47 protein-coding genes (2 of these 47 running past the window's edge) are annotated in these 57,671 nt (G+C 69.5%); 32 read left to right on the top strand and 15 right to left on the bottom strand.

From position 1 onward, the window contains the following. The 3 genes from asnB to ACZ6YV_RS24260 form a co-directional block, all read right to left on the bottom strand. On the bottom strand, positions 1 to 1,576 hold the 5' portion of the coding sequence (gene asnB, locus ACZ6YV_RS24250) for an asparagine synthase (glutamine-hydrolyzing) (RefSeq protein ID WP_465511787.1). The gene continues 263 nt to the left of window position 1, outside the view; 1,576 of the gene's 1,839 nt are visible here — the first part of the coding sequence; it begins with the start codon at positions 1,574 to 1,576; its stop codon lies off the left edge, out of view. Between the two features lie 28 nt (positions 1,577 to 1,604). Beyond that, complete coding sequence (locus ACZ6YV_RS24255; RefSeq protein ID WP_378237382.1) at positions 1,605 to 1,865, bottom strand: acyl carrier protein; 261 nt, start codon at positions 1,863 to 1,865, stop codon at positions 1,605 to 1,607. 73 nt (positions 1,866 to 1,938) lie between these two features. Continuing rightward, positions 1,939 to 3,861 carry a GTP-binding protein gene (locus ACZ6YV_RS24260; protein WP_465511788.1) on the bottom strand — a complete coding sequence of 641 codons (1,923 nt, stop codon included), beginning with the start codon at positions 3,859 to 3,861 and terminating at the stop codon, positions 1,939 to 1,941. A gap of 216 nt (positions 3,862 to 4,077) precedes the next feature. On the opposite strand from ACZ6YV_RS24260, the gene ACZ6YV_RS24265 reads away from it, so the two are divergent. The 3 genes from ACZ6YV_RS24265 to ACZ6YV_RS24275 all read left to right on the top strand — a co-directional run bounded on the left by ACZ6YV_RS24265 (position 4,078) and on the right by ACZ6YV_RS24275 (position 8,475). Then, positions 4,078 to 5,280: a nucleotide disphospho-sugar-binding domain-containing protein gene (locus tag ACZ6YV_RS24265; protein ID WP_465511789.1), complete on the top strand. Its 1,203-nt coding sequence runs from the start codon at positions 4,078 to 4,080 to the stop codon at positions 5,278 to 5,280. A 14-nt stretch (positions 5,281 to 5,294) separates the two neighbouring features. Next, positions 5,295 to 6,932, top strand: a complete 1,638-nt coding sequence (locus ACZ6YV_RS24270; protein ID WP_465511790.1) for an NAD(P)/FAD-dependent oxidoreductase — start codon at positions 5,295 to 5,297, stop codon at positions 6,930 to 6,932. 85 nt (positions 6,933 to 7,017) lie between these two features. Beyond that, complete coding sequence (locus ACZ6YV_RS24275; RefSeq protein ID WP_465511791.1) at positions 7,018 to 8,475, top strand: FAD-dependent monooxygenase; 1,458 nt, start codon at positions 7,018 to 7,020, stop codon at positions 8,473 to 8,475. Between the two features lie 102 nt (positions 8,476 to 8,577). On the opposite strand, the gene ACZ6YV_RS24280 is transcribed toward ACZ6YV_RS24275, so the two are convergent. The 5 genes from ACZ6YV_RS24280 to ACZ6YV_RS24300 form a co-directional block, all read right to left on the bottom strand. Continuing rightward, positions 8,578 to 10,080: an MDR family MFS transporter gene (locus ACZ6YV_RS24280; protein ID WP_465511792.1), complete on the bottom strand. Its 1,503-nt coding sequence runs from the start codon at positions 10,078 to 10,080 to the stop codon at positions 8,578 to 8,580. Positions 10,081 to 10,158: 78 nt separating this feature from the next. Beyond that, on the bottom strand, positions 10,159 to 10,725 hold the full coding sequence (locus ACZ6YV_RS24285; RefSeq protein WP_465511793.1) for a TetR/AcrR family transcriptional regulator: 567 nt from the start codon (positions 10,723 to 10,725) through the stop codon (positions 10,159 to 10,161). Positions 10,726 to 10,795: 70 nt separating this feature from the next. After that, a complete protein-coding gene (locus ACZ6YV_RS24290) occupies positions 10,796 to 11,350 on the bottom strand; it encodes a flavin reductase family protein (RefSeq protein WP_465511794.1) in 555 nt (184 codons plus the stop codon). Between the two features lie 240 nt (positions 11,351 to 11,590). Continuing rightward, a complete protein-coding gene (locus ACZ6YV_RS24295) occupies positions 11,591 to 13,051 on the bottom strand; it encodes an FAD-dependent monooxygenase (protein ID WP_465511795.1) in 1,461 nt (486 codons plus the stop codon). A 9-nt stretch (positions 13,052 to 13,060) separates the two neighbouring features. Next, entirely contained in the window at positions 13,061 to 14,098 is a 1,038-nt protein-coding gene (locus tag ACZ6YV_RS24300) for a methyltransferase (RefSeq protein WP_465511796.1), read from the bottom strand. A gap of 171 nt (positions 14,099 to 14,269) precedes the next feature. Here ACZ6YV_RS24300 and ACZ6YV_RS24305 point away from each other — a divergent pair, with 171 nt between their 5' ends. After that, on the top strand, positions 14,270 to 15,526 hold the full coding sequence (locus ACZ6YV_RS24305) for a beta-ketoacyl-[acyl-carrier-protein] synthase family protein (protein ID WP_465511797.1): 1,257 nt from the start codon (positions 14,270 to 14,272) through the stop codon (positions 15,524 to 15,526). Between the two features lie 76 nt (positions 15,527 to 15,602). Here the strand turns inward: ACZ6YV_RS24305 and ACZ6YV_RS24310 are convergent, their stop codons facing one another. The 3 genes from ACZ6YV_RS24310 to ACZ6YV_RS24320 all read right to left on the bottom strand — a co-directional run bounded on the left by ACZ6YV_RS24310 (position 15,603) and on the right by ACZ6YV_RS24320 (position 18,975). After that, complete coding sequence (locus ACZ6YV_RS24310; RefSeq protein ID WP_465511798.1) at positions 15,603 to 16,385, bottom strand: AfsR/SARP family transcriptional regulator; 783 nt, start codon at positions 16,383 to 16,385, stop codon at positions 15,603 to 15,605. A gap of 174 nt (positions 16,386 to 16,559) precedes the next feature. After that, positions 16,560 to 17,336: a cyclase family protein gene (locus tag ACZ6YV_RS24315; protein ID WP_465511799.1), complete on the bottom strand. Its 777-nt coding sequence runs from the start codon at positions 17,334 to 17,336 to the stop codon at positions 16,560 to 16,562. A 1-nt stretch (position 17,337) separates the two neighbouring features. Continuing rightward, positions 17,338 to 18,975 (bottom strand): FAD-dependent oxidoreductase, encoded by a 1,638-nt coding sequence (locus ACZ6YV_RS24320; RefSeq protein WP_465511800.1) that lies wholly within the window; start codon positions 18,973 to 18,975, stop codon positions 17,338 to 17,340. Positions 18,976 to 19,137: 162 nt separating this feature from the next. On the opposite strand from ACZ6YV_RS24320, the gene ACZ6YV_RS24325 reads away from it, so the two are divergent. The 4 genes from ACZ6YV_RS24325 to ACZ6YV_RS24340 are packed head-to-tail and all read left to right on the top strand — an operon-like array spanning position 19,138 to position 23,035. Next, positions 19,138 to 20,700 (top strand): class I adenylate-forming enzyme family protein, encoded by a 1,563-nt coding sequence (locus tag ACZ6YV_RS24325; protein WP_465511801.1) that lies wholly within the window; start codon positions 19,138 to 19,140, stop codon positions 20,698 to 20,700. 1 nt (position 20,701) lies between these two features. Beyond that, positions 20,702 to 21,007: an antibiotic biosynthesis monooxygenase family protein gene (locus ACZ6YV_RS24330; RefSeq protein ID WP_465511802.1), complete on the top strand. Its 306-nt coding sequence runs from the start codon at positions 20,702 to 20,704 to the stop codon at positions 21,005 to 21,007. Beyond that, on the top strand, positions 21,004 to 22,026 hold the full coding sequence (locus tag ACZ6YV_RS24335; protein WP_465511803.1) for a methyltransferase: 1,023 nt from the start codon (positions 21,004 to 21,006) through the stop codon (positions 22,024 to 22,026). Before ACZ6YV_RS24330 ends, ACZ6YV_RS24335 begins: the two co-directional genes overlap by 4 nt. A 55-nt stretch (positions 22,027 to 22,081) precedes the next feature. Continuing rightward, positions 22,082 to 23,035 carry an acyltransferase domain-containing protein gene (locus tag ACZ6YV_RS24340; protein WP_465511804.1) on the top strand — a complete coding sequence of 318 codons (954 nt, stop codon included), beginning with the start codon at positions 22,082 to 22,084 and terminating at the stop codon, positions 23,033 to 23,035. Positions 23,036 to 23,258: 223 nt separating this feature from the next. On the opposite strand, the gene ACZ6YV_RS24345 is transcribed toward ACZ6YV_RS24340, so the two are convergent. Continuing rightward, complete coding sequence (locus ACZ6YV_RS24345; RefSeq protein WP_465511805.1) at positions 23,259 to 23,666, bottom strand: nuclear transport factor 2 family protein; 408 nt, start codon at positions 23,664 to 23,666, stop codon at positions 23,259 to 23,261. 146 nt (positions 23,667 to 23,812) lie between these two features. Between ACZ6YV_RS24345 and ACZ6YV_RS24350 the strand changes: the two genes are divergently transcribed. Both ACZ6YV_RS24350 and ACZ6YV_RS24355 read left to right on the top strand, forming a co-directional pair. Then, positions 23,813 to 24,712, top strand: coding sequence for an SRPBCC family protein (locus tag ACZ6YV_RS24350; protein WP_378237357.1), 900 nt, complete (start codon positions 23,813 to 23,815; stop codon positions 24,710 to 24,712). Beyond that, positions 24,709 to 25,389: a class I SAM-dependent methyltransferase gene (locus tag ACZ6YV_RS24355; protein ID WP_465511806.1), complete on the top strand. Its 681-nt coding sequence runs from the start codon at positions 24,709 to 24,711 to the stop codon at positions 25,387 to 25,389. Before ACZ6YV_RS24350 ends, ACZ6YV_RS24355 begins: the two co-directional genes overlap by 4 nt. A gap of 6 nt (positions 25,390 to 25,395) precedes the next feature. On the opposite strand, the gene ACZ6YV_RS24360 is transcribed toward ACZ6YV_RS24355, so the two are convergent. Both ACZ6YV_RS24360 and ACZ6YV_RS24365 read right to left on the bottom strand, forming a co-directional pair. Further along, complete coding sequence (locus ACZ6YV_RS24360) at positions 25,396 to 26,184, bottom strand: isocitrate lyase/PEP mutase family protein (RefSeq protein ID WP_465511807.1); 789 nt, start codon at positions 26,182 to 26,184, stop codon at positions 25,396 to 25,398. Between the two features lie 4 nt (positions 26,185 to 26,188). Further along, the gene (locus ACZ6YV_RS24365) at positions 26,189 to 26,767 is read right to left on the bottom strand and encodes a TetR/AcrR family transcriptional regulator C-terminal domain-containing protein (protein WP_465511808.1); all 579 of its coding nucleotides are present in this window, start codon (positions 26,765 to 26,767) and stop codon (positions 26,189 to 26,191) included. Positions 26,768 to 26,907: 140 nt separating this feature from the next. Between ACZ6YV_RS24365 and ACZ6YV_RS24370 the strand changes: the two genes are divergently transcribed. Next, the gene (locus ACZ6YV_RS24370) at positions 26,908 to 28,224 is read left to right on the top strand and encodes a DHA2 family efflux MFS transporter permease subunit (RefSeq protein WP_465511809.1); all 1,317 of its coding nucleotides are present in this window, start codon (positions 26,908 to 26,910) and stop codon (positions 28,222 to 28,224) included. On the opposite strand, the gene ACZ6YV_RS24375 is transcribed toward ACZ6YV_RS24370, so the two are convergent. Continuing rightward, positions 28,217 to 29,020 carry a dienelactone hydrolase family protein gene (locus ACZ6YV_RS24375; RefSeq protein WP_465511810.1) on the bottom strand — a complete coding sequence of 268 codons (804 nt, stop codon included), beginning with the start codon at positions 29,018 to 29,020 and terminating at the stop codon, positions 28,217 to 28,219. The genes ACZ6YV_RS24370 and ACZ6YV_RS24375 overlap by 8 nt on opposite strands. Before the next feature lie 73 nt (positions 29,021 to 29,093). On the opposite strand from ACZ6YV_RS24375, the gene ACZ6YV_RS24380 reads away from it, so the two are divergent. From ACZ6YV_RS24380 to ACZ6YV_RS24480, 21 genes are all read left to right on the top strand, one after another. After that, complete coding sequence (locus ACZ6YV_RS24380; RefSeq protein WP_465511811.1) at positions 29,094 to 30,080, top strand: GlxA family transcriptional regulator; 987 nt, start codon at positions 29,094 to 29,096, stop codon at positions 30,078 to 30,080. A gap of 115 nt (positions 30,081 to 30,195) precedes the next feature. After that, positions 30,196 to 31,398, top strand: coding sequence for an ROK family transcriptional regulator (locus ACZ6YV_RS24385; protein WP_465511812.1), 1,203 nt, complete (start codon positions 30,196 to 30,198; stop codon positions 31,396 to 31,398). Between the two features lie 66 nt (positions 31,399 to 31,464). Continuing rightward, entirely contained in the window at positions 31,465 to 31,644 is a 180-nt protein-coding gene (locus tag ACZ6YV_RS24390) for a hypothetical protein (RefSeq protein ID WP_465511813.1), read from the top strand. 230 nt (positions 31,645 to 31,874) lie between these two features. Then, the gene (locus tag ACZ6YV_RS24395; protein WP_465511814.1) at positions 31,875 to 33,098 is read left to right on the top strand and encodes an ROK family protein; all 1,224 of its coding nucleotides are present in this window, start codon (positions 31,875 to 31,877) and stop codon (positions 33,096 to 33,098) included. Further along, positions 33,095 to 34,597 carry a sugar ABC transporter ATP-binding protein gene (locus tag ACZ6YV_RS24400; protein WP_465511815.1) on the top strand — a complete coding sequence of 501 codons (1,503 nt, stop codon included), beginning with the start codon at positions 33,095 to 33,097 and terminating at the stop codon, positions 34,595 to 34,597. Before ACZ6YV_RS24395 ends, ACZ6YV_RS24400 begins: the two co-directional genes overlap by 4 nt. A 35-nt stretch (positions 34,598 to 34,632) precedes the next feature. Further along, entirely contained in the window at positions 34,633 to 35,610 is a 978-nt protein-coding gene (locus ACZ6YV_RS24405; RefSeq protein WP_465511853.1) for an ABC transporter permease, read from the top strand. Between the two features lie 34 nt (positions 35,611 to 35,644). After that, positions 35,645 to 36,697, top strand: a complete 1,053-nt coding sequence (locus ACZ6YV_RS24410) for a substrate-binding domain-containing protein (protein WP_378237346.1) — start codon at positions 35,645 to 35,647, stop codon at positions 36,695 to 36,697. Positions 36,698 to 36,738: 41 nt separating this feature from the next. Beyond that, positions 36,739 to 37,908 (top strand): Gfo/Idh/MocA family protein, encoded by a 1,170-nt coding sequence (locus ACZ6YV_RS24415; RefSeq protein WP_465511816.1) that lies wholly within the window; start codon positions 36,739 to 36,741, stop codon positions 37,906 to 37,908. A gap of 107 nt (positions 37,909 to 38,015) precedes the next feature. After that, on the top strand, positions 38,016 to 39,173 hold the full coding sequence (locus ACZ6YV_RS24420) for an inositol-3-phosphate synthase (RefSeq protein ID WP_465511817.1): 1,158 nt from the start codon (positions 38,016 to 38,018) through the stop codon (positions 39,171 to 39,173). After that, on the top strand, positions 39,170 to 40,018 hold the full coding sequence (locus ACZ6YV_RS24425; protein WP_465511818.1) for an SCO3242 family prenyltransferase: 849 nt from the start codon (positions 39,170 to 39,172) through the stop codon (positions 40,016 to 40,018). The genes ACZ6YV_RS24420 and ACZ6YV_RS24425 overlap by 4 nt, the downstream gene beginning before the upstream one ends. Further along, positions 40,015 to 41,427 (top strand): EboA domain-containing protein, encoded by a 1,413-nt coding sequence (locus ACZ6YV_RS24430; RefSeq protein ID WP_465511819.1) that lies wholly within the window; start codon positions 40,015 to 40,017, stop codon positions 41,425 to 41,427. The genes ACZ6YV_RS24425 and ACZ6YV_RS24430 overlap by 4 nt, the downstream gene beginning before the upstream one ends. A gap of 4 nt (positions 41,428 to 41,431) precedes the next feature. Further along, positions 41,432 to 42,295 carry a TatD family hydrolase gene (locus ACZ6YV_RS24435; RefSeq protein WP_465511820.1) on the top strand — a complete coding sequence of 288 codons (864 nt, stop codon included), beginning with the start codon at positions 41,432 to 41,434 and terminating at the stop codon, positions 42,293 to 42,295. Then, on the top strand, positions 42,292 to 43,374 hold the full coding sequence (gene eboE, locus ACZ6YV_RS24440; RefSeq protein ID WP_465511821.1) for a metabolite traffic protein EboE: 1,083 nt from the start codon (positions 42,292 to 42,294) through the stop codon (positions 43,372 to 43,374). Before ACZ6YV_RS24435 ends, eboE begins: the two co-directional genes overlap by 4 nt. Further along, a complete protein-coding gene (locus ACZ6YV_RS24445; RefSeq protein WP_465511822.1) occupies positions 43,371 to 44,744 on the top strand; it encodes an alkaline phosphatase family protein in 1,374 nt (457 codons plus the stop codon). Before eboE ends, ACZ6YV_RS24445 begins: the two co-directional genes overlap by 4 nt. A 172-nt stretch (positions 44,745 to 44,916) precedes the next feature. Beyond that, the gene (locus ACZ6YV_RS24450; protein WP_465511854.1) at positions 44,917 to 48,009 is read left to right on the top strand and encodes a ThuA domain-containing protein; all 3,093 of its coding nucleotides are present in this window, start codon (positions 44,917 to 44,919) and stop codon (positions 48,007 to 48,009) included. Beyond that, entirely contained in the window at positions 48,009 to 49,013 is a 1,005-nt protein-coding gene (locus ACZ6YV_RS24455; protein ID WP_465511823.1) for a sugar phosphate isomerase/epimerase family protein, read from the top strand. The genes ACZ6YV_RS24450 and ACZ6YV_RS24455 overlap by 1 nt, the downstream gene beginning before the upstream one ends. A 10-nt stretch (positions 49,014 to 49,023) precedes the next feature. Beyond that, positions 49,024 to 49,914, top strand: coding sequence for a sugar phosphate isomerase/epimerase family protein (locus ACZ6YV_RS24460; RefSeq protein WP_465511824.1), 891 nt, complete (start codon positions 49,024 to 49,026; stop codon positions 49,912 to 49,914). A 14-nt stretch (positions 49,915 to 49,928) separates the two neighbouring features. Next, positions 49,929 to 50,951, top strand: a complete 1,023-nt coding sequence (locus ACZ6YV_RS24465) for a multicopper oxidase domain-containing protein (protein WP_465511825.1) — start codon at positions 49,929 to 49,931, stop codon at positions 50,949 to 50,951. Positions 50,952 to 50,971: 20 nt separating this feature from the next. Beyond that, entirely contained in the window at positions 50,972 to 54,937 is a 3,966-nt protein-coding gene (locus ACZ6YV_RS24470) for a ThuA domain-containing protein (RefSeq protein ID WP_465511826.1), read from the top strand. Between the two features lie 69 nt (positions 54,938 to 55,006). Then, positions 55,007 to 56,890: an OmpL47-type beta-barrel domain-containing protein gene (locus ACZ6YV_RS24475; RefSeq protein WP_465511827.1), complete on the top strand. Its 1,884-nt coding sequence runs from the start codon at positions 55,007 to 55,009 to the stop codon at positions 56,888 to 56,890. Positions 56,891 to 56,960: 70 nt separating this feature from the next. Further along, on the top strand, positions 56,961 to 57,671 hold the 5' portion of the coding sequence (locus ACZ6YV_RS24480; RefSeq protein WP_465511828.1) for a sigma-70 family RNA polymerase sigma factor. Its footprint extends 153 nt past the window's final position; the window shows 711 of its 864 coding nt (coding positions 1–711); its start codon is at positions 56,961 to 56,963; the stop codon falls past the right edge of the window.

Genomic DNA, 57,671 nt, shown 5'->3' on the forward strand with positions numbered 1-57,671 from the left:
GCAGGAGGTCGGCGACGGCGGCGCGCAACAGGCTCTTTTCCCTGCCGTCGAACGACTTCCACGCCCAAGGCACGCCGAAGACGTACTGCACGAGCCGATGGTCGCAGAACGGGACGCGGACTTCGAGACCCGCGGCCATGCTCATCCGGTCCTTGCGGTCCAGCAGGGTCTGCACGAACCGGGTCAGGTTGAGGTAGGAGAGTTCCCGCATCCGCCGTTGCGTCCCGCTTTCCCCGGCGAGCCGCGGGACTTCGGCGAGCGCGTCGCGATAGGCGCTTTCCCGGCGCGAGGGCAGGTCGAGTTTGGCGACCAGGCCGCGGTCCAGCAGCGACGTCCCCCCGAAGTACCGCGCCGAACCCGACGTGAGCCAGGGGAAGGTGTCGGCGCCGATCGCGTTCGGGTTGTGGAACCACCGGTAGCCGCCGAACAGTTCGTCGGCGGACTCCCCGGACAGCGCCACCGTCGCGTGCTCCCTGATCGCGCGGGAGAGCAGGTACAGCGAGGGCCACATGTCGCCCCAGTACGCCGGCGGGAGGTCGACAGCCCCCAGTACGGCGGCCCGGACGGCGGGGTCGGTCAGCCCGGCGCTGTCGAGGAGTACCTCGTGGTGGTCCGAACCGACGTGCGCGGCGACCTCTCGCGCGAACGGCGCGTCGGCCCCGCCCCGGACCGCGTCCGGGGTGAACACCGTGGCGGCGTCGGCGAAGTCGACCGAGAACGAGCGGATCCGCCCGGGGCTGTGGCGCGCGGCGAGCGCGGTGATCGCCGAGGAATCCAGCCCGCCGGACAGGAGGGTGCACAGCGGCACGTCGGACACCAGCTGCGCCCGGACGGCATCGGAGAGCAGTTCGCGCACGGTGGAGATCGTGGTGTCGAGGTCGTCCGTGTGCTCCTCGGCCCGCAGCGCCCAGTACCGCCGCTGGACCGTGCCGGAGGTGCTCACCCGGAGCGTATGGCCCGGCCGGAGTTCCGCCAGCGCCGAAAACACGGCGTGGCCGGGGGTCTTGACCATGTCCAGCGCTTCGGACAGCCCGTCGGCGTCGACGGTCCGCCGCACCGCCGGATGGGCGAGGACGGCCTTGGGCTCCGAACCGAACAGCACCCCGTCGGCGGTCCGGTGGTAGTACAGCGGTTTGACGCCCATCCGGTCGCGGACCAGCAGCAACTCGCGGCTCCGGTGATCCCACACCGCGAAGGCGAACATCCCGTCGAGCCGGTCCGCCAGGTCCTCGCCCCAGCGCAGATAGGCCTGGAGGACGACCTCGGTGTCGCCGCTGGTGCGGAACCGGTGGCCGTGGGCCGCCAGTTCCGTGCGGAGCGCGGCGAAGTTGTACACCTCGCCGCAGAAGGTGATCGTCGCCAGCGGCCGCCCGTCGCCGTACGCCGTCATCGGCTGCTTGCTCCCCACCGGGTCGAGCACCGCGAGCCGCCGGTGGCCGAGCGCCACCGGACCGTCGACGAACAGGCCTTCGTCGTCCGGCCCGCGGCAGGCCATGGTGGCGGTCATGGCCGCCAGCACGTCCCGGTGGCCCGCGAGATCCCGGTCGAAACTCGCCCAGCCGGCGATTCCGCACATGTCGTTCCTTTCGGTGGCGCGGACGGGGTCAGCTGGCCTCTCGGAGGCGTTCGTTGATCTCCGTGAGCAGCACCCGCGGCGTCTTCGCGCTGGCGACGATGTCGTCGCCGACGGTGATGCCGTAGTCGCGTTCGATGCGGTTCACCGTGTTGAACATGGCGAGCGAGTCGTAGCCGAGCGCCTCGAAGTCGACGTCCAGGATGTCCCCGGTGTAGTCGACGGTCTCGTCTTCGCCCGCGCTCTCGCTCAGCAGGACGAGCAGTTTGTCGAGGCTCAGGATGGTGCCCATGGGTTCTCCTCGGGGAGGGGTTGTCCGGCCAGGCCAGACAACCCCTTTCCCTTTGAGGGCCCTTGGAGCAGTTTCAGAGCGCGGCAGGGGCGGGCAGCCGGTCCGGCGGCGGGCCCTGCACCGGCCGGTAGCCGGTGACCTCCGTCGAGAGCAGTCCTTCGCCGTGCGACAACCCCGGCAACTGCTGGTCGAACCGGTGTACCTCACCGGTCGGCAGGGTGCCGCCGAGTTCGGCCCTCGTGCCGCGGATGCTGGACTCGGTCACCAGCCCGCCGAACTCGACCAGCCGGGAGAGCGTCGCGCTCACCGCGTCGGCGGGCAGTTCGATCTCGAACCGGCTGACCGGCTCCAGCACTTCTGTCCCGGCCTGTCGCAGCGCTTCGCCGAGCGCGAGCGGGGTGACCCGGCGGAAGTCGCCCGCGGCGCTGATCGGGCTGAAGTACCCGGTGCGGGTCACCGTCACCGCGCAGTCGACGACCTCCCAGCCGTGCAGGCCGCGCAGCAGCGCCGTTTCGACCGTTTCCCCGATCGCCTTGTGGAACGCCAGCGGCAGTGAGCCGAGCTCGACGTCCAGCCCGAAGGTCAGGCCCGAGCCCGGCGAGCCCGGCCCGACCCGCAACCCGAGCGTGGCGAAGAACGGGTTGCGCCCGTCGCCGATCTCCCACACCGATTCGCCGACGCCGGTAGGCCGCTCGACACAGACCGTCTGCGTCCCGGTGAACTCGACGGCCAGGCCGCGTTGTTCGGCGAGGGTCTCCCGGATGACCTCCTTCTGCACCTCGCCGTAGAGCCGCACCGTGATCCGCCGCGTCTCGTCGTCCTGCGCGACGGTGATCAACGGGTCCAGCTCGGCCAGTTCCCGCAGGCCGGCGAACAGCGCGGGGGTGTCCGACGGATCGACCGGCCGCACCACGGTCTCCAGGCTGGGCGGCGGGAAGTGCGCGGACTCCGTCCTGCCGTCGGCGGCGCCGATCCGGTCGCCGATCCGGATCTCCTTGAGCCCGCTGACCTTCGCGATCCGCCCGGCCCCGGCGGAGGACTCGACGGTGTCCACCCCGCGGTCGAAGACGCGGACCGCCGTGACCTTCCCGTCGAATTCGAGCAAGCCGCCGGGACCCGGCCGATGGAACCGGACATTTTCCCGCGCGCACAATTCACCGGAGAAGACCCGGACATAAGCGATCTTTTCCCCCGCGTTGCCGCGTTCGATCTTGAACACGTTCGCCCGCAGTTCGCCGTCGGAGGCGGCTTTCCCGGCTCCGCCGAGGAATTCGCGGATTCCCGCGGTCACTTCGGCGACTCCGTCCCCGGTACGGGCCGAACCGAAGAACACCGGGGAGACGAGGCCGCGGCGGGCCTGCCGGACCAGTTCCGCCCGATAGTCCTTCGCTGTCAACGCGTCCTCGTCTTCGAGGTAGGCGGTGAGGAAGGTGTCGCTGTGCTCGGCGAGCACTTCGGCGAGACCCGGTGACGGCGTGAGCTGTCTCGGCGCGCTGCGCGCCTCGACGGTTCCCAAACCGTCCACTTCGGACATCGCGACACAAGTCAGGCCGAGGCGGTCGGTCAGGTCGGCGAGCAGGCTCTCGTACCGGGCGCCGCCCCGATCGATCTTGTTCACGAAGACCAGGACGGGAATGCGCAGGCGTGCCACGGCGCGCATCAGCACCCTGGTCTGTGCCTGCACCCCTTCCACCGCGGAGACGACGAGGACGACACCGTCCAGGACGCGCAGGGCGCGCTCGACCTCGGCGATGAAATCCGGGTGGCCGGGGGTGTCGATCAGGTTGACGTGGACGTCGTCCAGTTCGAACGACACGACGGCCGAACGGATGGTGATGCCGCGGCGGCGTTCCATCTCCATCGAATCGGTCTGCGTGTCACCGCTGTCGACCCGGCCGATCCTGTCGATGACGCCCGCTTGATGGAGCAACCGCTCCGTGAGGCTGGTCTTACCGGCGTCGACGTGGGCGAGGATCCCGATGTTGACGTGCTGCATGGATGAATGGCTCCAGTGCTGTCGAAAGGTCCATACGACTGGGGGACTCGACAGCGCACCTCACACCATTCTCCTTTCGACGGAACATCGTTCGATTCGCGATCTTACCAGCAGAACAGCCCGGACAGGTGCCCTTCACTCGCCGTGCGCTCGAAGTCCTGTCGAAGCCGGCTTCCTAGCGTCCGAAGCCGAACCCGACTCCGGAAGGTAGACGCGATGCGAATTCTCTTTGTTGCCGCGGCAGGGGCGCACGTCCCGTGGATCGTCCCGCTGAGCTGGGCCTGCCAGCTGGCGGGACACGAGGTGCGGGTCGCCGTCCGCCCGCTCGGTGTCCAGGCGCTGTCGAACGCCGGGCTGGCGGTGGTGCCGCTCGGTGACGAGAAGGCCATCCAGGAGGCCCAGAACCGGCACGCGGGCCTGGCGTACAAGGGCAGCCCGCGCACCCTCAAGGGCAACTGGGTCACCCAGCCGGACCTGCTCGACCCCGAACTGCGGGTCGACATGGCCAGCCGGATCCTCGCCGCGGCCGAAGGACAGGCGGCCGACGCCGTCGAGTTCGCGCGGTCCTGGAAGCCGGATCTGGTGGTGCACGATTCGGCGGCGACCGTCGGCCTGGTGGCCGCGGCGGCGGCCGGTGTCCCGGCGATCGGGCACACCTTCGGCTTCGCGTTCGGGTTCGACTACCGCGCGCCCGAGCTGACGGCGGTCTACGAACGGTTGTTCACCCCGCACGGTCTCCAGCCGGTCTTCGACGAGGCGTACATCGACCCGTGCCTGCCCAGCCTCCGCGACCCGCACCGGATCCCGTGGGCGCCGATGCGCCTGGTGTCCTACAACGGGCCGCTGGTCGAGCCGGACTGGCTCGTCCGCCGGGACGACCGGCCGCGCGTCGTGGTCACCCCCGGCCTCACCACCACGTTGCTGGACAAGCTGATCGGCCGGATCGTCGACGGCGTCGGCGGGCTCGGCGCGGAGGTGATCGTCGCGGTCGACCGCGCCTCGCGAGCGGGTATCGCCGCGCGCGAGAACGTGCGGATCGTGGAGAACTTCCCGTTCAGCCTGCTGCTGCCGACCGCCGACGCGGTCGTCCACCACAGCGGCGTCGGCACCGGGATGAACACCGCGTCGAACGGCGTCCCGCAGGTCGTCATGCCGCAGAGCGCGGTCCAGGACTTCTGGGCCGAGAAGATCGTCGGCACCGGCGCGGGGATCTCCGTCCCCGACCCGGACACCGCCCCCGCCGACGCGATCGCCGACGCCGTCGGCGCGGTGCTCACGAAGCCCGAGTACCGCGACAGCGCGCAGGCCCTGAAGCGGGAGAACGAGGCGCAGCCCGCCCCCGGGCAGCTGGTCGGGCTGCTCGAAGAGTTCGCGCGCGGGGCCGACGCCTGCAACAGCCCGCTGGTCACCACGGCGTGAGCGAAGGGAACGAGATGACCGACTCCACCGAACGCCACGAGTCCACCGAACGCCACGATGTCATCGTCATCGGCACCGGCCTGTCGGGGACGATGCTGTCGTCGATTTTGGCGCGCAAGGGTTTCTCGGTGCTGATGCTGGACGGCACCCAGCACCCGCGGTTCGCCGTCGGCGAGTCGACGATCGGGCAGACGCTGAGCGTGCTGAAGCTGATCGCCGCCCGCTACGACGTGCCGGAGATCGCCGACCTGGCGAGTTTCAAGACCGTCCAGTCCCGGATCAGCAGCTCGCACGGGGTGAAGAGCAACTTCGGGTTCGCCCTGCACAGGGACGGCGAGGAGCCGGATCCGCGCGAGACCAACATGTTCCGCATCCCGTCGATGATGGGGCAGGCGGCGCACTTCTTCCGCCAGGACACCGACGCGTACATGCTGCACACCGCGATCCGCTACGGCTGCCAGGCCCGGCAGAACTACCGCGTGGACCGCATCGACCTCGGCGAGGACGAGGTCGTCGTGCACGGGGTGGACGGCACCAGCCACCGCGGCCGCTACCTGGTCGACGCCAGCGGGTTCCGCTCGCCGCTCGCCACCCAGCTGAACCTGCGGGAGCGGCCGAGCAGGCTCAAGCACCACGCCCGTTCGCTCTTCACGCACATGATCGGCGTCCAGCCCGCCGACGACCACCTCGGGTTCGGCCCGGCGGACCAGCCGCCGGTCCCGTTCAACGAGGGCACCATGCACCACATGTTCGAGCGGGGCTGGATGTGGGTCATCCCGTTCGACAACCACCCCGGCGCGACGAATCCCTTGTGCAGTGTGGGAATCCAGCTCGACCCGCGCCGCTACCCCGCCCGCCCCGACCTGACCGCGGAGGAGGAATTCTGGTCGCATGTCGACCGTTTCCCCGCTGTCAAACGACAGCTGGCCGGGGCGCGGACGGTGCGCGAATGGGTGCGCACCGACCGGATGCAGTACTCGTCGACGAAGACGGTGGGGCACCGCTGGTGCCTGATGTCGCACGCCGCGGGGTTCATCGACCCGCTCTTCTCCCGCGGTCTTTCGAACACCAGCGAGGTCATCAACGCGCTGGCGTGGCGGCTGATCGAAGCCCTGACCGAGGACGACTTCTCGGCTGACAGGTTCGAGTACGTCGAGAAGCTCGAACAGGGCCTTCTCGACTACAACGACCGTCTCGTCAACGGGGCCTTCGTCGCTTTCGAGCACTACGACCTGTGGAACTCGCTGTTCCGGGTCTGGGCGGCGGGCAGTGTGCTCGGCGGCAAGCACGTGCTGAACGCGTTGCGCGAGGCGCGGACCGTCGGCTCCGACGCGCCGTTGCGCGCGTTGGACGACACGAAGTACCCCGGGCTGTGGTGCCCGACGGACTTCTACTCCGAGCTGTACGAGGACGTCGTCGGCGCGTGTGAACGGGTGGACGCCGGTTCCCTCGCCGCGGACGAGGCGGCGGAGATGCTCGCCGCGAAGGTCCGCGCCGCGGACTGGATGCTGCCGCCGCTCGGCTTCGACCGGCCCGAGATCCGGTTCATCGACCCGACCGACGAGCGGATGGCGTCGATCGGGGACTGGGCGGCCGCGCATCCGCGGCCGGAGATCCGCGAGCTGCTCGCGTCCGCGGTCCCGACGCACTGACCCCGTCACCCCCGGCCGGTCGCCGGTCCTGCCAGGGACCGGCGACCGGCCTTTCGCTTTCCCTTGGACACGAAGGAGAATCCGCATGACAGACACCCAGGTGGTGGTCGCGGGCTGCGGCCCCGTCGGCGCCTTCCTCGCCGCCGAACTCCGGCTGGCGGGTGCCTCGGTGGTGGTACTCGAACGGCTCGCCGAACCGGATCCGCATTCGCGCGCTTTCCGGCTGCAGACCCGGACGCTGGAACTGCTCGACCACCGCGGTCTCCTCGGCCGCTTCGAGGCCACGGCGATCAAGATCCCGAAAACGCATTTCGCCGCCATCCGCCCGCCGCTGCTCGACCTCGACAAGCTCGACAGCGAGCATCCGTTCACCCTCGGCATCCCGCAGGCGCGGACCGAGGCCCACCTCGAAGCCCACGCCCGCGGCCTAGGCGTCGAGATCCGGCGCGGGCACGAGATCACCGGCGTCGACCAGGACGACGAGGGCGTGCGGATCTCCGTGCGCGGCCCGGACGGCGAGTACGAACTCACCGCCGGATACCTGGTCGGCTGCGACGGCGGGCGCAGCACCGTCCGGAAACTCGCCGGCATCGGCTTCCCCGGTCGCGCGGGCCAGGTCTCCGCGTTGCTCGGCGACGTCACGCTCGACGCGCCGGACGAGTTCCCGTCCGGGATCCCCGGCACGCTGCGCACCCCGCACGGGCTGGTGATGGCCGTCGGCATGCCCGGCGAAGGCATCCGGGTGTTCACCTGCGAGTTCGACCGTGAGGTGCCCGGCAGGGACGTGCCGGTGACGCTGGAGGAACTGCGGGCCGCGGTGCGCCGGGTGAGCGGTCGCGACATCGGGATGAGCGAGCCGACGTGGCTGGCGCGGTTTACCGATGCCTCCCGGCTGGCGGACTCCTACCGGAAGGGCCGGGTGTTCCTCGCGGGCGACGCGGCGCACGTCCACTTCCCGATCGGCGCGCAGGGGCTCAACCTCGGCCTGCAGGACGCCATGAACCTCGGCTGGAAGCTGGGGGCGCGGCTGGGCGGCCGGGCGGGGGAGGAACTGCTGGACACCTACGACCGGGAGCGGCGTCCCGCCGCGGAGCGCGTCATCCTGGAGACCAGGGCGCAGCTCGCGCTGATGGACCCGGCCGAGACCATCGACCCGGTGCGGGAACTGTTCCGCGAACTGCTCGCGATCGACGAGGTGAACCTGCACCTTTCGCGGCTGCTCACCGGTCTCGACGCGCGGTACCCGGCGCCGGAGGGCGCGCATCCGCTGGTGGGCGCGCTGGTTCCGCCGATCGAGCTGGACGGCGGGGTCCGCGTGGCCGAACTGCTGCGCGCGGCGAAACCGCTGCTGCTCGACCTGACCGGGCGGTTCCCGCTGCCGCCGGGCTGGGCGGGCCGCGTCGAGCGGGTCGAGCACAAGGCCGCCGGGGGAACCGGGCCCGGCGCGATCCTGATCCGCCCGGACGGGTACGTGGCCTGGGCGGCCGAGGACGGCGACCAGGGCCTCGCCGAGGCGCTGAGGACCTGGTTCGGCACTTCCTGAGCGACGAAGAAGGCCGCCTTGCCGGTGGGGGATCCGGCAAGGCGGCCTTTTCATCGGTGTCCTCTGTGGACTGTACACACAGGACGGACACGGGTTCCGGGCTCAGACGTCGATCTCGACGTCCTCGTCGACCTTGATGTTCTTCAGCAGGGCGCTGAGCAGGAGGCCGGCGGCGACCACCGGGACGGTCCAGAGGAAGACCTCCGAGATCGCGTCCGCGTAGGCCTGGTGCACCAGGGCCTGGGTTTCGGGCGCCAGCGAGCCGACCGACTCCGCCGAGGCGGTCTCCTGGGTCAGCCCGGCCGTCGTCAGCCGCGACCCGAGCCAGCCGGAGAACAGCGCGGCCATCACGGCGAACCCGACCGCGCCGCCGATCCGCTGGGAGAACGTCCCGGCCGCGATCGCGGCCCCCATGTCGGCCTCGGGCGCGGTCACCTGGATCGCCACCAGCAGCGGCTGCATGCACAGCCCGATCGCGATCCCGAACAGCGCCATGTACGCCATCAGCAGGAACTGGCTGGTGTCCGGCGTCATGCTGGAGAACAGCAGGAGCGAAACGATCCCGAGCGCGGTACCGAGCACCGGGGCCCACTTGTACCGCCGCCACTTGGTGATCAGGTTGCCGCTGACCGTCGAAACCACCATGAGGGCGAGGATGTTCGGCAGTTGCAGCAACGCGGTGTTCGTCGCGGTGCGCCCCATGGCCAGCTGCACGAAGAGCGGCACGAAGGCCGGGACGACGGTGGCCCAGGTGTGCACGAAGACGTTGGCCAGGCAGGCGAGCGTGACCGACGAGACCTTGAACATCCGCGGCGGCATGATCGGCTCCGGCGCCGTGAGCTGCCTCGCCACGAACAGCACCAGTAGCACCGCGGACGCGCCGATGAGCAGCAGGATGGTGGAGGAGCCCCAGGCGTATTCGCCGCCGCCCCACGAGGTGACCAGGGTGATCGCCGCGACCAGGCCCGCCAGCAGGACGAAGCCGAGGAAGTCGATCGGCCGGTCGGACCGCTTGGGCGGGAGCTTCAGCGTGCGGAAGATCGCCACCAGCGCGATCAGGCCGAGCGGCAGGTTGATGTAGAAGATCCAGCGCCACGACAGCGCGTCGGTGAGCAGGCCGCCCAGCAGCGGTCCGGCGATCGCGCCGACGCCGAGCACACTGCCGAACATGCCCATGTACTTGCCGCGTTCGGCGGGCGGGACGACCTCCGCGATCACGGTGATCGTCAGCACCGTCAGCCCGCCGGCCCCGATCCCTTGCAGGGCACGGAAAGCCACCAACTGGAACATGGTCTGCGCCAGCCCGCTGAGCGCGGAGCCGACGAGGAAGGTGGTCAGCGCGAACAGGTACAGCCGTCGCGTGCCGAACATGTCGGAAAGCTTGCCGTACAAGGGAGTGGTGATCCCCGCGACGATCACGTAGGTGTTGAAGAGCCAGGAAAGGTAAGGCAGTCCGTCGAGTTCGCCGACGATCTTCGGCGCGGCCGTCGACACGATCGTCAGGTCCAGCGCGCTGAGCGTCATGCACACCATGATCGAGATGACGATGACGCGCAGCTGGCCGCGCTGGAGCCTGCCCGTCTGCGCTTCTTGTTCTGTGGCCATTTCGGTGCCTTCCGGTGGATGAGGGCAGGATCGGGCGCCGGCCCTCCCCCGGGAAAGGGCCGGAAAGTGCGGTGGAGCTCAGAGACCGCGTTCGAGCAGGTCCAGTGCTTCGTCGACGAGGTCTTCGACGGTCTTGTCCGAAACCGACCACGAGGCCCTCGCCGCGCAGTGCATCGCGCCGAACACCGAGGTCACGAGCAGGCTCGGGTAGATCGGATGCGGGGAGGCGTCACCCAGTCGTTCGGTGACGGCGTCGATCAGGGCCGGGAAGATCTCTTCTTCGTCTTCGGGTTGAGCCAGCGTGAGTAGTTCGGGATGTCGTTGCCAGAGCTCGAGTTCCTCCGGCGACGGCGCGTACGAATCGGCGATCTGCTTCGCCACGCCCCGCAGCGACCGCAGCGGCGTTTCGTCCGCGGGCTGGGCGTTGAACAGGTCCAGGAGTTCCTGCGCCGTCCAGTTGCTGTCCGGCGTCAACGCTTCGTCCTTGCTGGAGAAGTAGTTGAAGAACGTGCGCGGGGCGATGTCGGCCGCCGTGCTGATGGCGTCGACGGTCACCTCGCCGGGACTGCTCGCCAGGGCGAGCCGGACGGCGGCCATCTTGATCTCGTGCCGTTTCCGGGCGCGATGACGTTCCCTGCGGGACATGGATTGCAGAGTATGCCAACTTTGCACGGTCTGCAAGTTAGAGTAGGTGAGCTTCCCGTACCGCCAGTGCTCAGCCTTCGGTGGCATGGGTGAGCGCCACCGCCATCGTGTCCTCGTCGGCGGGCCACGTGCCGTAGCGACGGCGCCAGTACATGAGCGGGCTCCGCGCTTCGTGCGCCGCGCCGTGCGTGAGCGCGCCCAGCACCACGACGTGGTCCCCGGCGTCCACGGTCCGGACGACCTGGCATTCGGCGTGCGCGACCGTGTCCCACGGCAGCCACGGGAGCCCCGATCGCGGACTGGCTTCCCAAGGCACGGATGCGAACCTGTCGCTCGTACGGGAGGCGAAGAGCGCGGAGGTGTCCTCGCGGTTGTCGCGGAGGAAGTTGACCACGAAGCCGCCGCGTTCGACCAGCGCGGCGAGCACGGAACTGGCGCGGTGCAGGCAGACCAGCAGCAGCGGCGGGTCCTGCGAGACACTGCACGCGGCGCTGCACGTGACACCGACGGGCTCGCCGCCACCGTCCAAAGTGGTCACCACGGTGACGCCGGAGGGGAACGCGCTCATGATCGACCGGAACGTCTCCGGATCGACCACCTGGTGGGGGAGTGGGGTTTCCGTCATACCGCTCACGGTGCCGACCGCCCTTCGAGGACGGCTGGTGCCCGCCGGGAGCCGGGCCGGGGCGGGCCGGGGGTGAGGCGGCGGTGAGTGGTGGGTCCAGGTGGTCGTGAGTGGTAAGTGTCGTTCTAACGACACAAAACACTCACGACCAACCCGACCACCGCCTCACCGCCGCTCCGCCTCACCGCAGCCCTGTCTCACCGCCGCCCTACCCTGCAGCCCAGCCCTACAGCCGCCGCCCTACAGCGGCGGCCCGAACCAGGTGCGCAGCGCGAGGTCCAGGCCCGCTTCGTCCGCGTCCGGATCGCCCGCCCAGCAGACGTAGCCGTCCGGCCGCACGAGCATCGCGGGCCCCTCGAACTCCCCTTCGACGGCCGTCACCCGGTCCTTCCACCGTTCCGCGGACGCGCCGGCCAGCACGCCGAGGCCGTCGTGGAAGTACCCGCTGAGCCGTTGGACGCCGTCGGGGGTCAGCACGTCCAGGTCGGGCATGCGCGCGCCGGTGAGGGGGTGCTCGCCGGGCAGGTCGTACCGGACGTCGAGCGCGGAGCCGAGACCGGTGAAGTGGCGGTTCACCTGGTCGATGCGCAGGAGATCGGTGAACGTCTCCCGGACGGCGTCCAGCCGGGGGTCGGGGTCGAACAGCGCGCACTGCGTCCGGGTGTTGCGCAACACCGTCTGCCCCACCGGATGCCGCTCGGTGTGATAGGTGTCGAGCAGTTCGGCGGTGCCCCACCCGTTCACCGCCGCCGCGAGTTTCCAGCCGAGGTTCATCGCGTCCTGCAGCCCCATGTTCAGCCCCGGCCCGCCGGACGGGAAGTGCACGTGGGCCGCGTCGCCCGCGAGCAGCACCCGGCCTTCCCGGTATCGCTCGGCCTGGCGGGAGACGTCGGTCAGGCGCGTGAGCCACTGGATCCCGGTCAGGCCGCAGTCGTGCCCGACGAGTTCGGTGATCGCCTCGCGCATCTCCGTCTCGGTGACCGGCAGGCCGCGGTCCGGCCAGACGTGGTCGTAGCGGAACACCATGGCGCGGTAGATCCCCGGCTCGAACAGCGGCACCGCCGAGAACCACGCCCGCAGGTCGCGCCGGATGACACCGTACGGGCGCAACGGCCCCATACCCTCGCCCTTGGGCAGTTCGCCCGAGAACTCGGCGTCCGCCATGAGCACGGCGAGCCCCGGTTCCTGGCCGGGGAAAGGGATCCCGGCCAGTTTGCGGGTCCGGCTGCGGCCGCCGTCGCAGCCGACGACGTAGCCCGCCCGCACCCGGTATTCGCCGTCCGGCCCGGTGATGGTGGCCGTGACGCCGTCTTCGTCCTGCGCCAGCGCGGTGAGTTCGTGCCCCCGGCGGATTTCGGTGCCGAGCTCTTCGGCGCGCGCGGTGAGCAGGCGTTCCGTGTCGACCTGTTTCTGGTACAGGCCATAGGGATGCCGGGTCTCCAGGGCCTGGTAGTTCAACCCGACCGGGAGGCTCGCGAAGTGCCCGCCCGAGAGCAGCGGCGCGCCGTCGAGGAACCGGTCGTGGATACCGCGCAGTTCGAGGAGTTCGATGCTGCGGGCATGGATGCCCAGCGCCTTCGAGAACGCGTAAGGCTCTTCCAGCCGCTCGACGACCAGCGGGCGGACCCCGGCCAGCCGCAGTTCGGCGGCGAGCATCATTCCGGTCGGCCCGCCGCCGACCACCAGGACGTCGTAGTCCACTTCACTCCCTCAGTTCGGTTTGACGGCGATCACGAAGTGGTCGCGCGTGATGGTGTCGGTCCGGAAGGCCCGTTCGTTCCGGAAGCCGGCCGCGGCCAGCCAGCCCTGGCACTCGGCGACGCTGTACTGCGAGTTGTCGTCGCGGATGATCGCGCTGTTGATGCGCTGCAGCAACGTGTCGAGCCGTTCGTCGCCACGGTCGATCATCGCGTCGTAGACGACGATCGCGCCGCCGGGCCGGAGCGCGGCGTAGGCGCGGTCGATCAGGTCGAGCCGCGATTCGGTCGGCCAGTCGGCGAGGACGTGGCCCAGGATCAGGACGTCCACCGCGGGCATCAGTTCGGCGAAGAAGTCGCCGCCGGTGAACTTCACCCGGTCCGCCACGCCGAGGTCCTTGAGCAGTTCGTCCGCCAGCGGCGCCAACCCCGGCAGGTCGAAGACCTCGCCGGACAGATGCGGGTGGGCGAGCGCGATCCGTGCCGCGACGTTGCCCCGCGCGCCGCCCACGTCGGCGAAGCTGCGATAGCGGCTCCAGTCGATCTCGCGGGCGAGTTCGTCGCCGGTGAACCCGTTGTGCGCGTCCATATGCGCCATCACGTGCCGGGCCTTGTCGAGGTCTTGGTAGAACGTCGGGTACGCGGCGGGGCCGAGGCCGGCCACCGGCGAGGTCGCCTTGCCCTCCCGCAGCGCTTCGGTGAGCTTGCCCCACGCGTGGTAGTGCATGTTCGCGTGCTGTTTGGCGGTCCCGCCCAGGTACGTCGGGGCGCCGGGGACCAGGAATTCCGAGGCCAGCGCGCTGTTGCGGTACTCGGTGCCGTCGCTTTCGAGCAGGCCGAGTTCGCACAGGACGTCCAGGAATTCCGGGAACAGGCGGTGTTTCACGCCGAGGGCCAGCCGGGTGGACTCGGCGGTCGCGGGGGCTTCGGCGAGCAGTTCGAACACGCCGAGTTCCACGGCGCTCTGCATCGCCTTCGCCCGGAAATAGGCGGTGTTGAGCTCGATCACCGAACGGGCACGAGCCACCGCGGTCGTGGTTTCTTCGGGCATGGGAAGACCTTTCGCTCGCCGGCGCGGCGGGAACCACACCGTGGGACGGCGATCACCGTGACAGCGCCGGTTCGCGTGCCCGTCGAGCGCGCCGCGTCCAAGACGAGTCGAGGACGGTACGAACGCGGACGCGCATCCTCGCCCGGTAACTGCGGCGGAGAGAGGTGGCGGATGCGGCGAGCGCGACGAGTGGTGGTGACCGGGATCGGGGTGGTGGCCCCGGGCGGGATCGGCACCCGGAACTACTGGGATCTGTTGACCGCCGGGAGAACGGCGACCAGGACCATTTCCCTGTTCGACGCGGGCCCCTTCCGGTCGAGGGTGGCCGCGGAATGCGACTTCGACCCGGTGGCGGCCGGGCTGAGCCGACGTCAGATCCGGGCGTGGGACCGGACGACGCAGTTCGCCGTCGTCGCCGCGAGGGAGGCGATGGCCGACAGCGGGCTCGGCGGCGTTTTGACACCCGAACGAACCGGCGTGATGGTCGGCACCGCGTGCGGGATGACGATCAGTCTCGACCGCGAGTACGCGATCGTCAGCGACGAGGGGAGCGGCTGGCTGGTCGACGACCGGCACGGCGCGCCCTATCTGTACGACTACTTCGTGCCGTCCTCGATGGCGAAGGAGATCGCCTGGGAGACCGACGCGCAAGGCCCGGTCGGCATCGTCTCCACCGGCTGCACCTCGGGGATCGACGTGCTGATCCACGCGAGTGACCTGATCGCCGACGGCGCGGCCGACGTCATGCTCGCCGGTGCCTCCGACGCGGCGATCTCCCCGATCACCGTGGCCTGTTTCGACGCGATCAAGGCCACCACGCCGCGTAACGACGATCCGGCGACCGCGTCCCGGCCGTTCGACCGCACCCGCAACGGGTTCGCCCTCGCCGAGGGATCGGCGCTGGTCGTGCTGGAGGAGTACGAGCACGCCCGGCGGCGCGGCGCGCACATCTACGCGGAGATCGCCGGGCACGCGTCCCGCAGCAACGCCTACTCGATGACCGGTCTCCGGCCCGACGGCGCGGAGCTCGCCGACGCGATCACCTCGGCGCTCGACATGGCGCGGCTCGACCCCACGGCCCTCGACTACGTCAACGCGCACGGGTCCGCGACGAAGCAGAACGATCTGCACGAAACGGCGGCGTACAAGCGAAGCCTCGGCGCGCACGCCCACCGGGTGCCGGTCAGTTCGATCAAGTCCATGATCGGGCATTCGCTCGGTGCCGTCTGCGCGCTGGAGGTGGTGGCCTGCGCGCTCGCCATCGAGCATTCGGTGATCCCGCCGACGGCCAACCTGACCGAGCCGGACCCCGAACTCGACCTCGACTACGTGCCGATCACCGCCCGCGAACAGCGGACGAACGCGGTGCTGAGCGTGTCGAGCGGCTTCGGCGGCTTCCAGAGCGCGATGGTCCTCACGCGACCCTGAACCCGGAAGTACGTGAAGGCCCCCTTCATTGCGCTAGGCGCAATGAAGGGGGCCTTCACGTACTTGGGCAAGACCCTCACGGCATGGACTGCAGCAGGTGCTCCGCCGAACGCGGCCGCTCGACGCCGACCAGGACGTCGTGATGCAGCTGGTGCAGGGGTTGTGAAGGGGCGATCCCGAGCTCGCGGTCGAGAGTGCGCTGAAGGCGCTGGTAGGTCTCGAGCGCGTCCGCCCGCCGCCCGACGGCGTGCAAGGCCACGATGAGCTGTTCGTGCAGCCATTCGTCGTAGGGATGCGCGTGCGTCAGGAAACGCAGCTCCGGGATCAGCTCGCGGTAGCGCCCGAGATGCGCGTCGGCGAGGGTCCGCATGCGCAGGGCGCGCATCCTGATCTCGTCGAGGTGGGTGATGTAGGGCGTGAGGATCGGGCCCGCCGGGATGTCCGAAAGCACCGGTCCGCGCCACAGTGCCAGTGCCGCGCGGAGCCGGTCCGCGGCCTGGACGGCGTCGCCGGCGATCAGCGCGGCGCCGCCTTCCTCGGTGAGCCGTTCGAAGACGAACGTGTCGATCTCCGCCGGGTCGGCGTGCAGGATGTAGCCGGGGGCGCGAGTGGTGATGAACGGCCCGGAAAACCTTGCCCGGTAACGTTTTCGGAGCTGGTAGATGTAGGTCTGCGCGGTGGTCAGCGCGCTGCGCGGCGGCTGCTCGCCCCACAGTTCGTCGATGATGGCGGACCGGTCGACGACCTGGTTCGCCCGCAGCAGCAACTGGGCCAGTGTCCACCGGATCTTGGTGGCCGAAGGCAGGTCGAGTTCTCCGTCGAAGTGGACCTCGAGCGGTCCGAGCAAGGTGAAGATCATGCCTCCTTGCTACTCGCCCCTGCCCCGCCTCCGGAAGCGGAATCGCCTTAAGTGGCAGGGAAAACGGGCTCCTCGACGAGTCCGCATCCCTCCGGGGAAACAGTCCGGCTCAACCACGGGGTACCCCTCGTGCGGCCCGGCGGCGGGGCACCGGTGTGGCGCCCCGCCGCCCGCTCAGCTCTCGTCGACGATCGCGACCGCGCGGGCCCAGCCCGCCCCCGCACCGGCGAGCTTCACCGGCAGGCAGCTGACGGTGAACCCGGTCGGCGCGGGCAACGCGGCCAGGTCGGCCAGCCGCTCGATCTGGCAGTACTCGCGTTCCCTGCCGAGGAAGTGCGCCGGCCACAGCACGCCGTCGTCGCCGGTCCGCTGGTACTCGCGGATCATGTGGCCGAACGGCGCGTCCAGGCTGAACGCGTCGGTGCCGATCACCCGCACGCCCAGATCGAGCAGGAACGCCGTGGCCGACCGGTCGAGCCCGGTGAAATCGGTGAAGTAGGCCGGGGTGCCGGACCGGACGTCCGCCCCGGTGCGCAGCAGCACGATCTCGCCGGGACCCGGCGTGTGCCCGATGTCCGAACAGGCGCGGCGCAGGCGAGCGGCGTCGACCGTGCCGGTGCCCGCGTCGCTGATGTCGAGCAGGACGCCCGGCCCGATGAACCATTCGAGCGGTAGTTCGTCGATGTGGCGCGGTGTCCCGTACGACGTTTTCGTGCCGTAATGCGACGGCGCGTCCACATGGGTGCCGGTGTGCGTCGTCAGCGTCATCGTGTCGAGGCTGAGCAACTCGCCGTCGGGCAGCACGGCCGGATCGAAGTCGAGCCCGTGGTTGTCCCGCATGCCCTCGGCCATGTGCACGGCGCCCTGGGCGGGGGAAAGCACCTCGTGCACCACGGGATTCGGCTCCCAGACCTTCGCGTCGACAGGCGTCGAAAGATCGATGATCCGCATGTCAGACCTCCTCGGCCGGGACGGCTTTCGCCTGCCGCAGCCCGACCTCGCGCAGGACGCCGTCGAGGTCCGCGGTCACCGAACCCTTGGCCGCCAGATGACCGTCCGGCCTGATCAGCGCGAAGCCGCCCTCGGGAATCCCGACCGCGGTCCGGACCGCCCGGCCGGGGTCGGTGAGCGGCCTCGCCCCGCAGCTCGGGACGGGTGCCGCCGACAGCGTGCGGACCGAGACGGCCGCCCCGTGCCCGTCGATGACGTCGTCCAGCGCCGCGGCCACGGCGGCCGCGTCCGTGCCCTGCCCGGCGTCGGCCAGCAGCGTCCACCGGGGGTCGGTGAGTTCGGCGGCGATCGCCTGCCAGCCGGGATGCGCGGCGGCCTGCCGTGCCGACCAGGCCACCCGATGGCCCGGAAGCAGCCCGTCCCCGTTCCCGGACGGCAGGCTGAGCGGGCTGGCGGCGTAGTCGAGGGCCAGCCCGGACATGGTGGTCATGATCTTGCGTTCGACGCGCCGCTTCAGCGGTTTCACCAGGTCCAGGAAGCCCAGCCCGAGCGGCAGGGCGATCGGCGCGACGGCGTTGCGCAGGGCGATCAGCGCGGTCGCGGTGCGGGTGGTGCGCATCAGCACTTCACCGACCGGCGTGCGCTCGTGCTGGTAGCTGTCGAGCAGCTCCTCGCTCGCGTGTCCCCGGACGACATCGGCGAGTTTCCACGCGAGGTTGTACGCGTCCTGGACGCCGGTGTTCATGCCCTGTCCCGACGCCGGGCTGTGCACGTGAGCCGCGTCCCCGGCGACGAAGCACCGGCCCTCGCGCATCCGGTCGATCATGCGCTGCTGGATGGTGAACACCGAGACCCAGGTGGGCCGCTCCACCCGGACCTCGCGGCCGAGCGCGCGGGCGATCTTGCCCTGGAACCGGTCGGCGACCAGGCGGGGGTCGTCGGACTGGGCGACGTCGGCGGTGTCGACCAGCCGCCACTTGCCCGGCGTGGGGAACGGCACCATCAGCACCGTCCCGTCGCCGCCGTGGATCCAGTGCAGGCTGTCGCGCGGCAGGTCCGCGTCGATGACGGCGTCGGCGATCAGCCACGTCTCCGTCGACTCGCCCGCCAGGTTCAGCCCGAGCGCGCGGCGGACCGTGCTGTGCCCGCCGTCGGCCCCGATCAGCCAGGGGACGACGCACCGTTCCTCCCGGCCGGAGGTGTGCCGCAGCCGGCCGGTCACCTGGTGCTCGTCCTGGTCGAGGCCGGTGAGTTCGACCCCCCATTCGACTTCGACCCCGCGTCCGGCCAGCGCGGTCCGCAGCACCTCTTCGGTGAGGACCTGGTCGATCTGCAGGGTGAAGGGATACCGGGTGGGCAGGTGGTCGTAGCCGCTGCCGAACCGGATCATCGCGCGGCCGTTGCGGTGCATGGTGAAACCGTCGACCCGCTGACCGCGGCCGAGGATCTCGTCGGACAGGCCCATCTGTTCGTAGATCTCGAGGGTGCGGGCGTGGGTGGCGGTCGCGCGGCTGGTCACCGCGGGACCGTCGGCGCGGTCGACCACCCGCACCCGCACACCGCGGCGGGTCAGTTCGAGCGCGGCGGTGAGGCCGACCGGTCCCGCTCCGGCCACCAGGACGTCTGGGATCTGCTCCATCAGCGGTTCACTCCTTTTCCGGGCAACCCCGGGAGAGTCCACTCCGGACTTCGATTCCCGGACGCCGCCCGTTCGAGCACCGGCTCGGCGGGCGCTCGAACCGCGGCCGAACGCCGTGCCGCACCGTCGGATCCCGACCAAGGCAGGAAAGGAGCCGACTCGATGCCGGAAGAGGAGCACGTGGTGGCGGGTCCGCCGCTCGCGGTGCTGGGCGGGCTGCCCGGCGGGCCGCGGGTGGAGCAGCTGCTCGAACGGGCCGTCGGCGCCGCGCCCGGCAGGCTGGCGGTCGCCTCGCTCACCTATGCCGAACTCGACCGCGCCTCGACCCGGTTCGCGCTGGCGTTGCGGGCGCGGGGGATCGGGCGGAGTGACGTCGTGGCCTTGCCGATGGCGCTCGACCGGCGGTTCGCCATCGGGTTCTTCGGGATCGCGAAGGCGGGGGCGGTGAGCGCGCTCGTCAATCCGCTGCTGCGGGAAGAGGCGCTCGCGCACGTGCTGGCGCTCTGCGAGGCGAAGACAGCGTTCGTCACCGAAGGGCAGCACCGGGTGCTCGCGGCGGTCCGGGACAGGTTGCCGGCGCTCGAAAACATCTTCCTGCTCGGCGAAGGCACGGAGACCGGTCTGTCCTCAATGGACGATCTGATCGCCGCGACCCCCGAGGCGGCGCTGCCGGAACCCACGGCCGGGCCGGATGACCTGGCGTGCCTGCAGTTCACCAGCGGGACCACCGGACCGGCCAAGGCCGTGCGGCTCAGCCACCGGAACCTCACCGTCAACGCGGCCCAGACCGCCTGGTGTCACCGGCTTTCGGCGGATTCGGTGCTGGTGAACCATTTGCCGACGTTCCACCTGATGCATCTGACCATCGGCGTCACCGTCGCGGCCCGGCACGTGCTGTGCCCCGGCGACGATCTCCTCGGGGCCGTCGCGACGGCCCGCGCCGAGGGCGGGACGCACTTCTACAGCCTGCCGGTGCGCCTGGCCCGGCTCGCCGCCCGGCCGGAGTTGCCGACGCTGCGGGTGCCGTCGCTCCAGGCGATCCTGTCCGGTGGTTCGGCGATGCCACCGCCCGCGACGGACACGCTGTCCGCCGCGTTCGGTGTTCCTGTCGTCCAGGGATTCGGGCTGGCGGAGACGGCGCCGTCAACCCACCTCGGCAGCCTCGACCGGCCGAAGACGGGTTCGTCCGGCCCGCCCGTTCCCGGCACGTCCGCCCGCGTCGTCGACCTCGACACCGGCGCCCCGCTCGGGCCGGGCGCGAACGGGGAGATCCAGGTGCGCGGCCCGCAGCTGATGCTCGGCTACCTCGGCCGGGACAGGGACGAGGATCTGCCGGGTGGCTGGCTGGCCACCGGGGACGTCGGCCACCACGACGAGGACGGCTACCTGTTCGTCGTGGACCGGATCAAGGACGTCTTCAAATGCGACAACTGGCTGGTGACCCCCAGCGAGATCGAGAAGGTGCTGAGCAGGCATCCCGGTGTCGCCGACTGTGTCGTCCTCGACCTGCCCCACGAGTTCAGCGGCGCCGTCGCGCACGCCGTTGTCGTCCCCTCGGCCGGGCAGGCCACGGCGGAGGAACTGGCGTCGTTCGTCAACACCCGGCTGCCCTACTACGAACATCTGCACGGCGTCCACTTCGTCGACTCGGTCCACCGGTCGCCGACGGGCAAGGTGCAGCGGCGTGATCTGCGAGAACAGTTGATGGCGAAGACAAGGAGATAGCGTGTTCATCTTCATCGACCGGATGACCGTGACCGGTGACCTGGCGGACTACCAGCGGATCATCGGCCGGATTTCCGAACATATGGCCGCCCAGCCCGGTTTCCGCTCCCACCGGCTGTACCGGAACTCGAAGAATCCCCTCGAATACGTGGAAATCGCCGAATGGGAGAACGCGGAGCTGCACAAGGCGGCCACCGGGCAGGCGGGATTCCGCGAGCCGCTCGGCGAGCTGCTGAAGCACGCGACCGTCGATTTCGCCACCTACGAGCAGATTTCCGCGCACGACGCCGCCGAGGTGACCCGGTGAGCGCGACGGCCTTGCCGCGTTCGGTGCGGCGGTTCCGGGAACTGTTCCTGAGCGCCGCCTGCGCGGCCGCCGTGCGCGCGGCGGCGCGGCTCGGGCTCGCGGACGCCATCGGGGAGGAGGCCGAGCCGGTGCCCACTGTGGCCGAACGGCTCGGCGTCGACGCCGGGGCGCTGCGGCGGCTGCTGCGGGCGCTGGCCAGCAACGGCATCTTCGCCGAGGCGCCGGACGACGGCTTCGTGCACACGGAGATGTCGAAACTGCTCCGGGAAGACGCGCCCCGGAGCCTGAAGTACAGCGCGCTCTGGGCGACCGAGCCGTGGACGTGGACGCTGTGGCCGCATCTCGACGAAGCCGTCCGCACCGGCCAGCCGGTCTTCGAAGACTTGCACGGCAAGGAGTTCTTCGGCTACCTGCACGCCGAGGCCCCGGAGTCGGCGGAGATCTTCGACCGCGCGATGACCCAGTCGAGCAGGCTTTCGGCGATCGCCATCGCGGACGAACTCGACCTGTCCGGCGCCGAAGTCGTCGCCGACATCGCCGGTGGCCAGGGGCATGTCCTGGCGACGCTGCTCGAACGTCACCCCGGCCTCCGCGGCGTGCTGTTCGACCTGCCGGAGGTCGTCGCCAACGCCGATCCGCGGCTCACCGGGAAGGGGGCGCTGGCGGGCCGGACCGAACTCGTCCCCGGCGACTGCCGTCACGGCGTGTCCGCGGACGCCGACGTGTACGTGCTGAAGAACATTCTCGAATGGGACGACGAAAGCACCATCGCCACCCTGCGCGGGATCGCGGGCGGCCGTCCCGGCGCCCGGGTGTACGTGCTGGAGAACCTGCTCGACGGCAGTCCGGAGCTGAAGTTCACCACGGCGATGGATCTGTTGCTGCTGCTGAACGTCGGCGGCCGCAAGCACACCAGGGACGGGCTCGCCGACCTCGTCCGCCGGTCGGGGCTGAGCCTCGACGAGGTGCGCCCGGTGAACTCCTATCTCCATCTGTTCGCCTGCACCGTGCCGGAATAGCGGAACGGGCCCGCCGGTCCCCAGTGGCCGGCGGGCCCTTTGCCGAGAGGACGTCGTGTCGGACATCGCCTTCCTGTTTCCCGGCCAGGGCGCCCAAAACCCGGGCATGGCCGTGGAGTTGTACGACGAGGAGCCCGTGTTCACCGCCGTGCTGGACGAACTGTTCGGCCTGCTCGGCGCCGAGGGCGCGGCCCTGCGCCGGGACTGGCTCAGCGCGGAACCCTTGGTACCGCTGGAAGACGCGTCGAGGGCGCAGCCGTTGCTGTTCGCCGTCGGCTACGCGCTCGGCCGGACGCTCGTCGCGCGCGGCGTCGTGCCGTCCGCGGTGCTGGGGCACAGCATCGGTGAGCTGGCCGCGGCCGCGCTCGCGGGGGTGTTCGACGTGGCGCACGCGGCGCGGATCCTGTCCTGCCGGAGCCGGGTGCTGGCCGAGGTGCCCGCGGGAGGTCTCCTCGCCGTCGCGGCCCGGCCCGAAGCCATCACCCCGTTCCTGACCGGCGAAGTCGTGATCGGCGCGTACAACGCCCCCGCGCAAACGGTGCTGGCGGGCCCCGCCGGGCCGCTCGCGGAGGCGGCCGCCGCCCTCACCGAAGCGGGCCTGGTCCACCAGCGCGTCGCGGCCCGGCAGCCGTTCCATTCCCCGGCCGTCGCCGAGGCCGCGACGCGGTTCGAGGACGGGTTCACCGCCGCGGAACTGCGTCCGCCGTCGATCCCGGTGCATTCGACCCGCACGGCCGCCGTGGTGACCGCCGACGAGGCCGTGAGCCCGGCTTTCTGGGCGGGACAGCTGGCCGCGCCCGTCCGCTTCCGGTCCGCTTTGGACAGTCTGCTCGACGGCGGCGCGCGGACACTGGTGGAAGTGGGCCCGCGCGGTCTTTCCCTGCTCGCCCTGCGCCATCCACGGGTCCGCCGTGGCGGTCACCGGGTGTTCAGCGCCCTGCCGGCCGTCGCCGCCGGAACGCGCGAGCACTGGGCCGCGCTCCTGGACTCCCTGAACACGCGTGCTTGACGCCGGAACACGCGTGACTGAAGGCGGAACTCGCGTGATTAGAGCCGGAACTCGCGTGATTGAAGCCGGAACACGCTGTGCGGCCTTCAAACACGCGAGTTCCGCCTTCAATCACGCGAGATCCGGCTTCAAGCACATGAGATCCAGCTTCAAGCACGGGTGCAGGGGCTCCTTCCCTCGGCAGAGATGGGGGAAGGAGCCCCTGCACACAGGTCGGCGTGGTTCAGGGCAGGTCGTCGCGCGTCACGAAACGGGCCTTCACGCGCAGTTCGCCGTTCTCCCGCACCAGGATGTCGCGGCAGACGCAGATCCGGCGCAGCTGGGGATCCTTGCCCTGGAACGTCGAGAACACCAGCGCGTAGCACGTCGCCTGGAGATTCCCGTCCGGCAGTTCCTCGACGTCCACCATCCCGTGCCAGTGCCGCCGCTGCTCGCCCGCCGCCTTCTGCTCGGCCGCGGCCTTGCTCATCGTCGCGATCAGTTCGGCACGGCCGCGCAGGGGTTCCGGCTCGCCGGGGCCGGTGAACGTGCCGTCCTCGGTGAACGTGGCCGCCCAGTCCTCCGCCGCGCCGGCGTCGAGCAGGTGCATGTGCCGTGCGTAGAACTGCTGGACCTCGACATACGGGCTCACGGTGTCTCCTCATCCTTGGTGTGCGCCGAGGATCACCCAGCGACTTCGATTCCCGTTCGCGCGCGCCGCGTCCATCCCTGCTGGACGTCTGCTCGAAGCCGGGCCGCGATCGTGGGCGCACCAGCCGACGAGGAATGGAGACAGCGGTGCGGAAATCGATCGTCGAAGACCAGGTGATGGTGGCGGCTCCCGCCGAACTGGTCCGCCAGCTGATCTGTGACGTGACTTCCTGGCCACAGTGGTACCGACCGGCCGTGCACGCCGAATTCCTCGAACCGGACCTGTTGCGGCACTGGATGCTCGTCGATGACAGCAGCGTCCGGACCTGGACCGAGCGGCGCCGCCTGTCCGACGACGGCACGCAGGTCGTCGCGGTCCGCGAAGACGGTGGCGGGGCGGAGGTCACGACCTGGACCGTCGAGGAGCAGCCGTACGGCAAGACGGCCCTGCGCGTGCGGACGGAATTCTCCGCCGTCGGCAGGGAAGCCGAAGACGCGATCGCGGACGAGAACCGTGAGTTCCTGGCGGCCGTGCGCGACCGCGCCGAGCGCGACGAGGAACTGGAGCGCCTGGTCATCTCGTTCGAGGACCCGCTTTTCGTCTCCGGCGGGATGGAGGACTGCTACGCCTACCTGTTCGAGGCGGACAAGTGGCCGGAGCGCGTTCCCCACGTGCTCGCGCTCGCGCTGGAACAGCCCGAGCCGACGGTCCAGTTCTTCGACATGGACACGCGTTCCGCCGACGGTTCGGAGCACACCACCCGGTCGGTCCGGATCTGCCTGAGCGGGAACAAGATCGTCTACAAGCAGATCAAGCCGCCCGCCACGATGAACGCGCACACCGGCCACTGGACGTTCACCGAGACGCCCGAAGGCATCCTGCTGGGCGCGCGGCACACCTGCACCATCAGGCCGGAGGGGATGCACCTGCTCGGCGAGGGCACCACCGTCGAGGGCGCCCGCCGGTACCTGCGGAAGGTGCTGAGCGCCAACAGCATGGGCAACCTGCGCCTGACCAAGGAGTACGCCGAGGAGCTCGCCAAATGACCGGGGGAACAGCGGAACCCCGCACGGACGAGGTGCTCGCCGGCGCGGCCGTGTACAGCCGGAAGCCCATCCTCGCCGCCTACGACCTGTGGGTCCTCGGGTTCGTGTGCTCGCGGGTCTGGCGGTGCCCCAACACGAACATGAAACGGCTCTACGACCGCAATGTCGAGGCGAAGCATCTCGACCTCGGCCCCGGTACCGGGTTCTTCCTCGACAAGGCGAAGTTCCCGGTCGCGGATCCGTCGATCGTGTTGCTGGACCTCAACGAGGACGCCCTGCGCCGCACCGGCGCCAGGCTCGCGCGGTATCGCCCCGAGGCCTACCGGCGTGACGTGTTCGAGCCGCTCGACCTCGGCGAGGCGCGGTTCGGCTCGGTGGGCCTGAACTTCCTGCTGCACTGCCTTCCCGGTTCGATGGAGCACAAGGCGACGGTGTTCGACCAGGTGCTGCCCTATGTCGAACCCGGCGGGCGGATCTTCGGCAGCACCGTGCTCGCCCGCGGCGTCGAGCACGGCAAACTGGCGCCGAAAGCGCTGGAATCGCTCAACGGCGACGGCGTGATGAACAACCTCGAAGACTCCTTCGAGGAGCTGGACGCCCAGCTGGCCGCGCGGTTCTCCCGCTATCGCCTGTGGGCACAGGGTTCGGTGGGGCTGTTCGAGGTGACCGTGGTCTGAGTGTCCTCAGTGGACATCCGGGGTGAGGAGGCCGTTGAGCTCGCCGTAGCCGACGGCCTCCTCCAGCCGCGTGTACGTGCCTGCCGAGAAGAGCTCCCGGGCGCTTTCCCGCGCGACGGCGTACGCGGCCTGGCTGATTCCGGAGCCGACGCTCACCCGCGCGACCCCGAGCCCGGCCAGTTCCTTGACGCTCGGCGCGCCTGGGTGGGCCATCACGTTCACCGGCGCGTCGATGCCCTCGACGAGCGCGGCGATCACGGCGGGATCGGTGGCGCCGGGCACGAAGATCCCGTCCGCGCCCGCCGCCAGGTAGGCGGCCGCGCGCTCCAGCGTCTCCGGCACCCCGCCGAGCCCCCGGAGGAAGGTGTCGATCCGGGCGTTGACGAACACGTCGTCGCTCGCCGCGCGGGCCGCCGCGATGCGCGGGACCACCTCTTCGGGCGGGCGCGGGCCGTCCTCGATGTTGATCCCGGCCGCGCCGGCCGCCACCACCGCGGCGACGGTCTCGGTGACGCCGCCGGGTGTGTCCGCGTAGCCGCCCTCGATGTCGGCGGTCACCGGAACCGTTGTCACGCGGGCGATCCTGGCGATCAGGTCCACCGCGAGGTCGCGGCCGAGCCGGTCGCCGTCGGGGACGCCGAGGCTCCACGCCACCCCGGCGCTGGTGGTGGCGATCGCCGCGGCGCCCGCGTCCTCGATGATCCGGGCGCTCGCGACGTCCCACGCGTTGGCCAGCACCAGCGGGCTCGACGGGACGTGCAGGGAACGGAACAGCCGGGCGGTTTCGGTCGTCATGGGCTCAGTCCAGCAGTTTCGCGACAGCGGAGTCTGGCGGATTTGCGACATCGACCTCGGCGCGGAGCCCGGCGATCAGGCGGGCGAGGCCGTACTCGAAGGAGGCGGCCGGATCTTCGGAGCGGTCGTTCTCGGCGTGCTGCTGTTCGTCGATCGCGCAGCCGAGGGTGTACCGGCTGATGGCGAGGATCGCGTGCGTCGCGTCTTCTTCGTCGAAACCGGCCGCCAGCAACGGTTTGATCAGCGGCGTCATCGCCGCCCGCCCGGTCGGGCGGGAGCCCGCGTGCAGGCGCGCGCCGTCCCGGTAGGACAGCAGCGTGCGGCGGATGGTGCGGGCGCGCCGGGCCAGCCACTCGGCCCAGTCGTCCATCGCCGCGGGATCGTCCAGCGGGGCGAGCTGGTCGTCCAGCATGGTTTCGGCCATCTGATCGAGCAGCGCCTGCTTGCTCTTGAAGTGCGTGTAGAGCGCGGGACCCCGCACGCCGAGCTTTTCCCCGAGCTTGCGCAGGCTCAAACCGTCCAGCCCGGACTCGTCGAGGAGTTCGAGCGCGGCTCGAACGTAGCCATCCCGTCTCACGACCATGGGCACACCTTCGCCCGTCCCTATCGGACTTGACAACTCGGGTTGATCTTATCATCGTTAAGATCTTAACGGCGATAAGAGTGGCAGGTAGGATGATCGGGAGTACCGATGACGAGCGCATAACCCCCGCGCTGTGGGGGTTGGCTTCGATCTTGATCCTCGGCGGGTTCCTGTCGATGTTCACCTCGACCGTCGTCAACGTCGCGCTCGGCACGATCGCGGCCGGATTCCGGGCATCGCTCGGTACCGCTCAGTGGATCGCCACCGGCTATCTGCTCGCGCTCGCCGCGATGGTGCCGGTGAGCGGCTGGGCGAGTCGCCGCTTCGGGACGACGAGGCTTTGGCTGGGGTGCGTCGGCCTGTTCGCGGGGTTCTCCGCGCTCTGCGCGACGGCGACGTCGATCGAGGCGCTGATCGTCTTCCGTGTCCTGCAGGGTGCCGCGGGCGGGTTGCTGGTCCCGGCGGGACAGATCCTGTTCGCGGTGACGGCGGGGCCGAAGCGGCTCGGCCGGATGATGGCCGTGCTGAGCATCCCGATCTACCTCGCGCCGGTGCTCGGCACCCTGGCGGGCAGTGTGCTCACCGAGCGGTTCGGCGTGCCGTGGCTGTTCCTGGTGAACGTGCCGATCGCGGTGATCGGCCTGCTGCTGGGCCGGAAATGGCTGCCGAGGGAAGACCCCGCCGTCGCTCAGCCGCTGGACCGGCGCGGCCTGTTCCTCACCGTGACCGGGCTGCCGTTGCTCGTCTACGGCTTCGCCGAGACAGCCCCGATCCCGGTCGCCGCCGGGACGATCCTGCTCGCCGTCTTCGCGGTCACCGCGCTGCGATCACCCGCCCCGTTGCTCGATCTGCGGTTGTTCGGCGACCGCGCGTTCGCCTCGGCCGCCGCCGTCGTCTTCGGCATGGGGGCCGCGCTGTTCGGCGCGATGATCGTCCTGCCGTTGTACTACCTCGACGTCCGGCACGAGAGTCTCGTCGCCACCGGGTTCCTGACCGCGCCGCTGGCACTCGGCACAGTGCTGGCGCTTCCGCTCGCGGGCAGGCTGACCGACCGGATCGGCGGCGCACGGGTGATCTTCGCCGGATTGATCGTCACGATCGTCGGGACGGTTCCGCTGGCGCTACTGACCGGGTCCGACGGCTACTGGTGGCTCTCGGCCGTGCAGTTCGTCCGCGGCTGCGGCATCGGGCTGACCACGACCCCGGCGCTCGCCGCCGGGCTGGTGTCGGTGCCCCGAGAGCGCGTTTCCCACGCGATGCCCCTGTTCGCCATGCTGCAACGGATCGGCGGATCCTTCGGGACGTCGATCCTGACCGTGCTCGTCTCCGCGCGCCTCGCCGCCGCTCCGGGGACCGCGGCGGCCATCGCGGGCACGCACTGGTGGATCGTCGGGATCACCGCGATCGTGCTGATCCCGTCGTGGCTCCTCGTCCGCGCCGAGGCCCGGCTCAGCTGAGCCGATCGGCGAGGAAGGCCAGGATCTCGTCTCTCGCCCGAAGGGTGGGGTGGCCTTCTTGATCGACGAGGTGGGCGGTGACGACGCTGTGGGGGCAGGCCACGATTTCGCGGAAGAACGGCGGCGGTTCGGGGTTGGCCGCCTCGGCCGGGAGGACGCGGCCGTCGAACGCGTCACCGAGAAGCGCCCGGTACGCGGCGAAGCGCTGTCCGGTGCACCACCGGTCGTCCTCGAAGCGGTAAGCGAGCACCTTCAGTCCGTCCCGCTCCACGCGCTCGCGTATCGCGGCGGCGTCCGCTTCGCTGATCTCCAGCCCGGCGGGGTCGTCCAGCGGTAGCGAAGGATGGTTGACCACGGGTGCGATGACGGCCGGTTCGAGGGTCATGCTCAGGGCGAAGTTGCCGGTGAAGCAGAGGCCGATCGCGCCGACGCCCGGCCCGCCGCACTCCTCGAACGCCTTCCTCGCCAGCCCTCGCAGCCAGCTCACGACAGGGCTCGTGCCGCCGCCGGCGAAGGCCCGGAACTCGGCGCTGACGCAGGCGCGGCGGGCGACTTTCTCGCCGTCGGCGGCGGTGGGGAAAGCGCCGTCGACACCGAAAAGGGACGGGAGGTAGACCGTGAAACCCGCGTCCCGGATCCAGCGTGCGAAGCGGACGACGTCCGGGCTGATCCCGGGCATCTCCGGCATCAGCACCACCGCCGCCCCGGATCCGGCGACATAGACGGTCTTACCGACGCCGTCGACGTCGACAAGCCGTTTCGAGAAGTCCGCGAGGGTGTCGTCCGCGATCGTCATCGGTCCATCGTCCGGCGCGCCGTCAGATCCGGACAGGGGCGAGATCGCCACCCGTCCGGGTAATCTCGCCATCATGGTGACCCCGCCGCGCATCGGAGTACTCGCCTATCCGGGATGCTTCGCGTCGGAGGTCTTCGGCGTTCCCGATCTCCTCACGATGGCCTCGCATGTCGCCGCGGCCGGGGATCCTCCGTACGAGGTCTCGATTCTGTCGCCGAGGCGGCGCGTGGTCGCCTCCGGTGGAGCGGTGATCACGGTCGCCCCGGTGCGGCGGGTCGATGTGCTGGTCGTCCCCGGGTTCGAGCTTTCGCCGGGACTGGACCTCGATACGCGGCTCAGGTCGCTGCGCCCGGAAATCGAAACCATCAAGTCCGCCTCGGACGCGGGGGTCGCGGTGGTTTCGATCTGCGTCGGCGCGTTCCTGCTGGCCGACGCCGGCCTGCTCGACAAGCGGCGGTCGACGACCTCGTGGCTTTTCGCCGACCGGCTGGCGGACCGATGCCCCGGCACCGAGGTCCTCCCGGAGAAACTCGTGGTCACCGACAGCGGGGTGACCACGACGGGCGCGTTCAGCGCGATGTACGACTTCGCCCTCGGTCTCGTCCGTGCGCACCACGGCGGCCGGGTCGCCCGCGCGACCGCGCGGATCGCCCTCGTCGACGACGCGCGGTCGAGCCAGGCGCCGTATGTCGACGCGGACCTGTTGCCCGCCACCGGCAGGGGATTCGCCCAAGGCGTCAAGCGACGGCTGGACCAGAACCTGCACGAACGCTACGACCTCGGGCTGCTCGCCGCGACGTTCCACGTCAGCACGCGAACGCTCCTGCGGCGGTTTCGCGACGAGACCGGCAAGACCCCGCTCGGATACCTGCAGGAGGCGCGGGTGCGCCGGTCGAAGCACCTGCTCGAAACCACGGAGAGAACGATCGCCGGTATCGCCGCCGAGGTCGGCTATCGCGATCCCGGGACGTTCAGCGCGGTCTTCGCCCGGCTGACCGGGCACCGGCCGCGGGACTACCGCGCGATGTTCAGGCGAAGCCGAGTGTCCACAGTGGACTAGTACCCTCGGGTGGGTTTGTTCCCGCCATGGAGCCCTTGAGGGTTTCGAATCCCGTGAGCGCGTCTCCGCCGTGGCATTCGGGACACTCGGTGGGCAACGCCGTAGGCTCAGGGGAATGAGCACGGCATCCACCACGGAGCATCCGATGGTCGAAACCCGGCACCAGACCCAGTTGCTCACGCTGCTGCGGGACGAAGGGCCGATGTCCCGGGTCGAACTGGGGGAGCGGCTGGAGTTGCCGCGTGCCCGGGTGGGCGCCGAGGTCGCGCGCCTCGCCGAGGTCGGCCTCGTCGAAACAGCGGGCCCGTCGGCGAGCCGGGGCGGCAGGCGGTCCACGCTGGTACGGCTGGCGGGAGACCTGCGGGTGCTCTCCGTCGACGTCGGCGCGACGTCGGTCGGGGTCGCCCTCACCGACGCGTCGTGCGAGGTGCTGGTGCACACCGTCGAGGACTGCGACGTCCGGCAGGGGCCGCACGCGGTCCTCAAACGCGTGGCCGCCCTCGCGGAGAAGATCCGCGAAGAGGCGCCAGGCAAGCTGATCGCCGCCGGGATCGGCCTCCCCGGGCCGGTGAGCTTCGCCGAGGGTATGGCGGTCGCGCCGCCGATAATGCCCGGCTGGGACCGGTTCTCCGTGCGCGACCATCTCGGCGGGCTGCTGCGCTGCCCGATCACCGTCGACAACGACGTGAACTCGATGGCGCTCGGGGAACGGCACGCCGGGGTCGCCCGCTCCATCGACGACCTGGTGTTCGTCAAGATCGGTACCGGTATCGGCTGCGGGATCGTGCTGGGCGGCAAGGTGTACCGCGGCGTCGCCGGCACCGCGGGCGACATCGGGCACATCCGCCTCGACGACTACGGGCCGACCTGCGCCTGCGGTGAGACAGGCTGCCTCGAGGCCTACTTCGGCGGCGCCGCGCTGGCCCGCGACGGGCTGACCCTGGCCCGCAGCGGCCGGTCGACCTACCTCGCCGACGTCGTCGCGGCCCGCGGCGCGATCACCGCCCAGGACGTCGGCCGCGCGGCGGCTTCGGGCGACTTCGGCGCCGTCAACCTGATCCGCGACGGCGGACGGCGGCTCGGCCAGGTGGTCGCCTCGCTGGTGAGCTTCGTGAACCCGGGCATGGTCGTGATCGGCGGCGGCGTCGCGCAACTCGGGCATCAGCTGCTCGCCGAGATCCGCAGCTCGGTCTACCGGCGGTCGCTGCCGCTCGCGACCGGGAACCTGCCGATCGTGCTGTCCGAACTGGGCGACACCGCCGGGGTCATCGGGGCCGCCTGGTCCGCTACGGACCGGGCTTTCACGCTGAGTAGCTGAGCCGGCGGCGGCGCAGAGCAGGAGCACCCGCCAGGCGAGGCCGCCCCACGTGCTCGGCGTGGGCGGTTGCCCGAGGCCTACATGGCGGCCGGCGAGCAGGTGCTGGCGAAGGTGGAGGCCATGATCGCGGTCTGGGACGGCGGGCCTTCCGGTGGTCACGGGGGCACCGCCGACGTCGTCGAGGCGGCACGTGAGCGTGGTCTGCCGGTGACGATCGTCTGGCCCGTGGGCGCTACCCGCGAGTGAGCTCAGGACACGTTGGGCATCCACACGATTCCGATTAGTAACGTCAAGATCGTGCAGACTTTCGCTCATTAAGTACGAAAGTCCGCACTGTTCTGGACGGCTATTCGGGTGACGACGGGCTTTAGTCGACATTTCTGTCCTGTTGTCACCTTGACGAGTGACACGGACCACCCTACTTTCGCTGGCTAAGTAACAAAGTTTGTTACGGCCGATTCGTAAGTGAGGGATGTGTGGCCGCGACGGAATCCGGGCAGCTCGACCCGGTCAGCCCACGCACGGCGAACCTCGCCGCGCTCCTGCGGGCGTTGCGCGTGGGGCCGCTTTCGCGCACCCAGCTCGCGGCGCGCTGCGGGCTCACCAAGGCGGCCGTCTCCGGGCTGATCACCGAACTGACCGACCGCGGCCTCGTCCGCTCCGCCGGACTCCAAGGCGGCGGCAACGGCAGGCCCAGCCAGCTGGTCGAGCTGAACGGCGCCAGCGCCTGCGGGCTCGCGCTCAGTGTCGAGGCCGACCGCTTCGCCGCCGTCGTCACGAACCTCGACGGCCGCGTCGTCGCCGAGCGCACGGAGACCGCCGACGTCGCCGCGCTCGGCCTGCACCGGAGCATGGATGAGCTCGCTTTCCTCGCCGGACAGGTGCTGCGCGACGACCGGCCCGTCGGGGTCACGGTGTCCGTTCCCGGCCTGGTCGACTCGGCCGCCGCGGTGCTGCGGTTCGCGCCGACTCTGCGCTGGCGCGACGCCGAGATCGCCGACCTCCTCGCCGCCCGGCTCGGCCTGCCTGCCGACGCCATCGCGGTCGACAACGAGGCCAACCTCGGCGCGGTCGGCGAGGCTGTCGCCGGTGTCGGCCGCGGCGTGCGGGAGCTCTTCTACCTCAGCGGCGGGATGGGTGTCGGCGGCGGACTCGTGTCCGGCGGCGCGGTCCTGCGCGGTGCCAGGGGTTTCGCCGGCGAGGTCGGGCACATCACCGTCGACCCGTCGGGCGAGCAGTGCCCCTGTGGGCGGGTCGGCTGCCTGGAGACCAAGGCCGGGCTCAACGCCGTGCTGCGTGGCGCCGCCTCGCCGGGCGACCCGCTGCACGATCCCGCGCTCGGCGTCGACGGCCGGGTCGGGCTGCTCAAGCACCGCGTGCAGCGCGGCGACCAGCGCGCTGTCGGCGCGGTCTCGGAACTCGGGGTCGCGCTCGGCATCGCGGTGTCCACTGTGGTCGACGTGCTCGACCCGGATGTCGTCGTGCTCGGCGGTTACTTCGCCGAACTGGGCGAATGGCTGGTCGAGCCCGTGCGCCGCGAACTGTCCGCGCGTCCGCTCGGGCACGAGCCCGCCTGCCGCGTCGAGCCGTCGCCGCTGGGCACCACCGCCCCGCTGCGCGGCGCCGCGCATCTGGCCACCGAACGACTTTTCGCCGATCCGACGCTCGTCCCGCTCACTTCCCAGGAGGCACCGGCATGACCCTGCTATCCGTCCGGGGGATCGTGAAGACGTTCCCGGGGGTGCGCGCCCTCGACGGGGTCGACTTCGACGTCGAGCCCGGCGAGGTGCACTGTCTCCTCGGCCAGAACGGCGCCGGCAAGTCCACGCTGATCAAGACGCTCGCCGGGGCCCACCGGCCCGACGGCGGCGAGATCTTCTGGCAGGGCGAGCCGGTGACGCTGCCGTCGCCGGTCGCCGCGCTGAAGATCGGCATCGCGACCATGTACCAGGAACTCGACCTGGTGCCCGGGCTTTCCGTGGCGGACAACATCTTCCTCGGCCGCGAGCGCGCGAAGTTCGGGTTCACGCGGATCACCGAGTCCCGGAACAAGGCCGCGAAGCTGATGGCCCGCCTCGGACATCCCGAGATCACGCCGTCGACCGAGGTCGGCAAGCTCTCCGCGGCCGGACAGCAGCTGGTCTCGATGGCGCGGGCGCTCGCGTACGACGCGAAGCTGCTGGTGATGGACGAGCCCACCGCGGCGCTGGCGGGCGAAGAGGTCGACAACCTGTTCCGCATCGTCGGCGAACTGACCGCCGAAGGTGTCGCGATCATCTACATCTCCCACCGGCTCGAAGAACTGCGCCGGATCGGGCACCGCGTCACCGTGCTCAAGGACGGCAAGACCGTCTCCACCGGCCTCGACGCCAAGGAGACGCCGACCTCCGACCTCGTCGCGCTGATGGCGGGCCGCAAGGTCGAGACCGTCTTCGGCCCGCGTCACCAGGAGCACGTGGACCCGGACCACGCGGTCCTCAAGGTGGAGAACCTGACCACCGTCGGCGAGTTCGAGAACGTGAACTTCACCGTGCACGCCGGTGAGGTCGTCGGGATCGCGGGCCTCGTCGGTTCGGGCCGCAGCGAACTGCTGGAGACGATCTTCGGCGCGCGCAAGCAGGACACGGGTTCGGTGTCTGTCGACGGCGAGCCGGTCCGGCCGGGCAGCGTGTCCGCGGCGGTCAAGGCCGGGATCGGCCTGGCGCCGGAGGAACGCAAGAGCCAGGGGCTCCTGCTGGATCTGCCCGTCGTGCACAACGTGACGCTGGCGAGTCTCTCCAAGTACGCGACGTTCGGCTTCACCGAGCGGGGCAAGGAGCTCGAAGACGCCGGAGAAAGCTTGCGGCGTCTCGATCTCCGGCCCGCCGATCCGCACCGGATCATCCGCACGCTGTCGGGCGGCAACCAGCAGAAGGCGGTGCTCGCCCGCTGGCTGGTCCGCGGCTGCCGGGTCCTGCTGCTGGACGAGCCGACGCGCGGGGTCGACGTCGGCGCGCGGGCCGAGCTGTACCGGCTGATCGAGGAACTGGCCGCGACCGGGGTCGCGATCGTGCTCGTCAGCAGCGAGATCCCCGAAGTACTCGGACTGTCCGACCGGGTGCTGGTGCTGCGTGAAGGACGTGTCCTGGCTGAAAAGCCGTCTGCGGAGCTGACAGAGGCGGATGTGCTCGACGTGATTCTCGAGGGGAGTGCGGCGTGACTGACCAAGCCGAGTCGCTGCGTACGGAAAAGGCCGTGGAACCCTTGCCACCTAGGAAGAACGGTTTCAAGTTCACCGTCGACCCCCGGCTGCTCGGGCTGACCGGTGTCCTGGTGATCCTGTGCATCGTCGGGAGCGTGACCCGGCCCGACCAGTTCTTCACCGACGGCAACATCTCCACGATCCTGCGGCTGGCCGCAGCGATCGGGGTGGTCAGCGTCGGGATGACGTTCGTGATCATCGCCGGCGGCATCGACCTCTCGGTCGGGTCGATCGTGGCGCTCTCCAGTGTCTGGCTGACCACCTTGGCCACCCAGGCCTACGGCCCGTTCGTGATGATCCTTTGTGGACTCCTGGTCGGCCTTGGCTGCGGGCTGGTCAACGGGATCCTGGTGTCCTACGGGAAGATCGTGCCGTTCATCGCGACACTGGCGATGTACGTCTCGGCCCGCGGGCTCGCGGAACGCATCAGCGGCCGCCGTACGCAGGTGGTGTCGGAGGCGAGCTTCCTGGAGTTCTTCCGCGGCGACCTGCTCGGCATCCCGGTGCTGATCTGGATGTTCGCGCTGGTGTTCGCCATCGGCTGGGTGGTGCTGAACCGCACCACGTTCGGCCGCCGCACCTTCGCCGTCGGCGGCAACGCCGAGGCCTCGCGGCTGGCGGGTATCAACGTCAAGCGCCACACCGCACTCGTCTACGGCGTCGCCGGACTCTGCTGCGGCATCGCCGCGCTGATGGTCGTCGCCCGCACCACCGCGGGCGCCTCGACCAACGGAATGCTCTACGAACTCGACGCCATCGCGGCGGTCGTCATCGGCGGCACCCTGCTCACCGGTGGCCGCGGCTCGCTCATCGGCACCCTGATCGGCGTGCTGATCTTCACCGTGCTGTCCAACATCTTCACGCTCAACAACCTGGACACCGACATCCAGAACATCGCCAAGGGCGTGATCATCGTGCTGGCCGCGCTCCTGCAGTTCCGGTCGGTCAAGAAAACCAAGACGAGTACTTAGTGGTCACCCCCGTCACCGTGGATGGAGAGTCCTCATGACCGAACAATCCCTGCATCGCCGCCGTTTCCTGCTGGGAGGCGCGGCCGTCGGAGCGGGTGCGCTGCTGACCGCGTGCACCTCGAACGAGGCACCGGCGCAGAACAACGCCGCGAACGTGGCCAACGCCGGGGCCAACTCACAGCCCGGAACCCCCGTCACCATCGGGTTCTCGGCGCCTGCCGCGGACCACGGCTGGATGGCGGCCATCACCAAGAACGCCCGCGCGCAGGCGCAGAAGTTCAGTGAGGTCACGCTCAACGCGACCGAGGGCACCAACGACGTCAACCAGCAGATCTCCCAGGTGGAGACGCTGATCAACGCCAAGGTCAACGTCCTGGTGATCCTGCCGTTCGACGGCAAGGCGCTCACCGCGGTCGGCCAGCAGGCGATGGACGCCGGTATCCAGGTGATCAACCTCGACCGCGTCTTCGACACCCCGCTCGCGTACCGCACCTGGATCGGTGGCGACAACTACCGCATGGGCGTCAACGCCGGCAACTACATCGCCCAGCAGATGAAGGCGAAGAACATCGCCGCCCCGGTGATCGGCGAGGTCGCGGGCATCGACTCGCTGCCGCTGACCCAGGAACGCAGCAAGGGCTTCAAGGACGCCTTGGCCCGTCAGGGTTTCGCCGTCGGTCCCCGGGTCTCGGCGGACTTCACCCCGGAGTCGGGCGAGAAGCAGACGTCGAACCTGCTGCAGTCCGCGGCGAAGCTGGACGCGCTGTGGAACCACGACGACGACCAGGGGGTCGGGGTCATCGCGGCGATCAACAACGCCAACCGCAAGAACTTCCTGATGGTCGGCGGCGCCGGTTCGAAGAACGCGATGAACCTGATCAAGTCCGACGCCGAGCCGCTGAAGGCGACCGTGCTCTACAGCCCGTCGATGGCGTCTTCGGCGATCTCGCTCGCGCGCCTGCTCGGCCAGGGCAAGGGGGCCGGTGACTTCGCCGAGCACGAGATCCCCGCCGAGATCACCACGTACTCCGCGGTGGTCACCAAGGAGAACGTCGACAAGTACATGGACGTCGGCTTCGACTCGTAAACCTGCGTACCCGACACACGCACGCGCCTTTAGGAGGGGTATTGAGCACGGCAAAGGAAACGATCGGGATCGGCATGGTGGGCCACGCGTTCATGGGTGCGGTGCATTCGCACGCGTGGCGCAGCGTGCACCGGTTCTTCACGCCACCGCTGATCCCGAGACTCGCCGTGCTCGGCGGCCGTAACGAGGCGCGGGCGAAGGCCGCGGCGGACCGGTTCGGCTGGGAAGACGTCGAGACGGACTGGCGCGCGCTGATCGCCCGCGACGACGTCGACCTGGTCGACATCTGCACTCCGGGCGACAGCCACGCCGAGATCGCGATCGCCGCGCTCGAAGCCGGGAAGCACGTGCTGTGCGAGAAACCGCTGGCCAACACCCTCGCCGAGGCCGAAGCGATGGCCGAGGCGGCGGCGAAGGCACGGGCCAACGGTGTCCGGTCCATGGTGGCGTTCAACTACCGCCGGGTGCCCGCGCTCGCGCACGCCAGGAAACTGGTCGCGAGCGGGGCGCTCGGCGAGATCCGCCACGTGCGGTCGGTGTACCTGCAGGACTGGCTGTCCGACCCGCACTCGCCGATGACCTGGCGGCTGCACAAGGACAAGGCGGGCTCGGGCGCGCTGGGTGACCTCGGCGCGCACATCGTCGACGCCGCCCAGTTCGTCACCGGCGACACGATCACCGGGGTCTCCGCGCTGACCAACACCTTCGTCAAGGAGCGGCCGGACGGAGACGGCGGCACCGGGCAGGTCACCGTCGACGACACCGCGCTGTTCCTCGGCCGGTTCAGCGGCGGGGCCGTGGCGAGTTTCGAGGCGACCCGGTTCGCGCTGGGCCGCAAGAACGCGATGCGGCTGGAGATCAACGGGTCGAAGGCGAGCCTCGCGTTCGACTTCGAGTCGATGAACGAACTGTCCTTCTTCGACGGCGGGCAGCCCGCCACCGAGGCCGGGTTCCGCCGGATCCTGGTCACCGAACCCGAGCACCCGTACGTGGGGGTGTGGTGGCCGCCGGGTCACCTCCTCGGCTACGAGCACACCTTCACCAACGAGGTCGCCGACCTGCTCACCGCGATCGGCGACGGCACGGATCCCGAACCGTCCTTCGAGGACGGGTTGAGGGTTCAGCAGGTCCTGGACGCGGTCGAGCGCAGCGCTTCCGACGAGGCCCGATGGACCGCTGTGCCCGGCGTCACTGCGAAGGGGAGTAACTGAGAGGTAGATCCAGCCGAAAGTCGCATGACGGCTATCACTGCGACTTGGTTCGATCCGAAACATCCGACCATACGAGGTTGGCTGTTTTGGCTGGGAAAGGTGGAGAAATGCCTGCTCACGAGCGCACGGGCATCTGGTTGATCGGGGCGAGGGGGTCCGTCGCCACCACTGCCGCGGTAGGGCTGCTCGCCCTCCGCGCGGGGGTGACGGGCGGTGGCGGCTGTGTCACCGAACTGCCCGCGTTCGCCGGGGTTCCGTTGCCCGGCTGGGACGATCTGGTGCTCGGCGGACACGACATCGTGCACACGCCGCTGGAGAAACGCGCCGAACAGCTGGCGCACGCCGGCGTGTTCGGGCACTCGGTGTTCTCGGCGGTCCGGTCCGGACTGGCCGAAGTGGACGCCGAGATCCGCGACGGCTACCACCCGGCGACGCATACGGGTGCCCAGGCCGACGCGGCCGCCCGGCTCACGGCGGACATCAGAGCTTTCGCCGGCCGGAACGACCTCGCGCGGGTCGTGGTCGTCAACGTGTCCTCCACCGAGGCCCCGTGCCCCCACCTGCCCGAACACGACGATCTCGACGCATTGGAAGCGGCGCTGGCGGATCCGACGCGGGCGGTGCTCCCGTCGAGTTCCCTGTCGGCTTACGCGGCGCTGAAGGCGGGAAGCCCGTACGTCGAGTTCACGCCGTCGGCAGGGATCACCCTGCCCGCGCTGCGGAAGCTCGCCGAGCGTGAAGGCCTGCCGTACGCCGGGTCCGACGGCAAGACCGGCGAGACCCTGCTCCGCACCGTCCTCGCGCCGATGTTCAGCGCGCGGGCGCTGAAGGTTCGCTCCTGGGCGGGCACCAACCTGCTGGGCGGCGGCGACGGCGAGACCCTCGCCGACCCGGTGACCGCGAACAGCAAGCTGGAATCCAAGGCCCGCGGGCTCGCCGCGCTGCTCGGCGACGACGTCACCGCGCCGCTCCACATCGACAACGTGCCCGACCTCGGCGAGGTCAAGACCGCGTGGGACCACGTGTCGTTCGAGGGGTTCCTCGGCGCGCGCATGAGCCTGCAGTTCACCTGGACCGGCTACGACTCCGCGCTCGCGGCGCCGCTGATCCTCGACCTCGCCCGCTTCGTCACCGCCGCGCACGCCGGCGGCCAGAGCGGCGCGCTGACCGAACTCGGCTTCTTCTTCAAGGACCCGCTGGGCAGCGACGAGCACCGGTTCGCCGAGCAGACCGCTCGCCTGGTCGCCTGGGCGGGAGCCCTGTGAAGGCCTATGTAGAACTCGTGCGGGCGCCCGCCGCGCTGACGGTGCTCGGCGACACGGTCGCCGGATCCGCCGCGGCGGGGCTCAAGATGACCGGGCGACGGCTGCTGCTGCCGCTGTCCTCGGTCGCCTTCTACTGGGCCGGGATGGCCCTCAACGACTGGGCGGACCGGAAGCTCGACGCCGTGGAGCGGCCCGAGCGGCCGATCCCGTCCGGGCGGGTGAGTGCCGGCGCGGCGCTCACCACCGGCGTCGCGCTGACCGCGGCGGGCCTTGGCCTGGCCGCGCTCGGCGGCGGCCGTCAGGCGATGCGGGTCGCGGTCCCGCTCGCGGCTTCGGTCTGGGCGTACGACACCTTGCTCAAGCCGACCCCGGCCGGACCGGTGGCGATGGCGGCCTGCCGCACGCTCGACGTCCTGCTGGGCGCGGGTGGCGAACCTCGACTCGCCGCCACCGCGGCGGCGGCCGTGGGCGTCCACACGCTCGGCGTCACGGCCCTGTCCACCGGGGAGGTCCACGGCGCGAACCCGGCGACGGCCCGTGCCGCATTGGCCACCAGCTGTGCGGCGACAACGTTGGCATTGGCTGGACCGGCGAAGGGCGGCTGGCATCGCGTGGCCTCGATGGCTGCCGGTTCGGGCTACGCGAGCCTGGTCGGCAAGGCGCAGGCGGACGCCGTCCGTGACCCGTCGGCGAAGTCCGTGCGCTCGGCGACGCGCTCCGGCATCCACGGCATGGTCCCGCTGCAGGCGGCGGTCACGGCGAAGGGTTCGGTCCTGGGGGCCGCGCTGGTCGCGGCCGCGCTCCCGATCGCCCGCAAGCTGTCGCGGAAGGTGAGCCCCACATGAGTTTTCACCTCGGATACGGCACCAACGGCTTCTCCAACCACCGCCTCGACGACGCGCTCGCGATCATCGCCGACCTCGGCTACACCGGAGTGGCGCTGACGCTGGACCACGACCACCTCGACCCGTTCGCCGACGATCTGGCGCGGCAGGTCGACCACGTGGCTTCGCGGCTTTCGGCGCTCGGCCTGAACCGGGTCGTCATCGAGACGGGCGCGCGGTATCTGCTCGACCCGTGGCGCAAGCACTCGCCGACGCTGCTGTCGGATGATCCCGCACTGCGGATCGACTTCCTGGCGCGGGCGTTGCAGATCGCCGGTAGCCTGGACGCTGACTGCGTCTCGTTCTGGTCCGGTGTGTCTACTGTGGACACCGACCTCGCATGGTCCCGGCTGCGCGAGGGGGTCGCCGCGGTCCTGGAGCACGCCGCACGGTTGAACGTTCGGCTGGCGATGGAACCCGAGCCCGGGCATCTCGTGCAGCATCTGGGCCAGGTCCTGGACCTGCGCACGGAGCTCGGCGAGCCGGAGCTGTTCGGCGTCACGCTCGACGTCGGGCACTGTGTCGCCGTCGAGCCGGTCAACGCGGCCGAGTGCGTCCGCCTGGCCGGCCCGCTGCTGTGGAACGTCCAGCTGGACGACATGCTGCCGAGGGTCCACGAGCATCTGGAGTTCGGCGACGGGCATCTGGACCTGCCGGGGACGCTCTCCGCGCTGGCGGAGATCGGCTACACCGGGCTGGCCGCGGTCGAACTGCCCCGGCACAGCCACGCCGCGCCGGACACCGCACGCCGGGCTTTCGAGGCGCTCACCGCCGCGATGCCGCAAACCTGGTCGGCCAAGGCGGAACGCCGGATCCGGGAGAAGCCGTCGGTGATCGGCGCGATCTTCCCGGCCGTCGGCCGTGAGGTCGGCCGTGAGGCGCTGCGTCCGGACACCGACCCGCACGGCCTGGTCCACGGCACCGTCGACGACCGGGCGCGGGTCCGGCTCGTGACGGTCCTGGCCGACGTCCTCGACGACGCCGCGCTGGCCGCGGAACTGCGCGATCTCTACCGCTACGGCGACGACGCCGAGCGGCGCGGAGTGCTCCGTGCGCTCTCCACGCTGGAGTCACCGGGTGCCGAAGTCACCGATGCCGGGATCAAACTGGTCGAGGACGCCTTGCGTGCCAACGACATCAGGCTGGTCGCCGCCGCCATGGGTGCCTTCGCCCGGTTCCTGGACGACCACGCCTGGCGCCACGGCGTCCTCAAATGCGTCTTCGTCGGGGTGCCGCTGGCCGCCGTCGCGGACCTCGGAACCCGCGCGGACGACGAGCTGAAGCGGATGCTCGCCGATTTCGCCGACGAACGCAGGGCGGCCGGACGTGACGTTCCCGCCGACGCCCTCTCATTGCTCAAGGAGAACTGAGCCGATGCGCATCTTCGATCCCCACATCCACATGTCCTCCCGGACCACCGACGACTACGAAGCCATGTACGCGGCCGGTGTCCGCGCGCTGGTCGAACCCGCGTTCTGGCTGGGGCAGCCGCGCACCAGCGTCGGCTCGTACACCGACTACTTCGACGCGCTCATCGGCTGGGAACGGTTCCGCGCCGCCCAGTTCGGCATCCGGCACCACTGCACGATCGCGCTGAACCCCAAGGAGGCCAACGACCCCCGCTGCCGCGAGGTGCTCGACGTCCTCCCGAGGTACCTGGCCAAGGACGGCGTGGTCGCGGTCGGCGAGGTCGGCTACGACTCGATGACCAAGGAAGAGGACGAGGTCTTCGCCCGGCAGCTGGCGATGGCCCTCGAACACGACCTCCCGGTGATGGTGCACACCCCGCATCGCGACAAGCTCGAAGGCACCAAGCGCACCCTCGACGTCGTCCGCGAAGCGGGAATCGCGCCGGAGCGCGTCATCGTCGACCACCTCAACGAGGTCACCGTCAAGCTGGTCAAGGATTCCGGCGCCTGGATGGGGTTCTCGATCTACCCGGACACCAAGATGGACGAGCACCGGATGGTCGAGATCCTGCGCCAGTACGGGCTGGAGCAGATGATCGTCAACTCCGCCGCGGACTGGGGACGCTCGGATCCCTTGAAGACCGCCAAAACCGGGCAGGCGATGCTCGACGGCGGCTTCACCGACGCCGACGTCGACAAGGTGCTGTGGCAGAACCCTGTCGCCTTCTATGACCAAAGTGGACGGCTCACCCTCGACCCGCTGCCCGGCTTCACCGGCGAGGCGGAGACGTTCGAGGGCAACTCGGTCCTGCGAGGTGCCCGCAAATGATCTCCTACTGCACGAACGTCCATCCCGCCGAGGACGTCGCCGGCATCGTCGCGCAGCTGGAGCGGTACGCGCTCCCGGTGCGTGAGCGGCTGGGCGACGACAAACTCGGCGTCGGCCTGTGGCTTTCCGCGCCCGTCGCTCGTGGGCTCGCCGACGATCCTCAGGCGCGCAAGGCCTTCCGTTCCGAGCTCGACGCGCGCGGGCTCAGCGTCTACACGCTGAACGCGTTCCCGTACGGCGGCTTCCACGACGAGGTCGTCAAGCGCGCCGTCTATCGTCCTAAGTGGACTCACTCGGACAGGGCCGCTTACACGATCGACTGTGTCACGGTGCTGTCGGACCTTCTCGCCGAAGACGCCGCCTACGGCAGTATCTCAACGCTGCCGTTGGCTTGGCGTGAACCGTGGACCGAACACGACGACCACAGCGCGGCCACGGCCTTCGAACAGGTCGTCCGCGCGATCCGGGCCACCGGCGACCGGCCGATCCGGCTGGCCGTCGAACCCGAACCCGGCTGCGTGCTCGACACCGTGGCCGACGCGCTGGGCTGGCTTTCCGGCCGCGTCGACCCGGAGTACGTCGGCCTGTGCCTGGACACCTGCCACCTCGCGGTGTCCTTCGCCGACCCGGCGGAGACCCTGGCCGCGATCGCGAAGTCCGATGTGGACATCGTCAAGGTGCAGGCTTCCGCCGCGCTGCACGTCGAAAAGCCCGCCGAGGCGCGGGAAGCCCTGGCGGCGTTCGCCGAACCTCGCTACCTGCACCAGGTCCGCGAGCTCGGCGCGGACGGTGTCGTACACAAGGCCGACGACCTGCCCGAGGCATGGCGAGAATTACCGGGAGAAGGCCCATGGCGGGTGCACTTCCACATGCCGCTGCACCAGGCCCCGGCCGCGCCGCTGGCCACCACGACGGACGTCCTGCGCACCGTCGCCGCCGGGCTGCCCGGCGAACCGCATATCGAGGTCGAGACCTACACCTGGAGTGTCCTCCCGGACGCGGGTGACCTCGTCGGCGGGATCGCCGCCGAACTCGAGTGGGCCAAGGCGAACCTGGTCAAGGAAGAGGTGTCCGCGTGAAGCCGCTGGTCGTCATCGACGTCGTCGGGCTGACCCCGAAGGCGTTGCGGGACATGCCGAACCTGTCCGCCGTCGCGAAAGACGGCTGGCAGGCCGAACTGGGCACGGTGCTGCCCGCCGTCACCTGCAGCGCGCAGTCGACGTTCCTCACCGGGCTCATGCCCGCGCAGCACGGGATCGTCGGCAACGGCTGGTACTTCCGCGAGCTCGGCGAGATCTTCCTGTGGCGCCAGCACAACCGGCTCGTCGGCGGCGAGAAGCTGTGGGAGACCGCGCGGGCGGCGCACCCCGGCTACACCTCGGCGAACGTCTGCTGGTGGTACGCGATGGGGATGAGCACCGACGTCACGGTGACCCCGCGGCCGATCTACCACGCCGACGGCCGCAAGTCGCCGGACGCCTACATTCGCCCGCCCGAGCTGCACGATCAGCTGACCGGCGCGCTGGGGGAGTTCCCGCTCTTCCAGTACTGGGGCCCGACCGCGTCGATCAAGTCGAGCAAATGGGTCATCGGTGCCTCGCGGCAGATCCTGCGGGAGAAGCGGCCCGATCTGTTACTGACCTATGTCCCGCACCTGGACTACGACCTGCAGCGCTTCGGCCCGGACGCTCCTCAAGCGGCGCTGGCCGCGCGGGAGCTGGACAAAGCGCTCGCGCCGCTGCTCGACGACGCCCGCAACGCCGGGGCGACCGTGGTCGCGCTCAGCGAGTACGGCATCACCAACGTGCACCGGCCCGTCGACATCAACCGGGCGTTGCGGCGCGAGGGCCTGCTGGAGGTCTACACCCAGGCGGGCATGGAGTACCTCGACCCGTGGGCGTCGCGCGCGTTCGCCGTCGCCGACCACCAGGTGGCGCACGTCTACGTCCGCGACTCCGCCGATCTGGAGCGAGTGCGGTCGATCGTCGGCGAACTGACCGGCGTCGACGAGGTCCTCGATCGTGAGGCGCAGGCTCGCTATGGGATCGACCATGAGCGCGCGGGCGAACTCGTCGCGGTCGCGGAGCCGGACTCGTGGTTCACCTACTACTACTGGCTCGACGACGAGCGGAAGCCCGACTTCGCGCGCGGTGTCGAGATCCACCGCAAGCCGGGCTACGACCCCGCCGAGCTGTTCTTCGACCCGGAGGACAAGTTCGCCAAGGCGCGGGCCGGGCTCAACCTGGCGAAGAAGTTCGCCGGGCTCCGGTACGCGATGGACGTCGTCCCGACCGATCCGCGCTGGGTGCGCGGCTCGCACGGACGGCTCCCGGATTCCACAGAGGACGGTCCCGTGCTGCTGTGCTCCGACCCGGCCTTCCAGCCGTCCGGTCGTGTGGGGGCGACCGATGTGCATCCGTTGTTGTTGTCACTGCAGGGGTTGAAGTGATGTCGTGAGTGATTTGGGTCGTTAGAACGACCCAAATCACTCACGACAACCCACCACCCGCCGCACAGAAAGGCGTTTCGCTCCGCATCCCCTTCCTTGATCGCCGCCGCTCATCGAAAGGATCGCTACTGCTATGTCCTTGAAACGACGACTAGGCGTGCTCGTCACGTCGATGGTCACGGCTTTGACAGGCGTCGCGCTACCGATGCAAACCGCATCGGCGCACGAAGCGGCGACGGTGCTCGTGTTCTCCAAGACCGCGGGCTTCCGGCACGATTCGATCCCCGACGGGATCAAGGCGATCAAGGAACTGGGGGCGCAGAACCACTTCGGGGTCGAGACCACCGAGGACGCGGCGGCCTTCACCGACGCGAACCTCAAGCGCTTCAACGCGGTGGTCTGGCTTTCCACCACCGGTGACGTGCTGAACGCGGACCAGCAGGCCGCGTTCGAGCGGTACGTGAAGGGAGGCGGCGGGTACGTGGGCGTGCACGCCGCCTCCGACACCGAGTACGGCTGGCCCTGGTACGGCGACCTGGTGGGCGCGTACTTCAAGTCCCATCCGCAGATCCAGAAGGCGAACGTCAAGGTCGAGGACCACGGCCATGTGTCCACTGTGGATCTTCCGGAGACCTGGCCCCGCACCGACGAGTGGTACAACTACCGCGCGAACCCGCGGAGCGAGGTCAACGTCCTCGCCAGTCTGGACGAGAAGAGCTACCAGCCCGGTGACGGCGCGATGGGCGACCACCCGATCGCCTGGTGCCACGAGAACTCCGGCGGCCGGTCCTGGTACACCGGTGGCGGGCACACCAAGGAGTCCTACGCCGAACCTGCCTTCCTCAAGCACCTGGCCGGTGGCATCAAGTACGCCACCGAACTGAGCGAGGCCGACTGCGCCAAACAGACCCAGGAAGACCCGGTCGACGCGGACTTCGACCAGATCACCCTGGCCAAGGGCGAGGAGAAGACCGGCGAGCCGATCGCGCTTTCCGTGCTGCCCAACCGCGACGTCCTGCACACCTCGCGCGACGGCCGCGTCTGGTACACCAGCTCGTCGGCGACGACCTCGCTCGCCGGGCAGATCCCCGTCTACAACCACGACGAGGACGGCCTCCAGGGTGTCGCGATCGACCCGGAATTCGCCAAGAACCGCTGGGTCTACCTGTATTACGCGCCCAAGCTGAACACCCCGGCCGGTGACGCGCCGGAGAACGGCACCCCGGCGGACTTCGAACCGTTCAAGGGCTACAACCAGCTCTCGCGCTTCAAGCTCGGCACCGACAACAAGCTGGACGTCGCGAGCGAGCAGAAGATCCTGCAGGTCCCGGCCGAACGCGGCATCTGCTGCCACGCGGGCGGCGAGATCGACTTCGACGCGCAGGGCAATCTCTATCTGTCCACAGGGGACGATTCCAACCCGTTCTCCTCCGACGGGTTCACCCCGATCGACGAACGCGCCGACCGCAACCCGGTCTACGACGCCCAGCGCTCCTCCGGCAACACCAACGACCTGCGCGGCAAGGTGCTGCGGATCAAGGTCGGGGCGAACGGCAAGTACACCGTCCCGAAGGGCAACCTGTTCCCGAAGGGCAAGGCCAAGACGAAGCCCGAGATCTATGCTATGGGCTTCCGGAACCCGTTCCGGTTCGCCGTCGACCGCAAGACCGGCTGGATCCACCTCGCCGACTACGGTCCCGACGCGGGCGCAGCCGACCCGAAGCGTGGTCCCGGTGGCACGGTCGAGTTCAACCTGATCAAGAAGCCCGGCAACTTCGGCTGGCCGTACTGCGTCGGCGACAACCAGCCGTTCATCGACTACGACTTCGCCACCAAGCAGTCCGGCTCCGCTTTCGACTGCGCCAAGCCGAAGAACACCAGCCCGCGCAACACCGGGCTGACCGATCTCCCGCCGGTCGAGAAGGCGTGGATCCCCTACGACGGCGGTTCGGTGCCCGAGTTCGGTACCGGTCCCGAGTCCCCGATGGGCGGTCCGGTCTACCAATACGACGCGAAGAACCCGTCGCAGACCAAGTTCCCGGAGTACTTCAACGGCAAGACCTTCGCCTACGAATGGGAACGCGGCTGGATCAAGGAGATCACCGTCGGCAAGAACGGTGAACGCGGCGCCATCAAGCCGTTCTTCGACTCAATGGACCTGGTGCGCCCGATGAACGTCGAGTTCGGCCCGGACGGCGCGCTCTACGTCCTCGACTACGGCACCGGCTATTTCGGCGGCTCCAAGGAATCCGCCGTCTACCGCATCGACTACACCAAGGGACGCCGGACGCCGGTCGCCCAGGTGGCCGCGGACAAGACGTCCGGCCAGGCACCCATGACGGTCAAATTCGACCCGGCCGGGACGAACGACCCCGACGGCCAGGCCCTGACCTACGCCTGGGACTTCGACGGGAACGGCACCACCGACTCCACCGAAGCCGCCCCGGTTTCCCACACCTACACCGCGAACGGCCAGTACACGGCGAAGCTCTCGGTCACCGACGCCACCGGGCTGACCGGTTCGGCGAGCGTGGTGGTCACCGTCGGCAACACCGCGCCGGTGGTCACGCTGAAGACCCCGGTCAACGGCAGCGTGTTCAGCTTCGGGGACACCGTCCCGTTCAAGGTCGAGGTGACCGACGCCGAGGACAACCCGATCGACTGCTCGAAGGTGACCGTTGAATACATCCTCGGCCACGAGGGGCACGGACATCCGCTGAGCCGCGCGACAGGCTGTGAAGGCACCATCGCCACGCCTGCCGACGAGGGACACGGCGCGGACGCCAACGTCTTCGGCGTCATCAACGCCGGCTACACCGACAACGGCGGCAACGGCGTGCCCGCGCTCACCGGCGAGGCGGAGTCCATCCTGCAGCCCAAGCTGAAGCAGGCGGAGTTCTACACCCAATCCAGCGGGATCGAGGTCGTCGGGCACGCCGGCGCCAGTGGCGGCAAACGGGTCGGCCACATCGAATCAGGGGACTGGATCAAGTTCGACCCGGTGAACCTCGTCGGTGTCCGCGGCATCGGCTACCGCGTCTCGTCCGGCGGCGAGGGCGGCACGATCGAGGTCCGCTCGGGCGCGGTGGACGGCCCGCTGGTGCAGACGGTCGCCGTCGCCAACACCGGCGGCTGGGACACCTATGCCGACATCCCCGCTTCCGCCATCACCGACCCCGGCGGCACCGGCTCCTTGTTCCTCGTGTTCAAGGGCGGTTCCGGTGGCTTGTTCGACGTAGACGCGATCACCTTCGAGGAGAACTGATGAGCCGTCCGATCACCCTGTTCACCGGCCAGTGGGCGGATCTCCCGTTCACCGAGGTGTGCAGGCTGGCCAGCGAGTGGGGCTATGACGGCCTCGAAATCGCGTGTTCCGGCGACCATTTCGAGGTCGACCGCGCACTGTCCGAAGAGGACTATGTGCCTGGCCGCCTGAAGCTGCTGGCCGAGCACGGCCTCAAGGTGTGGGCGATCTCCAACCACCTCGTCGGCCAGGCCATCTGTGACGACCCGATCGACGAACGCCACCAGGCCATCATCCCTTCGAGGGTGTGGGGCGACGGTGAACCGGAAGGCGTCCGGCAGCGGGCCGCGAAGGAAATGGCCGACACCGCCCGCGCGGCGGCGAAACTCGGTGTGGACACGGTGATCGGCTTCACCGGGTCGAAGACCTGGAAGTACGTCGCGATGTTCCCGCCGGTCTCGCAGGCGGTCATCGACGAGGGCTACACCGACTTCGCGGACCGGTGGAACCCGATCCTCGACGTCTTCGACGAGGTGGGCGTGCGGTTCGCCCACGAGGTCCACCCGTCGGAGATCGCTTACGACTACTGGACCACGAAACGTGCGCTCGAAGCTGTCGGCAACCGTCCGGCATTCGGGCTGAATTGGGATCCTTCGCATTTCATCTGGCAGGACCTCGACCCGGTCGGCTTCATCCTCGATTTCGCCGACCGGATCTACCACGTGGACTGCAAGGACACCAGGAAGCGGTTCGACGGACGGAACGGAAGGCTCGGCTCGCATCTCCCCTGGGGAGATCCCCGACGCGGCTGGGACTTCGTTTCGACAGGGCACGGCGACGTGCCTTGGGAGGACTGTTTCCGCGCACTGAATTCGATCGGCTACGCCGGTCCGATCTCGGTGGAGTGGGAAGACGCCGGCATGGACCGGCTCCGGGGCGCGGCGGAAGCCGTGACCTATCTGCGGGGGCTCCTGTTCGACAAGCCGTCGGCGGCCTTCGACGCGGCTTTCAGCAACCAGAAGTGAGGGCGGTTTCATGTGCGGTGAAGAAGCTGAGCGGTTCCACTCTCGACGGTCGCTCCTGCGAGGTGCCACGACGGCGGCCGTCGCGGTCGGCGCGGCGGTAGCCCTGCCGGGACTGGCGAACGCTGCCCCGGCGGCGCAAGCAGAGACACAGGGGCACGGTGACGGCCACGGCCGGGTCCCGGTGGAGAAGATCAGCATCCAGCTCTACTCCCTGCGCACCGCGCTGCAGGCCGATCTGCCGGGAACCCTGTCCGCGCTGGCGGACATCGGCTACCGGAAGGTCGAACTGGCCGGCACCTACGGCCGTACGGCGCAGGAGTTCCGCGGTCTGCTCGACAAGAACCACATCAAGGCGTCGTCCACACACGTCGGCATCGACGGTGACCTCGACAAGACCATCGCGGACGCGAAGGTCCTCGGGAACACCCGCGCCAACGTGCCGTTCGCGGCCTTCGACACCATCGACGGCTGGAAGCAGTTCGCCGGACGGCTCGACACGGCGGCGCGGAAGTTCCGCCGGGCCGGGATCCCGCTCGGCTACCACAACCACGCCCACGAGTTCGCGGCCATCGACGGCGTGCGCCCGTACGACGTGCTCACCAGGGGCACCAACCCGCGTTACGTGCACCTGGAGATCGACCTGTTCTGGGCGGTAGAGGGCGGCGTCGACCCGATTTCGCTGTACCGCCGGCACTTCCCGCGCGTGGTGCAGTACCACGTGAAGGACCGGACGGCGGACGGCAAGATGGTCGACCCCGGCAAGGGTGTCATCGACTTCCCGCGCATCTTCGGCCGCACCCGCCCGAACCTGCACGAGTACATCGTCGAGCACGACAACCCCACGGATCCCCTGAGCACCGCCCAGACCGGATTCACCTATCTCCGTAACGTTCGCTTCTAGCTGGGGAATCCACAATGGACAAGAGTAAACGCGGGCTGTCCCGCAGATCGATGCTCGCGGGCACCGCGGCCGGGGTCATCGCCCCGGTCGTGGTGTCGGCGAGCGCCGGTTCGGCACCGGCCGCCGCCGCGGGGATGACCCGCAACATCACCGTGTACGCCGACTACGTTCCCGGCTCGACCCGGGTCGGTTACGGGCTGGAGCCCGGCAAACCGACCATCCCCGGGCCGCTCCTGGAGTGCTACGAGGGCGACACGCTGGTGATCGAGCTGGTCAACAACACCGACCAGCGCCTTTCGATCCACCCGCACGGCGTCAACTACGACACCAAGTCGGACGGCTCGCCGTTCAACGACTCCTTCAACAAGCCCTACGAAACCAAGACCTACACCTGGAAGACGCGGACGGCTTACCAGGCGGCCAACGGTTTCTGGATGCCCGGCAGCGCGGGGTACTGGCACTACCACGACCACGCGTTCGGCGGGGACCACGGCACCGTGGGCCTGATGAAGGGTCTCTACGGCGGTCTGATCGTGCGCAAACGCGGGGATCTGCTGCCCAGCAAGCAGTTCACCGTGGTGTTCACCGAAATGTGGATCAACCACCAGGTCGCCCCGAACACCCCGATCTTCGAGGCGAACCTGGGCGAACGCGTCGAGTTCATCTGCATCGGGCACGGCAACCTGATGCACACCTTCCACCTGCACGCGCACCGCTGGGCGGACACCCGCACCGGCATGCTCACCAGCGCGACCGACAACGCCCCGATCCTCGACAACAAGACCCTCGACCCCGGTAACTCCTTCGGGTTCCAGGTGATCGCCGGTGACGGCGTCGGGCCGGGCGCGTGGATGTACCACTGCCACGTCCAGCAGCACTCGGACGACGGCATGTCCGGAGTGTTCCTGGTCCGCAACGCCGACGGCGGGATGCCCGCGGGCGCCCAGGACGCGATCGACCGGTTCAAGGGACACCAGCACGGCACCACCGCGGCCAAGCCGGACGCCACGGGCGCCTCGGCCCACACCCACCACTAGTCTTCGAAAGGAGCGAGAACTTGAGACGAATCTTCTCGCAACGCCGTCTCCGCAGACGGTCACTGGCCGCGCTGGCGGTCGGCGCCGTCGTCACCTCCGGGCTTCCGCTGGTCATCGCACCGGTGACCGCCGAAGCCGCGACGAACGTCCCGGTCAACGTCCTGGTCTTCCACGGCACGGCCGCGGACCAGAAGGACCCCGTCCTGCGCGCCACGGACGCGATCGCGAGCCTGGGTCAGGCGAACGGGATCTCGGTGGCGTCCTCTTCGGACCCCACGGTGTTCACGAGCGCCAACCTCGCGAAGTACCGCGGCGTCGTCTTCCTTTCCGCGCAGGGCATCACGCTCAACCGCGACCAGGAAACCTCGCTGCAGAACTACATGAAGGCGGGCGGTGGTTTCCTCGGGCTTTCGGACGCCGCGCGGGCCCAGGACGGTTCGCAGTGGTTCTCCGGCCTGATCGGCGCACGTCCGGTGGGGGCACGTCCCACCCCGGAAGCGGTCGCCGCAGTCACGGCGAGCGCGGAGAACGCGCCCAACGAGGGCAAGGAGAAGCTGGCCGACAACAACGAGAACACCAAGTGGCTGGCCTTCACGAACACCGCTTGGATCGCCTACAAGCTGGCCGCCCCGGTCGCCGTGAGCAGCTACGCGCTCGTCTCGGCGAACGACTTCGCCGGGCGTGACCCCAAGAGCTGGACCCTGCAGGGCTCCAACGACGGGACCGCGTGGACCGATCTGGACACCCGCACCAACGAGGTGTTCGCGGACCGGTTCCAGAATCGGACCTTCACCTTCGCCAACACCACGGCCTACTCGAACTACCGGCTGAACATCACCGCCAACGCCGGTGAATCGGCCACCCAGCTGGCCGACTTCAAACTGTTCAAGGACCAGTCGAACACCCCGCCGCCGCCGGAGAACGCGCCGGCCGAGGCCACGGTCGACGTCCTCGACAAGGCGAACCCCACGACGGCGGGGCTGCCGCAGAAGTGGGTGCGCACGGACCGGTGGCTCAACTGGGAGGTCAACCCGGTCGGCACCGTCCACACCGTCGCGCAGGTCGAAGAAGCGGGCTACAAGCCGGGTGTCGGCGCGAACGGCGCTTTCCACCCGATCTCGTGGTGCCGTGACTACGACGGCGGCCGCTCCTTCTACTCCGGCATGGGCAGGACAGAGGCGAGCTACGGCGAGGCCCAGTTCCGCAGCCACATCCTCGGCGCGCTGAAGTGGACCACCGGCATGGTGCGCGGGGACTGCAAGGCGGGCATCGCGGCCAACTACAAGGTCGAGCGCCTGACCGCGAAGAACCAGACCGGCCAGATGGACCAGATCGGTGAACCGCACGGCCTGACCATCGCCCCGGACGGCAAGGTCTTCTACATCGGCCGCGCCGCCTGCGCCGGCAACGTCGTGCCCGCGCCGAACGACTGGTCCAACCCCGAGATCGGCGCCGGCTGCGGCACGATCCACCAGTGGGACCCGGTCACCAAGAAGCCGAAGCTGCTCACCACGCTCAAGGTGATGGGCAACCGCGGCAGCGGCGACGAACTGGTCAAGAACGAGGAAGGCCTCCTCGGGCTCGAACTGGACCCGAAGTTCAGCGAGAACGGCTACATGTACGCCTACTGGATGCCGCACGAGTCGATCGACCGTGACAAGCAGATCGGCAAGCGCACGGTCTCGCGGTTCAGCTACGACCTGAAGAAGCAGACGCTGGACCAGGCGACCCGCAAGGACCTGCTGTCCTGGGACGTCCAGATCCACAGCTGCTGCCACGCCGGTGGCGGCATGGCCTTCGACAAGGACGGGAACCTCTACGTCGGGTCCGGTGACAGCAACTCGTCGCAGGGCTCCAACGGGTACTCCGGTAACAACTGGACCGAGGACTACAAGGGCGTCTCGTTCCAGGACGCGCGCCGCACCGCCGGTAACACCAACGACCTCAACGGCAAGATCCTGCGGATCCACCCCGAGGCCGACGGCACGTACACCAACCCGGCGGGCAACCTGTTCCCCGAGGCCAACGACCCCGGGAACAAGACCAGGCCCGAGATCTACGTGATGGGCGTGCGGAACATCTCGCGTCTGCAAGTCGACAAGAAGACCAACTGGCTGACCGCCGCGTGGGTCGGTCCGGACGCGTCCACCCCGAGTCCGGAACTCGGCCCGGCCAAGTACGAGACCGCCACGATCATCACCGAGGCGGGCAACCACGGCTGGCCGTACTGCATGGGCAACAAGCAGCCCTACCGCGACCGCAGCAGCACCAACGCCGGAGTGCTCACCGGCTGGTACGACTGCGACAACCCGGTCAACACCTCGCCGCGCAACACCGGCCTGGTGAACCTGCCGCCGGTCAAGAAGAACATGATCTGGTACTCGCCGGACGGCGGCGGGCCGGTGTTCCCCAACCGTCCCAACAGCTCCGTCCCGTCGTACAACGCGGCCGAGGCCACCTACACGCAGCCCTACCTCAAGGGCGGCGGCCAGGCGGTCATGACCGGGCCGACGTACCACCGCGATCTCGTCAACACCACCAGCGGTGTCGCGTGGCCGTCGTACTGGAACGACAAGTGGTTCATCGGTGACCAGAGCAACGGGCAGAACCGGATCGCGGTCACCGTCGACCCGAACGGTGTCGCGAAGCAGGATCCGCCGGTGTTCGCCGAGACCCTGCGGCAGATCATCCCGACCGGTGGCGGCGACGCGAAGCTCCAGAGCTGGATGGACGCCGAGTTCGGTCCGGACGGCGCGCTGTACGCGCTCGACTACGGCAGCGGCTTCTTCACCTTGCAGGACAACCAGAAGCTGGTGAAGATCAGCTACACCGGCGGCGAGGCGACCCCGTCCGCGGCGGCGATGTCGACGATGGTGCAGAACAAGCCGCTCACCGCGGCCTTCACCGGGTCGAAGTCCGGGGGCGTCTCCTACAAGTGGGAGTTCGGCGACGGCACGATCTCGACGCAGGCCGACCCGCGGCACACCTACCCGCGCACCGGGCTCTACACCGCCAAGCTGACCGTGACCTACGCGGACGGCGAGACGGTGACCACGCGGAACTCGGTCAGCATCGGGTGTTTCGTGGCGGATCCCAGTGCCACGGTGACCATCGGTGACACCGACACCGGGGTGACCAACCGGAACGCCGGTGGCGGCTGCACTGTCGACGACATGATCGACGACGAGAGCACGTGGACCTCCCACGCCGGTTTCGTCAACCACGTCACCCAGGCCGTGGACAGGCTGGGCGATCTCGGCGTGCTGAACTCGGCCGAGTCGGACAAGATCAACGCCGCGGCCGCCGCGTCGCCCATCGGCAACAAGGGCGTCACCGGCTACGACGCGATCTACGACGGCACGGCGGAATCCTTCCGCAACTGGTCGCAGGCGCCGTCCGGGCAGTTCGCCATCCAGCCGGACGGGTCACTGCGACCGTCGGGCGGGCTGGGCATGCTCTGGTACTCGGCACGGCAGTTCGGCAACTTCTCGGTGAAGCTGCAGTTCAAGGACGTCGCGCCGACGGGCAGTGCCAACAGCGGCGTGTTCGTCAGGTTCCCGGACCCGCGTACTCCGCTGGAGCAGCGTCCGCCGGGCAGCTGCGGCACGGTCGGGTCGGCGAAGACCTCGCAGGCCTGGGTCGCGATCTACTGCGGTCACGAGGTCCAGCTGTACGACGGGGCCACCGGTGAACCGCAGAAGACCGGGTCGATCTACAACTTCGACCCGCGACCGCTGGACCAGGCGGGTGTGAAGCCGAAGGGGACCTGGAACGAGTACGAGGTCAAGGTCGTCGGGCAGAAGTACACGATCATCCGCAACGGTGTCGTGATCAACGAGTTCGAGAACGCGCCGGGCATCCAGTCCACGCGTGCGGGCGACCCGTCGACCGACTTCCGGCAGTTCGTCAGCGGGTTCATCGGTCTGCAGAACCACAGCGACAACGACCTGATGGAGTTCCGCAACATCCGGGTGCGGCAGCTGTAGCGCGAAAGCCGGCCGGGCGCGACCTCCCTCGCGCCCGGCCGGTCTCCCTGTACGGAAGGTTTCCCTGCGATGTCCCCAAGAACCCTCGTCGTGGCCTTGCTGGCCGCGACGCTCGCGATAGCCGGCCTGGTGTTACCGGGCTCCGCCGCACCCGCCGTCGCCGCGCCCGTCCAGACCCTGGAATGGACCGCGGGCGACAGCACCGACCACTACCTCAGCGCACCGACCACCGCGGTGGCGGGTGAGACCACGATCCTGTTCAAGAACACCGAAGCCCTCGGCTCGACGATGTCGCACACGTTGACGTTCGACACCGCGACCGCCGGCTACAACCACGACGTCAACCTCAACATCCTCGCGAACCCCTATGACGAGCAGAACGGCGAGCACCAGGCGACCGTGACGCTGACGCCGGGCAAGTACCGGTTCTACTGCACGATCCAGGGGCACAGCAAGATGGTCGGTGAGCTCGTCGTCACCGACGGCGGCGGCTCCGACACGACCCCGCCGACCGTGACCGCGAACGTTACAGGCACCAAGGACACCGCCGGGAACTACGTCGGTTCCGCGACGGTGAACCTGGCCGCCAGCGACAGTCAGTCCGGTGTGGACAAGGTCGAGTACAAGCTCGACAGCGGCGCCTGGACCGCGTACTCGGCGCCCGTGGTGGTCAACGCCGTGGGCTCGCACATGGTCCACTACAAGGCGACCGACAAGGCGGGAAACGTTTCCCCGGAAGGGATGTCGTCGTTCAGTGTCGTTACCGGGCAACCCGGTGACACGACGCCGCCGACGGTGACCGCGGAAGTGACGGGGACCAAGGACGGTGCGGGGAACTACCTCGACACCGCCACCGTGAAGCTCACCGCCACCGACGCCGGCTCCGGTGTCGACAAGGTCGAGTACAAAGTGGACGAAGGCGCGTGGACCGCGTACACCGCTCCGGTCGCGGTTTCCGCGCCGGGTATGCACATGGTCTCCTACCGCGCGTCGGACAAGGCGGGCAACGCCTCGCCGGAGGGCATGGCGCACTTCACCGTCGTCAGCAGTGACACCACTGCCCCGACGGTGACCTCCGAGGTGACCGGCACCAAGGACACCGCCGGGAACTACGTCGGCAAGGCGACGGTGACCCTCGCGGCCACCGACGCCGGTTCGGGTGTCGGCAAGGTCGAGTACAAAGTGGACGGTGGCCCGTGGCTGACGTACTCGGCGCCGCTCGCGCTGACCGTCGTCGGCGCGCACACGGTGAACTACAGGGCCACCGACAAGGCGGGCAACGTCTCGGCCGAAGGCACGGCGACGTTCACCATCGTCGAAGGCGACGACAGCACCGCACCGGTCGTTTCCGTGGTGGTGAGCGGTGATCTGGACGGAAGCTGGTCGTACATCGAAGACGCGACCATCAACCTGACCGCGACGGACACCGGGTCCGGCGTCGACAAGATCGAGTACGAACTGGACGGTGGGGCCTGGACGGCGTACACCGCGCCGGTGAAGGTGACCGCGCTCGGCACGCACACGCTGACCTACCGCGCTTCGGACAAGGCGGGCAACGTCTCGGCGGAACAGGGTGGCGCGTTCACCATCGTCGCCGCGCCGCCGGGGCCGGACGCCTGCCCGGACTCCGACGTCCGGGACACCGTGATCCTCGGCTCGGCGGACAGCCAGGTCGAGAACCGCGACACCGGTAACGGCTGCACGATCAACGACGTGATCGACGACGAGTCGGACTACTCGTCGAACGACCAGTTCGTGACCTACGTGCGGGCCGTGACGCAGGAACTCCTCGACGGCGAGACCCTCTCGTCCGACGAGCGGAACCTGATCGTCACGGCGGCGATCGACTCCGGCATCGGCGGCCCGACCGCGGAGCCGGAGCCGAACAAGAAGCCGGAGACGAAGAACCCCGGCATGAAGAAGACCGTGAAGACGCCCATCCGGGAGCTCTGAGCGAATCGGTTACCTTTCTCGCGCCGCGCTCGTCATGTCCATGACGGATCGGCGCGAGAAAGGTACCGACATGACCGGCGAGGCCCTGGCCAGCGCGTTCGAGGAGCAGCGCGGCCGTCTGGTGGCGGTGGCACACCGCATGCTCGGTTCCCGCGCGGACGCCGAGGACGCCGTCCAGGAGGCCTGGCTGCGGCTGGCCCGCCAGGACGCCGACACGATCGACAACCTGTCCGGCTGGCTGACCACCGTCGTCGGCCGCGTCTGCATCGACGTCCTGCGCTCCCGCAAGACCCGCCCCGAGGACTCCTACGAAGAGCCGCCCGAGCTGCTGGTGTTCGAGGACTCCCCGGAAGAAGACGCGCTGCTGGCCGAATCGGTCGGGCTGGCGCTGCTCGTGGTGCTCGACACCCTTGGCCCGGCCGAGCGGCTGGCCTTCGTGCTGCACGACCTGTTCGCGGTCCCGTTCGCCGAGGTCGGCGAGATCCTCGGCAAATCCGCGGACGCCGCCAAGATGCTCGCCAGCCGCGCCCGCCGGAAGGTGCAGGGACGGCGTCCGGTCGACGAGCCACAGCAGCGAGGTGTGGTCGACGCTTTCCTCGCGGCCGCGCGCGAAGGCGACTTCGACGGGTTGATCGAGCTGCTCGACCCCGAGGTGACGTGGCGCTCGCAGACCTCGCGCGGTGTGGTCGTGCGGCTGGGGGCGGACGAGGTCGCCACCCGCGTCCAGCGGGGCGCCCGTGCCGTGGCGACCCTGCGCCCCGCGCTGGTCGGCGGCAAACCC

The sequence above is a fragment of the Amycolatopsis sp. NPDC102522 genome (assembly GCF_055584485.1).

Bases quoted from the DNA above. Each gene is read 5' to 3' on its own strand.
- ACZ6YV_RS24460 (WP_465511824.1), top strand. From the start codon at position 49,024: ATGTGCGGTGAAGAAGCTGAGCGGTTCCACTCTCGACGGTCGCTCCTG.
- eboE (WP_465511821.1), top strand. From the start codon at position 42,292: ATGATCTCCTACTGCACGAACGTCCATCCCGCCGAGGACGTCGCCGGC.
- ACZ6YV_RS24385 (WP_465511812.1), top strand. From the start codon at position 30,196: ATGAGCACGGCATCCACCACGGAGCATCCGATGGTCGAAACCCGGCAC.
- ACZ6YV_RS24430 (WP_465511819.1), top strand. From the start codon at position 40,015: ATGAGTTTTCACCTCGGATACGGCACCAACGGCTTCTCCAACCACCGC.
- ACZ6YV_RS24455 (WP_465511823.1), top strand. From the start codon at position 48,009: ATGAGCCGTCCGATCACCCTGTTCACCGGCCAGTGGGCGGATCTCCCG.
- ACZ6YV_RS24310 (WP_465511798.1), bottom strand. From the start codon at position 16,385: ATGATCTTCACCTTGCTCGGACCGCTCGAGGTCCACTTCGACGGAGAA.
- ACZ6YV_RS24360 (WP_465511807.1), bottom strand. From the start codon at position 26,184: ATGACGACCGAAACCGCCCGGCTGTTCCGTTCCCTGCACGTCCCGTCG.
- ACZ6YV_RS24450 (WP_465511854.1), top strand. From the start codon at position 44,917: ATGGTCACGGCTTTGACAGGCGTCGCGCTACCGATGCAAACCGCATCG.
- ACZ6YV_RS24380 (WP_465511811.1), top strand. From the start codon at position 29,094: ATGGTGACCCCGCCGCGCATCGGAGTACTCGCCTATCCGGGATGCTTC.
- ACZ6YV_RS24400 (WP_465511815.1), top strand. From the start codon at position 33,095: ATGACCCTGCTATCCGTCCGGGGGATCGTGAAGACGTTCCCGGGGGTG.
- ACZ6YV_RS24475 (WP_465511827.1), top strand. From the start codon at position 55,007: ATGTCCCCAAGAACCCTCGTCGTGGCCTTGCTGGCCGCGACGCTCGCG.
- ACZ6YV_RS24280 (WP_465511792.1), bottom strand. From the start codon at position 10,080: ATGGCCACAGAACAAGAAGCGCAGACGGGCAGGCTCCAGCGCGGCCAG.
- ACZ6YV_RS24285 (WP_465511793.1), bottom strand. From the start codon at position 10,725: ATGTCCCGCAGGGAACGTCATCGCGCCCGGAAACGGCACGAGATCAAG.
- ACZ6YV_RS24465 (WP_465511825.1), top strand. From the start codon at position 49,929: ATGGACAAGAGTAAACGCGGGCTGTCCCGCAGATCGATGCTCGCGGGC.
- ACZ6YV_RS24420 (WP_465511817.1), top strand. From the start codon at position 38,016: ATGCCTGCTCACGAGCGCACGGGCATCTGGTTGATCGGGGCGAGGGGG.
- ACZ6YV_RS24265 (WP_465511789.1), top strand. From the start codon at position 4,078: ATGCGAATTCTCTTTGTTGCCGCGGCAGGGGCGCACGTCCCGTGGATC.
- ACZ6YV_RS24325 (WP_465511801.1), top strand. From the start codon at position 19,138: ATGCCGGAAGAGGAGCACGTGGTGGCGGGTCCGCCGCTCGCGGTGCTG.
- ACZ6YV_RS24305 (WP_465511797.1), top strand. From the start codon at position 14,270: ATGCGGCGAGCGCGACGAGTGGTGGTGACCGGGATCGGGGTGGTGGCC.
- ACZ6YV_RS24355 (WP_465511806.1), top strand. From the start codon at position 24,709: ATGACCGGGGGAACAGCGGAACCCCGCACGGACGAGGTGCTCGCCGGC.
- ACZ6YV_RS24255 (WP_378237382.1), bottom strand. From the start codon at position 1,865: ATGGGCACCATCCTGAGCCTCGACAAACTGCTCGTCCTGCTGAGCGAG.
- ACZ6YV_RS24270 (WP_465511790.1), top strand. From the start codon at position 5,295: ATGACCGACTCCACCGAACGCCACGAGTCCACCGAACGCCACGATGTC.
- ACZ6YV_RS24315 (WP_465511799.1), bottom strand. From the start codon at position 17,336: ATGCGGATCATCGATCTTTCGACGCCTGTCGACGCGAAGGTCTGGGAG.
- ACZ6YV_RS24365 (WP_465511808.1), bottom strand. From the start codon at position 26,767: ATGGTCGTGAGACGGGATGGCTACGTTCGAGCCGCGCTCGAACTCCTC.
- ACZ6YV_RS24275 (WP_465511791.1), top strand. From the start codon at position 7,018: ATGACAGACACCCAGGTGGTGGTCGCGGGCTGCGGCCCCGTCGGCGCC.
- ACZ6YV_RS24290 (WP_465511794.1), bottom strand. From the start codon at position 11,350: ATGACGGAAACCCCACTCCCCCACCAGGTGGTCGATCCGGAGACGTTC.
- ACZ6YV_RS24375 (WP_465511810.1), bottom strand. From the start codon at position 29,020: ATGACGATCGCGGACGACACCCTCGCGGACTTCTCGAAACGGCTTGTC.
- ACZ6YV_RS24320 (WP_465511800.1), bottom strand. From the start codon at position 18,975: ATGGAGCAGATCCCAGACGTCCTGGTGGCCGGAGCGGGACCGGTCGGC.
- ACZ6YV_RS24300 (WP_465511796.1), bottom strand. From the start codon at position 14,098: ATGCCCGAAGAAACCACGACCGCGGTGGCTCGTGCCCGTTCGGTGATC.
- ACZ6YV_RS24410 (WP_378237346.1), top strand. From the start codon at position 35,645: ATGACCGAACAATCCCTGCATCGCCGCCGTTTCCTGCTGGGAGGCGCG.
- ACZ6YV_RS24435 (WP_465511820.1), top strand. From the start codon at position 41,432: ATGCGCATCTTCGATCCCCACATCCACATGTCCTCCCGGACCACCGAC.
- ACZ6YV_RS24260 (WP_465511788.1), bottom strand. From the start codon at position 3,861: ATGCAGCACGTCAACATCGGGATCCTCGCCCACGTCGACGCCGGTAAG.